Genomic DNA, 57,671 nt, shown 5'->3' on the forward strand with positions numbered 1-57,671 from the left:
ATCGATCTGCTCCCGGAGATCCCGCTGGCGGTTTTCGGCCTGGCCGACGACGCGGTGATGGTGACCTGGCTGGCCGGTGCGGTGCTCGCGGAGACCGAGCGGTTCCTGGAGTGGGAGGCCCGCCGTGCCTCCGTCATCCCGGGCCATGTGGTGCCCTGACGGGACGTACCCTGGGCGTCGAATCAACGTCTGCCCGGCCGCCGTCGCCGGCGCCGCAACGAAGGGCACAACGAGGTGCACTACTACGACAACGTCGTCGAGATGATCGGCAACACCCCGCTGGTGCGGCTGCGCAACGTGACCGAGGGCATCCGGGCCACCGTGCTGGCGAAGGTGGAATACCTCAACCCGGGCGGCTCGGTGAAGGACCGCATCGCGCTGCGCATGGTGGAGGACGCCGAGGCTGCCGGCATCCTCAGGCCCGGCGGCACGATCGTCGAGCCCACCAGCGGCAACACCGGCGTCGGCCTGGCCCTGGTGGCGCAGCTCAAGGGCTACCGGTGCGTGTTCGTCTGCCCCGACAAGGTCAGCCAGGACAAGCAGGACGTGCTGCGGGCGTACGGGGCGGAGGTGGTGGTCTGCCCGACCGCCGTCGCGCCGGAGGACCCGCGCTCCTACTACAACGTCTCCGACCGGCTGGCCCGGGAGATCCCCGGCGCGTGGAAGCCCGACCAGTACAGCAACCCGGCCAACCCGCGCTCCCACTACGAGACCACGGGCCCGGAGCTGTGGAAGCAGACCGGCGGCGAGCTGACCCACTTCGTGGCCGGGGTGGGCACCGGCGGCACCATCTCCGGGATCGGTCGCTACCTCAAGGAGGCCTCCGACGGGCGGGTGCAGATCGTCGGGGCGGATCCGGAGGGTTCGGTCTACTCCGGCGGCACCGGCCGGCCCTACCTCGTGGAGGGGGTCGGCGAGGACTTCTGGCCCACCACGTACGACCGGGACATCGCCGACCAGGTCGTGGAGGTCTCCGACAAGGCGTCGTTCGAGATGACCCGGCGGCTGGCCCGCGAGGAGGGGCTGCTGGTCGGCGGCTCCTGCGGGATGGCCGTGGTCGCCGCCCTGGAGGTGGCCCGCGCCGCAGGCCCGGACGACGTGATCGTGGTGCTGCTGCCCGACAGCGGCAAGGGATACCTGTCGAAGATCTTCAACGACGCGTGGATGGCCCGCTACGGCTTCCTCGACAACTCCGGCACCGAGCCGACCGTGGCCGACGCCCTCGCCGGCAAGCCCGGCGGGCTGCCGGAGCTGGTGCACGTGCACCCGACCGAGACGGTCCGCGACGCCATCGACTACATGCGCGAGTACGGCGTCTCCCAGCTTCCGGTCCTCAAGGCCGAGCCGCCCGTGGTCACCGGCGAGGTGGCCGGCTCGGTCGCCGAGAAGGACCTGCTCGACGCCCTGTTCACCGGCCAGGCGCACCTGCACGACACCATCGAGCGGCACACCGCCGACCCGCTGCCGATGATCGGCGGCGGCCAGCCGGTGAGCGAGGCGGTGGCCCTGCTGGAAAAGTCCGACGCGGCGCTGGTGCTGGTCGACGGCAAGCCCAAGGGCGTGCTCACCCGGCAGGACCTGCTCGCCCACCTCGGCGCGCGCTGACCCGAAGCCACGGCGCAGGGCCCCCGCCACGGCCGGCGGGGACCCTGCGCTGTCCCACAGCAGGCCCACAAGCTCGGCACAGGGGATCCCTGACCTGCCCGCCTAGCGTCGGTGCCGGACCAGTTGATCCGGTACGACGTCCCGGGAGGAACCCATGCGCCACGACCTCGACCACCACGAAGGGCAGCGGGTCAGCCGCCGTCGGCTGATCGCCGGGGTCGGCTCGATCGGGCTGGCCGGCCTGTTGGCCGCCTGCGGCCGCGACGACGGCACCGTCACCACGTCCACCGGCGAGACCGTGTCCCCGCAGGCCACCGCCAGCACGTCGGCCGACCTTGCCGCGCTCTTCGCCGACGCGAACACGTGCACGCTGACCGCGAGCACCACCCAGGGCCCGTACTACTTCGACGCGGACAAGATCCGTAGCGACATCCGGGAGGACCGGGAGGGTACCCAGCTGCGGGTGGCGATCCGGGTGCAGGACAGCGAGCAGTGCGGGCCCCTGGCCAACGCCGTCGTGGAGATCTGGCACTGCGACGCCGAGGGGCTGTACTCGGGCGCGGAGGCGCAGTCGTCCGGCGCGGGCGGCGCGCAGGGCGGCACCTCGGGCGGCGGCACCCCACCCAGCGGCGCACCGGGCGGTGCCCCGCCGAGCGGCGGCGCGGCCCCGGGCGGGACCCCGCCGAGCGGCGCACCGGGCGGCGGCGCGGCCCCGGGCGGTGGCTCCGAGGGGTCGGCGGCAGACCTCACGCCGACCGACGACAAGCGGTACCTGCGTGGGGCCCAGGTCACCAACTCCGACGGGATCGTCGAGTTCACCACCATCTGGCCGGGCTGGTACCGGGGCCGCACGACGCACATCCACGCGATGGTGCACGTGGACAACGACCGCGTGCTCACCACCCAGATGATGTTCGACGAGGACCTCAACACCAAGGTGTACGCCGCCGCGCCGTACTCCGCGCACACCGGGCGGGACACCTTCAACGACAACGACACGATCTACGCCGACAGCATGCTGATGAAGGTCGTCGAGGACGGCGACGGCTACCTCGGCGTGATCAACTTCGCGGTCGACTCGGACCAGGACGGATCGTGAGCGCCCGCGTCCGTCCCGCCGAGGGCTGTGCAAGAAGGGGACCCTTCTCTACCGTATGCGTTGGCAGGGGGCCCTTCCTTACACAGCACGGGCGTAGCGGAGCTGGGGGGCGCGGGCGGCGCCGATCCGGTCCTCCCGGCGCTCGCCGGTGGGCTGCCAGCCGCCCCGCTCGTAGAACCGCCGGGCCGGCGTGTTGCCCTCCAGCACCCACAGCACCGCCCGGGCCCGGCCCCGGTCGCGCATGGTGGCCAGCGCGTCGTCCATCAGCGCCCGGCCGGTGCCCTGGCCCCGCTCGCCCGGGTCGAGGTGGATGGCGTTGAGCAGCCCCGTCGCCGGGTCGCCCGCATCGTCCGGGCCGAGGTAGCTGAAGCCGACCAGCCGGCCGTCGCGCTCGGCGACGGTCATCAGGTGGTCGTCGCGCTCCCAGGCCCACCGCTCGACCCAGTACGACCCCATCGCCTCCGCCGTCGGGTCGGCGAGGGCCTCGGCCGGCAGGAACGACGAGTATGCCGCCACCCGGGACCGCTGGTGCAGCGACCCCACGGCACGCAGGTCGTCGACGGTGGCGTGGCGGAGGGTGATCGTCACCCGGCCGAGGGTACCCGCCGGGGCGGGACGGGCACGGTGGTCAGGTCCTCGGCGACGACCAGCTCACCGGCGAAGTGCTCCCGGGCCTCGTCGGCGAAGCGCCGGGCGTCGCCGTAGCGCTGGGAGAAGTGGGTGAGCACCAGCGTGCGTACCCCCGACTCGGCCGCGACCCGGGCGGCCTGGCCGGCCGTGAGGTGCCCGACCTCGGCGGCGAGCGCGGCCTCGCTCGCCAGGAACGTCGACTCGATGACCAGCAGGTCGGCGTGCTCGGCGAGGGCGTACACGTTGTCGCAGAGCCCGGTGTCCATCACGAACGCGAACCGCTGCCCGGGGCGGGTCACGCTCACCTCGTCGCGGGTGACGCGGCGTCCGCCGACGTCGAGGTGGCCGGCGCGCAGCAGCTCGCCGACGGCCGGCCCGGCGATCCCGTACGCGGCGAGCCGCTGTGGCAGCATCCGGCAGCCGTCCGGCTCGACCAGCCGGTAGCCGTACGTCTCGATCGGGTGCCGCAGCAGGCGGGCCTCCAGCGTGCCGCCGCCGCGCAGGGCGACCCGCTGCCCGTCGGCGGTGATCGGCTCGACGGCCAGCTCGGCGGTCTCGTGGAAGGAGCTGGCGTGCCGCAGCCGGGCGAAGTAGTCGGCCCCGCCGGCCGGGAAGTGCACCGCCACCGGGTGCGGGACCCGGTCGAGCGAGAACCGCTGGATGGTGCCGGGCAGGCCGAGGCAGTGGTCGCCGTGGAAGTGGGTGACGCAGATCCGGGTGAGGTCGGTGGCGGTGACGCCGGTGTGCAGGAGCTGCCGCTGGCTGCCCTCGCCCGGGTCGAAGAGGATCACCTCGTCGTCCCAGCGCAGCACGTACCCGTTGTGGTTGCGCGCCCGGGTCGGGGTCTGGCTGGCCGTCCCGAGCACCACCAGTTCACGCATGGACACGACGTTCTCCCCGGCGGTACATGAAGCGACCCCCGGGGCTTCCGTGCTCGCGCACGGGCCGGCTGGACTGGGCCGGCACCCCGGGGGTCGGGTGGCTGTCGTGGTTTCGCCGCACCGCTGCCACACGGTCTCGACGATCGTGCACCCGCCTCGCGGCGGGCAGGTTCTCACTGTCGAGGACAGCGGCTAGCGGGCAGCCACCTCACGAGTCCGATTGCTATACAAGTCTGGACCACCTCCTTTCCCGTGTACCGCCACGCTATCCACATCCCCGGGGCGTCGGCAACGGATTTCGACCAGCGGCTCAGCGGCGCCGGCCGGCGGTGCCGGAGCAGCCCTCGACCGGCGGTGCCGCAGCAGGCCCGACCGGCCTGCCGGAGCGGTCAGTCGGCGATGCCGATGGGGCCCTCGCGCGGGCCCTCCGCGCTGGCCGGCTGCACCGCCAGCGACGGGAAGTCGGCCAGGTCGCCCTCCGGCTCGGCGTCCCACTCGGGGAACACCAGGTCGCTCTGGAGATAGAGGCAGAGCAGTTGGGTGAGGTGGCCCAGCCCGTCGAGGTGGGTGCGCTCGTGGCCGTGGGTGGCGTCCACCCCGAAGCCGAGCAGCGCCACCCGGGCGTGCGCGCCCGCCTCCACCGCCGCCGCCACGTCCGAGCGGTAGAACTCGAAGACGTCGCGGACCAGGTCCACCCCGTGCTCGCGGGCGATCGAGGCGAGGTTGCGGGTCAGGTGGTAGTCGAACGGGCCCACCCCGTCGCCCATGGCCAGGGTGGCCGCATTTTCCCGGGACTGCTGCCCTGGGGCGACCACCGCGGCGTCCACGGAGACGATCTCGGCGACGTCCGGGTCGAGGCCGTGGCTGGCCCCGTGCCCGATCTCCTCGGTGACCGTCACCAGCAGGTGCGCGGTCACCGCCGGGGTGACGCCCGCGTCGACCAGCGCCTTGAACGCGGTGAGCACCGCCGCGACCCCGGCCTTGTCGTCCAGGTGCCGCGACTTGACATATCCGCTGGGGGTGACCGTCGGGTTGGGCAGGAACGCCACGAAGTCCCCGACGTCGATGCCGAGCGCCCGCAGCCCGGCCTCGTCGGCGACGGGCTCGTCGACCCGGACCTCGACCTGCTCCCAGCCGACCCCCTGGAGGTCGACGTCCTCGTTGTAGCGGTGGCCGCTGGCCTTCAGCGGCAGCACCTGGCCGGTGACCACCCGGTCCAGGTCGTCGGTGAAGATCCGCACGTGCGCGCCCTCGGCGAACCGGGCGCTGTGCGTGCCGACCTGCATCAGCTCCAGCCGGCCGTTCTCCTTGAGCCGCTTCACCATGCCGCCGATGGTGTCGGTGTGCACCACGATCGCCCGGTCCGCCCCGGTCTGGCGGGGCCCCGGCAGGCAGGCGCTGAGCGCGCCGCGCCGGGTCAGCGTGGAGGAGATCCCGAGCGCGGAGAGGCGCTCGCCCACGTACTGCTGCACGTGGTCGGTGCGCCCCGACGGGCTCGGGATCTCCAGCAGCTCCACCAGCACCTGGCGGAGGTAGTCCAGGTCGATCTTCAGCGGGACGGGTCTGCGTGCGGTCATGCCTGAGAGCTTGCCGCACCCGCCGGTGTCCAGAGGCGTTGCGGTGCCCGCGTGCCGGGGAAGAGGAGGTCGACGAAGCGTTCGGCGGTGGGCTGCGGCTCGTGGTTGGCCAGGCCGGGCCGCTCGTTGGCCTCGATGAACACGTGCTCCGGCCGGCCCGGGGCGCCGACCAGCAGGTCCAGCCCGGTGACCGGGATGTCCAACGCCCGGCTGGCCGCCACGCACGCCTCGGCGATGTCCGGGTGCAGCTCGCCGGTCACGTCGTGGATCGTCCCGCCGGTGTGCAGGTTCGCGGTGCGGCGCACCGCCAGCACCGTCCCCTCGGGCAGCACGTCGTGCAGCTCGTAGCCGGCCTCGGCGACGACCTCCCGGGTCATGTCGTCGACGGGGATGCGCGACTCGCCCCCGGTGGCGGCGGCCCGTCGGCGGCTCTGCCGCTCGATCAGCTCGGCGATGTCGTGCACCCCGTCGCCGGTGACCTGGGCGGGCCGGCGGACGGCGGCGGCGACGACCTCGTGGTCGATGACGATCACCCGCAGGTCCTCGCCGTCGTGCAGCTGCTCGATCAGCACGTCCGGGCAGAAGCTCCGGGCCAGCGCCACGGCGGCGGTGAGCGCCTGCGGCGCGCGTACGCCGACGGTGATGCCGTTGCCCTGCTCGCCGCGTGCCGGCTTCACCACCACCCGGCCCACCTCGGCCAGGAACGCGGCGTCGGCCTCGGCGTCGGTGGCGGTCCGCCCACGCGGCACCGACAGGCCCGCCTCGGTGAGGATGCGCCGGGTGACCCGCTTGTCGTCGCACCGGCTCATCGCCACCGCCGAGGTCAGCTCGGACAGCGACTCCCGGGTGACGATCGTCCGGCCTCCGTTGCTCAGCCGCAGCTCGCCCCACTGCGGGTCGGTGACCTCCACCCGGATGCCCCGGCGCATCGCCTCGTCCGCGACGATCCTCGCGTACGGGTTGAGCCCGTGGTATCCCTTCGGGGCGGCCGGCAGGAACAGCCGCTCGTTGATCGGGTTCTTCCGCTTCACGCAGAGCGTGGCGGTGCGGTAGAAGCCGAGCCGCTCGTACAGCCGGATCGCCCCGGTGTTCTCGGCCAGCACCGACAGGTCGACGAACGCCCGCCCGCGCGCGGTGAGCCGGGCCGCCAGCTCGGTCAGCAGCGCCTGGCCGGTGCCGGGCGGCGCGGTGTTGAAGTCCACGGTCAGGCACCACAGGCTGGCCCCGTTGTCCGGGGCGGCGAAGACGGCCACGTGGTCCACGCCGGTGATCGTGCCGACCACGTCCCCGGTGGCGTCCTCGGCGACCAGGTGCAGGAACCGGTCGGTGCGGGCGTTGTCGACCAGCACGTCGACCGGGGCGGTGACCATGCCGTTGCGGGCGTAGATCCGGTTCACCGCGTCCGCGTCGTCGGCGTCGCGCAGCGTCCGGATCCGCAGCCCGGGCGGCCCGTCGCGCTCCCCGGCGTCCGTCCTGCCGGCCGGCGGCGCGGGCAGCCGCAGCCGGTACGTCAGCGACGGGTCGATGAACAACTCGTCGGGCAGCCGGGACACCAGCACGTGCGGGTCGCGCAGGTAGATGCAGATGTCCCGGGCCCCGGCCGCCTCCGAGCGCAGCACCGCCGCGACAGCGGCCTGCTCGGTGAACGTCTGGCCGAACACCAGCCGCCCCCAGCCGCAGTCGAGCACCACGCCGTCACCGGCGGGCGGCCCGTCCCGCCCGGCCCCCGCGTCCGGGGCGTCCGAGGTGTCCGGCGCGTCCGACGGGCCCGGGGCTGGCGCGATCGGGTCGCCGCCCGGCCCCACCCGCTCGCGGCGGCGACCCAGCACCCGTTCCCGGTCGGTCCGCGCCGTCCCGGTCGCCAGGGTGTCGCTCACGGTCAGTCGATTCCGTGGCTCTGGAGCCACATTTCCAGGAGTCCCAGTTGCCACAGCTTGTTTCCGTTCAGCGGAGTGAGTTCGGCGTTCGGGGCGGTCAGCAGCGCGTCGACGTACTCGGTGCGGAACAGGTTGCGGCGACGGGCCGCGGGCGCGTGCAGCGCGTCGCGTACCCGGTCGAGGAGCTTGCCCTCGAGGTGGGTGAGGCCCGGCACGGGGAAGTAGCCCTTCGGCCGGTCGATGACCTCGTGCGGCAGGACCCGGCGGCCGATCTCCTTGAGCACGCCCTTGCCGCCCTGGGCCAGCTTCAGCTCCGGCGGGCAGCTCGCGGCCAGCTCCACGAACTCGTGGTCGAGGAACGGCACCCGGGCCTCCAACCCGTGCGCCATCGTCATGTTGTCGACCCGCTTCACCGGGTCGTCGGTCAGCATGACCTGGGTGTCGATCCGCAGGCCGGCGTCGACGGCGGTGTGCGCGCCGGGCCGGGCCAGGTGGGCGGCCACGAACTCCCGCGCCGGGTCGCCGTCGGCCAGCCACGCCGGGTCCAGCACCCGGGCCAGGCCGGCCGCGTCCCGGTCGAAGAACGCCTTCGCGTACGTCTCGACGGCCCGCTCCCGGTCGACGCCGGCCAGCGGCGGGTACCAGTGGTAGCCGCCCAGGATCTCGTCCGCGCCCTGGCCGGACTGGACCACCTTGACGTGCCTGGACACCTCCTGGCTGAGCAGCCAGAACGCCACGCAGTCGTGGCTGACCATCGGCTCGCTCATCGCCGCCACCGCCGCCTCCAGCGGGGGCAGCAGGTCCCGGGCGGCCACCCGGATCTGGTGGTGGTCGGTGTCGAACGTCTTCGCCACCAGGTCGGAGTAGACGAACTCGTCGCCCTCCCGGCCGCCGACGGCGTCGAAGCCGATGGAGAACGTCGACAGGCCGCGCTGCCCCTGCCCGGCGAGCAGGGCGACGACCAGGCTGGAGTCCAGCCCGCCGGAGAGCAGCACGCCGACGGGGACGTCGGCGACCATCCGGCGACGCACCGCCGTGGTCAGCGACTCCAGCAGGGCGTCCTCCCAGTCGCGGGCGGACCAGCCGGCCCGCTCCTCGCGCCGGGTGAACGCCGGGTCCCAGTAGACCCGCTCGCGGGTGGTGCCGTCCGCCTCGTAGACCCGGACGGTGGCCGGGGGCAGCTTGGCGACCCCGCGCAGGATGGTGCGCGGCGGCGGCACGATGCTGTGGAAGCTCAGGTAGTGGGCCAGCGCCACTCCGTCGATGGTGGTGTCGACGCCGCCGCCGGCCAGCAGCGCCGGCAGGGTGCTGGCGAAGCGCACCACGCCCGGGGACTCGGCGACGTACAGCGGCTTGATGCCGAGCCGGTCGCGGGCCAGCACGAGGCGGCCGGTGTCCCGCTCGCTGATCGCCACGGCGAACATCCCGACCAGGTGGTCGACGAAGTCGAGCCCCCACTCGGCGTACGCCTTGACGACCACCTCGCTGTCGCCGGAGGAGAAGAAGCGGTGCCCCCGGGCCTGGAGTTGTTCGCGCAGCTCCCGGTAGTTGTAGACGCAGCCGTTGAAGACGCCGGTCAGCCCCGACGCCGGGTCGACAAGCGGCTGCCCGCTGGCCGCCGACAGGTCGATGATCTTGAGGCGGCGGTGGCCGAGGGCGGTCGCCCCCTGGGACCACACGCCGCTGTCGTCGGGGCCCCGGTCGCTCATCGTGGCCGCCATGCGTTCCACCGCCGCGACGTCGGCCCGCGAGCCGTCACGGCGGAACTCCCCAGCCAGTCCGCACATGCCAGCCAATGCTGCCAGAGGTGAGCGCCGTTCGCCGGGTGAGACGATGTCGTCGGCGTTACGTGCTTGCTAAAATGCGTGCCCTCGCGCCACGGTGCGCCGCCGCCCGCGGGCTATGCCATCAGGACCCACCGGCCGCCCGCTCAGCTGCCCACCCGGCCCACCCGGCCGGTTGTGAGAAACCCCGCATCGGTGCGACGCCGCCGGGCCCACGGTCGACCGTACCCGGCCGGACGGTCGCGCCCCACCCACCGCCGGTGGCCCGAACTCCCCCCGGACGGGGCATTCAGCGCCGAACGTCACCGTGCCAGGGTGAGGGCGGGCCCACGAGGAGGCGATGATCATGCGCGCGACGCGACGGACAGGCGTGCGGACGGGACGTGGCGTGCGTACCGCCGGCCGGCTGGCCCTGGCGGCGGCCCTCGCGGCGGCCGGGGTGCTGGCCGGGGTCGCCCCGGCGCAGGCCGTCGCCACCCGCACCGTGGCCTTCTGGAGCATGGACGAGCCGGCGGGCGCCACTGTGCTCACCGACAGCAGCGGCAACGGCCGGCACGGCGGCGTCGGCGCCGAGGTGGCGGCCGGGGTGCGCTACGACGGCGCGACCGCCCACCGCTTCGCCTACCACAACCCCGTCGACAAGGAGTACGTGCCGGGGCACGTGAACGTGGTGCCGGCGAGCAACGACCTCAACCCCGAGGGCGGCGACTTCTCGGTCTCGATCCGTTACCGGACCACGCGCTCCTTCGGCAACATCATGCAGAAGGGGCAGGGCGGCACGGCCGGCGGCTACTGGAAGTTCGAGGCGCCCGAGGGCAAGCCCCGGTGCATGTTCCGGGGCGGCGACGGGGCGACGCGCACCGGCTACACGGGCACGTCCATCGCGGACGGGCGGTGGCACACCGTCACCTGCAACCGCACCGCCAGCTACGTCGAGATGTACGTCGACGGCGTCCGTACCAGCCGGCTCACCGGCCCCACCGGGACGATCGCCAACAACTGGCAGTTCGCGATCGGTGGCAAGAGCTCCTGCGACGGGGTGAAGGTCACCTGCGACTACTTCGCCGGGGACATCGACTGGATCCGCCTGGTCAAGGGCTCCGGCGGTGCCGCCAACACCCCGCCGCGCGCCGACCTCGCGGCGTCCTGCTCCGGGCTGGTGTGCGCGTTCTCCGCCGCCGGTTCCACCGACGCCGACGGCGCGGTCCAGGACCACGCCTGGGACTTCGGCGACGGCGCGGGCGCCGGCACCGCCAGCGTCCCCACCACCACCCACACGTACGCGCAGGCCGGCACCTACCGCGTGGCGGTCACCGTGACCGACGACCGGGGTGCCACCGGCACCGCCACCCGGGACGTCACCGTCGCGCCGCTGCCGGAGCTGATCTCGTACGTCGGCCAGGCCACCGCCAACGCGAACGTCACCAACCACTCCGTCGCCGTGCCCGCCGGGGTCCAGCCGGGGGACACCCTGCTGCTGTTCCTCAGCCAGAACACCCACGCCGCCACCGGGGAGCCCACCGGGGTCACCGGCTGGACGCGACTGGACCGCCTCGACGGGGGCTACGCCACCACCACCGCCTGGTGGAAGGTCGCCGCTCCCGGCGACGCCGGCACGACCCTGCGGATCACCCTCGGCAGCCAGTCGAAGGGGAACCTGGTCGTCGCCGCGTACCGGGGCACCGACCCGGCCGCCCCGCTGGCCGCGTTCGCCCGCGCCACCGACCCGGCCAGCTCCGCCACCCGGGTCACCCCGACCGCCCAGGTCGCCGCCGAACGCGGGTGGGGCGTGTCGTACTGGCTGCACGGCGACGCCACGTCGACCGCGCTGACCCCGCCGCCCGGGGTGCAGGTGCGCAGCAACAGCTCGCAGACCGGCGGGGGACGGGTCACCGGGCTGCTCGCCGACTCGGGCGCATCGGTGCCGACCGGCGCGTACGGCGGCCTCAGCGCGACCGCCGCGGCGGCCAGCACCACCACGACCACCTGGACCGTCGTGCTCCGCCCCGTGTGAAAGGCGACGGCCCGGGCCACGCCGACCGGGCAGCTCAGCCCGTTCGGCCCGTGGTTGCAGTACCCGTCCGGGTTCTTCGATCCTGGCGAACGATGCACTACTGATTCCCGCCTTGAATCAACGCGACCGGTAAGCGTCGGCGCGGTGCTCGATGGCCGTCACGGTCACGACGCGGTCGTCCCCGTCGATCTCGTAGAGGACGCGGTACGTGCCGCGCCTGGCCGACCAGGTGCCTTCGAACGGCGGCAGAAGGAGTCGTTTGCCGACGCGATGCGGGTTGTCGAGGAGGGCGGTGGTGATGAACTCGTAGACGGCCGCGTAGATCTTCTCTGGTAGCCGTCCGGCCAAGGCGCGTGCGGCCGGGCCGGTGACCTGAAGTCGGTAGCGGCCGGGGTCCGGACCGGTCACCTTGCCTGCTTTGATCGCTTCGCCATCAGCGCCGCGAGTTCGTCGGCGTCGAGGACGTCACCGGCTTCGACGGCGGCCTTGGATTCGCCAAGTTGCCGCATGGCCTCGGCGCTGGAGAGAACCTCCAGGGTCTCTTCCAACGCGGCGAGGTCGTCGGCGGAAATGAGCACAGCGGCGGCGTGGCCGTGCCTGGTGATCTCTATCCGCTCATGGGTCGAGGCCACCTCGTCGATGAGTTCCGAAAGGCGGTTGCGGGCCTCAGTGAACGGCACGGCAGTCATGCTCGAAGCATAGCCAGATTCTGGCGCGAAGTCTGTACAGAATTCCGGGCCCGAGGCCACCGGGCCGTAAGCCCGGTGGCCTGCGGTGGCTAGCTGGTCTTCGCGACACCTACGGGGCAGGTCATGCCGTTCGGGCCGTGGTTGCAATACCCTCCCGGATTCTTCGTGGGCGCGAGGTACTGCTGGTGATGGTCCTCGGCGAAGTAGTAGTCGCCGAGCCGGTCGATCTCCGTGGTGATCTCACCCTTGCCGGCCCGCGCCACGATCGGCGCGAACGCGTCCCGCGACGCGGTGGCGGTGGCGAGCTGCTCGTCGGTGCTGGCATAGATCGCCGACCGGTACTGGGTGCCCACGTCGTTGCCCTGGCGCATGCCCTGGGTCGGATCGTGGTTCTCCCAGAACACCTTCAGCAGGTCCTCGTAGCTGATGGTCGTGGGGTCGTAGACGACCTGGACGACCTCGGTGTGCCCGGTCATGCCCGAGCAGACCTCCTCGTACGTCGGGTTCGGGGTGATCCCGCCCGCGTAGCCGACGGAGGTGGTGAGCACGCCGGGCAGGGTCCAGAACAGCCGCTCGGCGCCCCAGAAGCAGCCCATCCCGAAGACGGCGACCTGCGCGCCCGCAGGGAAGGGCCCCTTCAGCGAGGAGCCGAGCACCTCGTGGCGGTCGCCGATCGGCATCGCGATCGGGCGGCCGGGCAGGGCCCGGTCGGGGGTGGGCAGCTCGGACTTCATGCGGCGAAGGAACACGGTGGAACTCCTCTCGTACCTCTCCCCGCGTGCAACACCGCCGGGCCCCCGTTCCTTACCCGCCGGTCGAATGATCAGGCGCGTACGCCGGAGCCGCCGGGTTTCCTCGCAGATGACGGCATTCTCCGGTCTTGCGCAGTAACCGTTCTTCATGCTGCTCGTCAGGCTTTTCGTAGGGTTTCACCCGCGCGTGCTGTGGAGACGTGGAGGTGCCTGATGGAAACGGCCATCGGAAGGACGGTGCGCGCCGGTCGACGCGGAAGGCCACTCGCGGGTCCCCGCCTCGGGCTGGCGCTGTCGTTGGCGCTCGGACTGGCGGCACCCGCGGCCCTCGGCCTCCTCCCGCCGGCCGGGCCCACGGCGTCGGTCGCCGTCGCCACCCCCCAGCCCTACCCGCCGTATCCGCCCTCGCCCCCGGGCTCGCCGCAGCCGCCGACGTCCAGTCCCACGGTCACGCCCACGGCCACCGGCACCGGAGGGCAGCCGCCGGCGGTAGCGCTGTGCCGCGAGGAGGGCCTGCGGGCGGTGCTGCCCGACTCCGGCGCGGAGACCACCATCGGCGCGGCCTGCGTGCGCGGGGACACCGTGGAGCGCTGCCGCATCGACCTGCCGCGAGCAGGCGCCGGCGGCGAGGCGCAGAAGGCGGACCTGCGTACCAGCGTCGAACAGGGCCCGGTGACGATCGGCTGGGTGACCCTCTCCACGCCGCAGGGCGACGCCGCCCGGCCACGGGTGGACGACCACGCCGTGACCCGGTACGCGTCGACGGGGCTGACCGCCTGCGCCCTGAAGCGCGCCGAGTCGCCGGGCCTGCTGCGCTCGGAATACGTGCGCTACGGCGGCGGTGGCGGGCTGCTGCTCTGCCTCGTCGGGGGTGCACTCCTGTTCACCGGCCTCCGTCGCCGCCGCGCCGGCTGACGGGCTCTGTCGCCGGGCCCCGCACGCGACCACTGACGGGCCGCGGCCCGGCGTCGGCTGACGGCGTGGCGGGCCCGCTCCCGTCAGTGGTCGGCCAGGGCAGCGGCCACCCGGGCGGCGTACGACCCGGCCTCGGCGTCGTCGGTGTAGCGGGTGCGGGGCCAGAAGAACCCGCGCAGGCCATCGCCCTTCGTCCTCGGCACCACGTGGGTGTGCAGGTGCGGCACCGACTGGGACACCCGGTTGTTCGTCGCCACGAACGTGCCGCCGGCCCCCAGTCCCGTCTCGACGGCCACGGCGACCCGCTGCACCAGCCCGAAGTAGCCGGGCAGGTCGCCCGCCGGCAGGTCGGCCAGGGTCACCAGGTGGGCGCGCGGCACCACCAGTACATGGCCCTTGAACACGGGCCGGGTGTCGAGGAACGCCACCCCCTGCGGGGTGTCGGCGACCCGGAACGCCGGGACGTCGCCGGCCACGATCCCGCAGAACACACACCCGCCCATCCGGCCAGGCTAACCGCGCGCCCCGCCCACCGCCGCACCGCGCAACTCCAGATCCGCATCACACACCGTATGGAACACCGGTCGGACAACCTCACGAAGGCGCGGCCGGCTCAGGAGGCGGTGAGAGGGGAACCCTTCTCTACCGTAGGCGTTAACAAGGGGCCCCTCCTTCCCACCGGCTAACGTCTGCGGCATGAACCACGGCTTCGAGACGCTCGCGATCCACGCCGGACAGGACCCGGAGGCCCGCACCGGCGCGGTGATCCCACCGATCTACCAGACCAGCACGTACGCCCAGGACGCCGTCGGCGCGCCCCGGCAGGGCTACGAGTACAGCCGCTCCGGCAACCCCACCCGCGACGCGCTCCAGGAGTGCCTCGCCGCGCTGGAGGGCGGCCCCGTCGGGCTGGCCTTCGCCAGCGGACTCGCGGCCGAGGACGCCCTGCTGCGTACCGTCTGCAAGCCGGGCGACCACGTGGTCATCCCCGACGACGCGTACGGCGGCACGTACCGGCTGTTCGCGAAGGTCGCCGAGCGGTGGGGGCTGGCGTACACCCCGGCGAAGGTCTCCGACGTCGACGCCGTGCGGGCCGCGATCCGCCCCGGCGTCACCCGGATCGTGTGGCTGGAGACACCGACCAACCCGCTGCTCGGCATCGCCGACATCGCCGCCCTGGCCGCCGTGGCCCACGACGCCGGCGCGCTGCTGGTGGTCGACAACACGTTCGCCTCGCCCTACCTCCAGCAGCCGATCACGCACGGCGCGGACGTCGTGGTGCACTCCACCACCAAGTACGTCGGCGGGCACTCCGACGTCGTCGGCGGTGCGCTGGTCGCCGCCGACCGGGGCCTCGGCGAGGAGCTGCGCTACCACCAGAACGCGATGGGCGCGGTCAACGGCCCGTTCGACGCGTGGCTGACCCTGCGCGGCATCAAGACCCTCGGCGTACGGATGGACCGGCACTGCGACAACGCGGAGCGGATCGCCGCCCACCTCGACGGGCACCCGAAGGTGGGTCAGGTGATCTACCCGGGCCTGCCGTCGCACCCCGGTCACGAGGTGGCCGCCAAGCAGATGCGCCGCTTCGGCGGCATGATCTCGTTCCGGGCGGCCGGTGGCGAGGAGCACGCCGTGGACATCTGCAACCGGGCCAAGCTGTTCGTGCTCGCCGAGTCTCTCGGCGGGGTGGAGTCCCTGATCGAGCACCCGGGCCGGATGACACACGCAAGTGCCGCCGGCTCGCCGCTTGAAGTTCCCGCCGATCTCGTGCGACTGTCTGTCGGCATCGAGACGGTCGACGACCTGCTCGCCGATCTGGAGCAGGCGCTGGGCTGACCGTGGCTGGGGAGGATGGCCGTGCAGGACATCATGCCGACGACCTGGGTGGGCGCGACCGCGAAGCAGATCGCCCGCGGCGTACGCCGGGGTGACGTCTCCGCCACGCAGGTCGTGGCCGACCACCTCGACCACATCGCCCGGGCCGACGCCGACCTCGCCGCGTTCCGCACGGTGCGCGGCGGGGAGGCGATCACCGAGGCGGAGAAGGTCGACGAGCAGGAGGAGCTGGCCAACCTCCCGCTGGCCGGGGTGCCGGTCGGGGTCAAGGAGAACACCGCCGTCGCCGGTCTGCCCACCTGGCACGGCTCGGCGGCGGTGCGCAGCGCCGTGGCCGAGGCCGACCACGAGGTGGTCCGGCGGCTGCGCGGCGCGGGCGCGGTGATCCTCGGGGTGACCCGGATGCCCGAGCTGGGGCTGTGGGCGCTCACCGACGACGCGAGCGCGGTCACCCGCAACCCGTGGGATCCCCGGCGCACCCCCGGCGGCTCGTCCGGCGGTGCGGCGGCGGCGGTGGCCGCCGGGCTGGTGCCGATGGCGCACGGCAACGACGGCCTCGGCTCGATCCGCATCCCGGCGGCCTGCTGCGGGCTGGTCGGGCTCAAGCCGGGCCGGGGCGTGGTGCCGTGCCAGCTCGGCGCCGACGACTGGTTCGGCCTCACCGAGCACGGCATGCTGACGTCCACCGTCGCCGACGCGGCGGTCGGCTTCCAGGTGCTCGCCGGCCGGCCGCAGGAGAAGCTGGTCCCGCCGCAGCGGCTGCGGGTCGGCGTGTCGCTGCGGTCCCCGGTGCGCGGCGTCGCCCCGGACGCGCCGAACCGGGACGCGGTCGCCGCCGCCGGCCGGCTGCTCGCCGCCGCCGGCCACGACACCGTCCCCGCCGACCCGGTCTACCCGACCCGCCTCGGCCTGGCCGGCATCGCCACCTGGTTCGCCGCTGCCGCCGCCGACGTGCGGGCCGCCGGGCTAGACCCGCGCGGGCTGCAGCGGCGCAGCCGCCGGCACGTCGCGCTGGGCGAGTGGGCGCAACGCCGGGGGTACGTCCGCGAGTCCGACCGGGCCGCCTGGCGCGAGCGGTCCATCGGCTTCTTCGCCGACCACTCGGTCGACCTGCTGCTCACCCCGGCGCTGGCCGGGGCGCCGCCGGAGGCCGCCGGCTGGTCCGGCCGGTCCTGGGCGGCGAACATGAAGGCCAGCATCCGCTACGCCCCGTACGCGGCCCCGTGGAACATCGCCGGCCTGCCCGCGATCGTCGTGCCGGTGGGCCGCCGCCCCGACGGGCTGCCGGTGGCGGTGCAACTCGTCGGCCCGCCCGGCTCGGAGCTGCTGCTGCTCGGCGTCGCGGGTCAGTTCGAGATGCAGGCCCCGTGGGCGCGGCACGCCCCCGGCTACCCCCGCGTCGGCACGGGGTCACCGGCCGTCGCGTGATCGCCCGGCCCGGCGTGATCGGCTCGTAGCCGCAGGTAGCGGCCGGTGTCGCCGCCGCCGGGCGGTGCCGGTGGTGGCACGATCGGGGCATGACGGAACTGGTCGGCCTCGCCGAGGTGCGCGCCGCGCGGGAGCTGCTCGTCGGCGTCACCCGCACCACCCCGCTGGAGCCCTCCCGCCCGCTGAGCGCCGCGCTCGGCGGGCCGGTCTGGCTCAAGTGCGAGAACATGCAGCGCGCCGGCTCGTACAAGGTGCGCGGGGCGTACGTGCGGATCTCCCGGCTGTCGGCGGCGGAGCGCGACCGGGGCGTGGTGGCCGCGAGCGCCGGCAACCACGCCCAGGGGGTGGCGCTCGCGGCCGGGCTGGTCGGCACGCACGCGACGGTCTTCATGCCGGTGAACGCGCCGCTGCCGAAGGTCGCCGCCACCAAGGGGTACGGCGCGCAGGTCGAGCTGATGGGCAACACCGTCGACGAGTCGCTGGTCGCGGCGCAGACCTTCGCCGAGCGGACCGGGGCGATCCTCATCCACCCGTTCGACCACCCGGACGTGATCGCCGGGCAGGGCACCGTGGCGCTGGAGATCCTGGAGCAGTGCCCCGACGTGAAGACGATCGTCACCGGGGTCGGCGGCGGCGGCCTGATCTCCGGCATGGCGGTGGCGGCGAAGGCGCTGCGGCCCGACGTGCGGCTGGTCGGGGTGCAGGCGGCGGGCGCGGCGGCGTACCCGCCCTCGCTGGCGGCCGGCGAGCCGGTGCGGCTGCCGGCGTTCAGCACCATCGCCGACGGCATCGCGGTGGGCCGGCCGGGGGAGATCACCTTCAGCCACGTCCGCAAGCTTGTCGACGAGATCGTCACGGTCTCCGAGGAGGACATCTCCCGGGCGCTGCTGATGCTGCTGGAGCGGGGCAAGCAGGTGGTCGAGCCGGCCGGCGCGGTCGGGGTGGCGGCGCTGCTGGCCGGCGTGGTGGAGGTCTCCACGCCGGTGGTGGCGGTGCTCTCCGGCGGCAACATCGACCCGCTGCTGATGCTGCGGGTGATCGAGCACGGGCTCGCGGCGGCCGGGCGTTACCTGCGGGTGACGGTGCGTTGCTCGGACCGCCCGGGGCAGCTCGCGTCGCTGCTCAGCGAGATCGCCGAGCACCGGGCGAACGTGGTCGACGTGGAGCACCAGCGGGCCAACCCGCACCTGCGGCTCGGCGAGGTGGAGGTGGCGCTGTCGGTGGAGACCCGCGGCGTCGAGCACTCCGACACGCTGATCAGCGCCCTGCGGGCCAGCGGCTATCAGGTGGTCTTCGCCGCCGACCGCTGACGGTGCAAGGAAGGGCCCCTTGTTAACGCATTCCGTTGTACAAGGGGCCCTTCCTGACAGTTGTTCGGGTCGGCGCGCCGGTCAGCCGGTGAACGGCTCGAACTTGACCACCGTCACCTTGATGTCCGCGCCGCTCGGCGCGGTGTAGGTCACCGTCTGGCCGGGCCGGGTGCCCAGGATCGACTTGCCCAGCGCCGACTCGGGGCTGTAGACGGTCAGCTCCGTGGTCGAGGAGATCTCGCGTGACCCGAGCAGGAAGGTCTCGGTGTCGTCGGTGTCGTCGTCGAAGTAGATCGTGACGACCATCCCGGGGGAGACCGTGTCGGCGCTCGGCGCCCCGCCGACCTTGGCGGTGCGGAGCAGCTCCTTCAAGTAGAGGATCCGCCCCTCCTGCTTGCCCTGCTCCTCGCGGGCCGCGTGGTAGCCGCCGTTCTCCCGGAGGTCGCCCTCCTCGCGCCGCGCGTTGATCTCGGCTGCGATCACGGGCCGGTTGGCGATCAGCTCGTCGAGCTCAGCCTGGAGGCGGTCGTGCGCGTCCTGGGACAGCCAGGTGGCGGGCGCCTCGTTTCCGTTGTTGGACACAGGCGATCTCCTCGGTTGTGCGGACTGGCTGACGGGTGAACTACCAAGTTACCAGTGCCGTGCCCGTCCGGGTGCGGACGATCACCGCGGGTGCCGGTGGCGAGACCGCGGTGCGCGTGGCGAAATGGCGTTTCAGCAGCTCAGTCGGCCTGTCGGCAGCGCACCACCTCACCGATGAAAGGTCGGGCGGTGGTGGCCAGGCGATGTCGTGCTGCGGCCTGGGACTCGCCCGGCCGGGCGGTCACGGTGACCTCCTCACGGGCCACCTCCGCCCCGTCGTGCGAGCGGGCCCGCAGCACGCAGGTCGTCGAGCCACCCACCGGGACGGTCACCCGGAAGTCGACCACCACCTGGGAATCGGTGATGTCCGTGTAGGTGATCACCTGGGCGTCGTAGGCGGGGTCGCCGTACTTGCCGTACATGCTGAACGCCGCCAGCCCGAGTGCGGCCACCAGAGCCGTCGCGAGCAGCGCGAGCAGCGCCGGCCGGCGGCGTCCCGGCTCCCGGCGCCGGCCGTAGCGGCCCGGCGGGAACGCGGGCGCACCCGGCGTGATTGTGGCGTGCGTCTCGGTCACCGGCGGCGGTCTCCTGGCGTTGTTGTCGGCCCCATCGGCAAGAATGGCAGAGTCCAATCTTTCCAGCCCGGCGCCGGTTCGTGGACGAGTCCTCAGTCACCTTTGCTGAGGTAAGGATGACAGGCCGGCGGGCGACGCCGGCAGGCAGCGCCGGTTGGCACAGACGAGGAGCGCCGCAAGTGGCAGAGCAGCTGCGTCTCATGGCCGTCCACGCGCACCCCGACGACGAGTCGAGCAAGGGTGCCGCGACCATGGCGAAATACATCGCCGAGGGGGTCGACGTGCTGGTCGTGACGTGCACCGGTGGTGAGCGCGGCAGCGTGCTCAACCCGAAGATGGACCGGCCGGACGTGTGGGCCAACATCGCCGAGATCCGCCGTGCCGAGATGGACGCCGCCCGCGCCATCCTCGGCGTCGAGCAGGCCTGGCTGGGCTTCGTCGACTCCGGGCTGCCCGAGGGCGACCCGCTGCCGCCGCTGCCCGAGGGGTGCTTCGCCGGCCAGGACGTCGAGGTCGCCGCCGGTCCGCTGGTGCGGCTGATCCGGCAGTTCCGTCCGCACGTGATCACCACGTACGACGAGGAGGGTGGCTACCCGCACCCCGACCACATCATGACCCACAAGATCACCGTCGCCGCGTTCGACGCCGCCGGCGACCCGGAGCGCCACCCCGACCTCGGTGAGCCCTGGCAGCCGCTCAAGCTCTACTACGACGTGGGCTTTTCCAAGGGCAAGATCCTGGCGCTGCACGAGGGCATGCTCGCCGCCGGCCTCGCGTCGCCCTACGAGGAGTGGCTCAAGCGCTGGGCCGACCGTCCCGACAAGGGCCCCCGGATCACCACGCGCGTCGAGTGCGCCGACTACTTCCCGGTCCGCGACGACGCGTTGCGCGCCCACGCCACCCAGATCGACCCGGACGGCTTCTGGTTCCACGTGCCGATGGAGCTCCAGCGGCAGGCCTGGCCCACGGAGGACTTCCAGCTCGCCCGCTCGGTGGTGGACAGCCCGCTGCCCGAGTCCGACCTCTTCGCCGGGGTCCGCGAGACGGCCCACGCCTGCTGAGCGGCCCACGCCTGCTGTGGGGGGCGTGCCTGCTGCGCGCGGCACGTCCCCTGTACCGGCCGTACCCACCGATCCGACGCCGGGCTACCCTGGGGTCCTGCCACGATCCGGAGGAACACCATGCTGACCGCCGCCCAGGTGCTCGCGCAGAACAACTTCGGTGACACCCGCACGGGTGGCCTGGCCGGTCCGATGGGCCTCTTCCTCATCGTGCTGTTGGGCACCGCCACCGTGCTGCTCATCCGCAACATGAACTCCCGGCTGCGCCGCCTGCCCGACCACTTCCCCGCGCCCGGCGAGCCCGCCGACGCGGGCCGGGTGGACGCCGCCGTCGGGGGTGGGCAGGCGGCCACCGAGGCGGGGCGGGCCGACGCCACAGTCGTCGATCCGACAGACGGGACCTTGGGGCATGACTCACGCTCGACCGCCCCGAAGGGCCCCCAGCAGCACGGAAACGGGTGATCGGGGCGTGATTCACGCCGAAGCCGGCCGTCGCCCCCTGTTGCGCTCCCCGGCTTTGGCTTAGCCTTCCGCCGGGGGACCAAAAGTCCCCGGGCCGCGCGCGGGAGGGGGCACCGATGACCGGGTCAGCGACGGCTGCCCGCTGTGCGGTGCGGCGACCGGCTGCCCACCGTGCCGTGCGGTGCCCGGCTGCCTTCTGTGCGGTGCGGCGACCTGTGGACGGGGGAGGTCGGTGACCTCCGCCAGGGCCGACGATCCGCTCGACCTGCCGGAGCGGGCCGCCGCCGACCTCGACCTGCCGGCGGAGCGGAGCACCCCGCACCGCGGCCTCGCGCTGACCGTCGCCGTGGCGCTCACCGCCCTCGTGGCCGCCGGCATCGGCCTCACCCTCCCCGCCCACCTGCCGCCCGACGACCCGCTCCCGGCACCCGCCCGGTTCGGCATCGGCGTCGCCGTCGTCGTGGTCGCCCAGCTCGCCCGGCTACGGTTCCGCACCGCCTCCGGGATGGTCAGCACCACCTGGGGCGAGGCGGCACTCGTCGTCGGCCTCTACCTGGTTCCCGCCGGCTGGCTCCCGGCCGCCACACTCGTGGGCGCCGGGCTGGCCTGGGCGCTGCTCTCCCTGACCGCCGACCGCCAGCCGCCGCTGGAAACCGTCCGCATCGCCGCCTCGCTGAGCGCCGCCACCGCCCTCGCCGTCGCGGTCACCAGCGCCCTCGGCGCGCCCCTGCTCGCCACCCCCACCCCGGAACTGGCGCTGGCGCTGGCGGCCGGCTCGGTGACGTACCTGCTCGCCACCGCCTGGCTCGGCGGGGTCGCCGTCGCCCTGCGGCACGGCGTGCCGATGGGCCCGCCGCTGCTCGCCGCGCTCCGCGGCAAGCAGCTCATGTTCGTCGGGAACGTGGCCGTCGGCCTGGCCGCCGTGGCGCTGCTGGAGCTGGACGCCCGCTGGCTGCTCGCGTTCCCGCCCGTGCTCTGGCTGCTCCAGCAGACCTACCGGCACCGGCTGCGGGCCGACCAGGAGCGGCGCACCTGGCGGGCCTTCGCCGAGGCCACCGCCGCGCTCAACCAGCTCGACGAGCGGGGTGTGGCCACCGCGGCGGTCACCGGCGCGCTGACCCTCTTCGGCGCCGAGCTGGTCGACGTCGACGTGGCGCGGGGCGACGGCCGGTGGCGACGCTACCGGGGCGACAGTGGCGGCCGGGTGACCGACCGCGAGATCGACCCGTCCACCGGCTCCGCCGCCGGCCCGCACGAGCTGGTCCGCCCGCTGACCGTCGGCACCACCCGGGTCGGCGAGCTGCGCGTCCGCTTCCCCCGCTCGGCGCCGCCCAACGCCCGCGAGCAGGACGCCGCCGCCGCATACTCCGACGCCCTCGCCGCCGCCCTGCACGACGCCGCCACCCACCGCGAGCTGCGCCTGGTCACGGCCCGTTCGTCGTACGAGGCGGTGCACGACCCGCTGACCGGCCTGCTCAACCGGGCCGCCATGCTCGGCAAGGGCGACCAGGCGCTGCGGCAGCGCGCACACGACCACCCTGTGGCCCTGCTGCTGCTCGACATCGACCAGTTCAAAGAGGTCAACGACACCCTCGGGCACGCCGCCGGCGACCAGCTGCTGCGGCTGACCGCCAACCGGCTCGGCACGCTGACCCGCTCCGGCGACCTGCTCGGCCGCCTCGGCGGCGACGAGTTCGCCCTGCTGCTGACGTCGGTCCCGGTGCTCGGTGCCCGGACCGCGCCCATGGCGTACGCGCTGCGCCAGGCCCGGGAGATCGCCGAGCGGCTCGCCGCCCCGACCGAGGTGGCCGGGGTGCGGATGTCCGTCGAGGTGTCCGTGGGAGTGGTGGTGGCCGACGCCGGCACCGCCGACCTGACGGAGCTGCTGCGCCGGGCCGACATCGCGATGTACCAGGCGAAGGAGGGCGGCGGCAGCGTCGCCGCGTACGACAGCTCGAAGGATGCCGCGAGCACCGACCAGCTCGCGCTGCTCGCGGAGCTGCGGGAGGCCCTCGCCGCCGACGACCAGCTGGTGCTGGCCCTCCAGCCGGCGGTGGACCTCGCCACCGGCGCGCCGACCGGGGTGGAGGCGCTGATCCGCTGGCGGCACCCGCGCCGGGGCTGGCTCGGCCCCGGCGACTTCATCCGCCCCGTGGAGAACAGCGAGCAGCTCGGCACGTTCACCCGCTACGTGCTGGACAAGGCGCTCACCGTGGCCGCCGAGTGGGCCCGCACGGGCCTGGACGTGCCGATCTCGGTGAACCTCTCCGCCCGCAGCCTGCTCGATCCCCGGCTGCCGGCCGAGATCGGCGAGGCGCTGCGCCGCCACCAGGTGCCGCCGCACCGGCTGGTGCTGGAGATCACCGAGACGGTGGTGATGAGCGAGCTGGAGGTCATCGACGAGGTGCTGGCCACGCTGCGGTCGATGGGCGTGCAGCTCGCCGTGGACGACTTCGGCACCGGCTTCTCGTCGCTGGCGTTCGTGACCCGCATCGCCGTGGACGAGCTGAAGGTCGACCGGTCGTTCGTGATCCGGATGGCGGATTCGCCGGAGGCGGCGGCCATCGTCCGGGCCACCGTCGGGCTCGCCCACGAGCTGGGCCTGCGGGTGGTCGCCGAGGGCGTGGAGACCGCCGAGCAGCGGCTCGCGCTGGCGGAGCTGGGCTGCACGGCCGCCCAGGGGTACCACTTCTTCAAGCCGATGCCGGCGGACAAGATAAGCGCGGTGCTCGGGTCGCTGGTGGACACGTCCCAGGCCAACGTCGTGCCGCTGCGCGCCGACGGCGCCTCCTGACCGCGCGGCCGGCGGCGGCCCGGATCAGGCCGCCCCGTCGGCTCCGGGCCGGCCGTGGCGCGCGGTCCGGGGGTCGCCGCCGCGCAGCACCCGGCGCACGATCGTCGGACGCAGCAGCCGGTGCGGCGGGTCGACGAGGTTGAGGACCCGCAGGAACGCGGTGCCGAGCACCGCGTCGGTGCGGGCGGCGGCGTGGAGCCGGTGCACGTACGAGTTGACGAGCCTTACCCGCATCGTCCGGCGCCCCCGTACCTCGGGGAAACGGAGATCCGTGCCGACCGTGATGGACCACGGGCCGTCGATCAGCCTGCTGGCCCCACGGAAGAACCGCCGCCACAGCCGGTCCCGGTCGCCCGCCAGCAGGCTCCGCAGCAGCAGGCCCTCGGTGGCCGCGACCGTCATGCCCTGACCGTAGAGGGGGTTGAAGCTGCACAGGGCGTCCCCGAACACCAGGTAGCCGAGCGGGAAGCGGCGCAGCCGCTCGTAGCGCCGCCGGAGGCTCGCCGGGTAACGCATGCTGGCCGGCCCGCCGACGGGGGTGGCCTCGCGTACCAGTTGGCTGATCAGCGGCACGCCCAGCGACTCGGCGAACCGCGCGTAGCCCTCGTCGTCCAGCGGTGGCTGCTCGCCGAGCACCCCGCTGAGGACCACGCTGAAGAGGCCGTCCTCCTGAGCGGCGACGATGCCGCTGCGCGGGCGCCCCGGAACGGCGTTGGTCAGCGCGCCGAGGAGGCCGTCGAGGTGGCGGGGGTCGCGCTCGTAGTTGCGGGTGACATACGTGACGTCGACCGCGACCCGCTGCTCCGGCGGCGTCGGGTAGCCGAGCGCGGTGAGCCACGCCGGGCTGCGCGACGCCCGGCCGCAGGCGTCGACCACCAGGTCGGCGTCGAGCCGGTAGGCCGCCCCGCCGGGCGGCGTCACCAGGACGCCGGTGACCCGGCGGCGGTCCCCGGTGCCCAGCAGGGCGGTCGCCTCGGCGGGCGGGCAGAACCGGACGTTCGCCAGCTTGCGTACCCGGGCCCGCACGGTGTGCTCCAGCAGCGGGCGGCTGACCCCCACGCCGACGAGCTGGGACGGGGTGCGGCGCATCCGGTAGCCGTCGTTGCACCAGTGCACCTGGTCGTTGAGGTCGACCAGCGGCGCCCCGCAACCGTTCAGCTCGTCGCTGAGGCCGTCGAACAGCTCGTCCAGGGCCTGCCGCCCCCGGGCCAGCAGGACGTGCAGTTGACGCGACTGGGGCACCCCGCGCCGAGGCTGCGCGGCCTCCGGCAGTGGGTCACGGTCGACGATCGTGACGGTGTCGTACGCCTCGCTGAGCACCCGGGCGGCGATCAGCCCGGCCATGCTCGCACCCAGCACCACGGCATTGCCTGCGCGGATCATGAGGAGACGGTAGGTGGCCCGGGGCGCGGTGGCTTCTTCCCACGTGCCCAGTCCGGCGACCGTCCGGGCAACCTCGCGACGGGCTGGGCAACCTGGAAGAAGCGCCGAGCGCCGCAGCCGTCGGGCTCACCGGACGGGAGGGCGACCTGTTCCGGCAGATGCGCGGCTGGAGCGTGCTGCTGCTGGCCCTGATGGTCTGCTGGTCGGATTGCAGGCCACGCCGCTGATGTCCTGGATGGTGCCTTAGCGGCGCGGAGGACGAGCTGGTCGCGGATCTCGGCCAGGGACAGGAACGGCGCGGTCATGCTCAGGTCACCCCGAGGGCGATGGCGAGCTGGATGATGGTGGCCGGGGCGTGCGGATCGCGGGCTACCTGGGCGACGATGTTCCGGGCGGCGGGGCGCTGGCGTACCTCGGCCGGTGCGGTGCGGTCGGCAGCTATCAGGGCCCGGCCGGCGTTGGTCGGGTCGTCGGTCTGGAGGTAGGCGCGGGCAGCGTCGAGCAGGTGCGCGGCGCGGTGTTCGACCGGTAGCCACCGCCAGATGTCGCGTTTGGTGGTCTTCTCGTGCCAGGTGACCGCGTCGTGTGCGTTGCCCAGGTCGAGGGCGGCGGCGACCCGGGCCAGGTCGACCGCTGTAGGCCCGAACGCGTGTGGGGTCGGAGGGGCAAGGTATCTTCGGCCTGTTTCGCCGATCTTGCACTTGCGGCCCTGACAAAAGGGGTGAAGCGCCTATCTGAGGGGCCGAAAGTGCAAGATCGGCGCGCGGTGGGGGCGTGTCCGGCAAGCGCGGGTGGGTCAGCCGCGCGGCAGGACGTCGTCGACCACGCTGGGCAGGGCTGCCCAGTCCGCCGAGGCGACGCTCGCGTGCGCCCGCGCCAGTTGCGCCACCCGGGCCGTCGCCGCGTCGGGGTCGGTGTCGCCCACTGCCGGGGGGACGTTCTGTGCGCTGGTCATCACCAGCAGGTAGTGGCTGGTGTCGTACCAGGCGGTGTCGATGCCGCCGGTGACGTACGCCGACGCGTCGCCGTCGAAGACGACGAACCAGGGGCGCAGGGCGGTGTCGGCGTAGCGGGTGCGGGGATCGCCGGCCTGGGCGCGGTGCACGGCCGGGAACGCCTGCGCCGAGCCGAGGGTGCCGGCGGTGGCGAGCGTGGCGAGGTGCTGGGCGTACTCGATGTCGGTCCACAGCTTGTCGGTGGGGTTGCCCTCCTCGACGGTGCCGGGGATCAGGTGCACGACGACCCGGCCGGCGAGTTGCTGCCGGGTGGGCCAGTTGTCTGCGCGGGCGGCGGCGTCGAGGGTGGCGTGCCCGCCCAGGAGGTCGGCGGGGCGGAACACGGCCGACCCGAGCCGGGCGGCGAGCAGCGCGTCGAGCTGCGCCGGCCCCTGCCCGGTACGCCCGCTGAAGCCGGTCTTCAGCTCCAGTTTGAGGTGCAGCGGGCCGGCGTCGGGGTGAGCGGCCAGCCAGAGCCGGATGTCGTCGAGGCAGTGTTCGAGGTTCTTGTTGCGGGTGCCGGTGTAGAGCTGGGCGGCGCTGGTGGCAGCGACGCAGTTGTTGTTGTTGCCGAGCGGGTTGGAGTGGCTGACCCGCCACTGGTCGGCGACGATGTCGGGCCAGACGTCCAGCTCGATCATCCCCGGCCGGGCGTCGAGGGCCTGCGCCAGATAGTCGTACGTCCCCTTGTCGTACGCGTTGTGGGTGCCGACCGTGGTGGTCGCCGAGAGCCGGGCCCCTGGGTCGACGGCGGCCTCGGCGGGGCCGGCGGCGACCAGCGCCGCGACCACCGCGACGGACATGAGCGCGGACAGGGATCGGCGGGATCGGCGCATGCGTGCCTCCTCGGCGGGGCCGGCGACCGTCGCCGGGCATGCACAGATCCAAATGCATGAACGTGAATGGGGAAAGACCTCCGGCCGGCCGGCGCGGGTCCGCCGCGCGGTGGAACCTGCGGTGGATATGGTCGACCGGTGAACCGACTCGCGAGCGCCACCAGCCCGTACCTGCTCCAACACGCCGACAACCCGGTGGACTGGTGGCCGTGGTGCGACGCGGCGTTCGCCGAGGCGAAGCGGCGCGACGTGCCGGTGCTCGTCTCCGTCGGCTACGCGGCCTGCCACTGGTGCCACGTGATGGCGCACGAGTCGTTCGAGGACGAGGCCGTCGGCAAGCTGCTCAACGACGGCTTCGTGGCGATCAAGGTGGACCGCGAGGAGCGGCCCGACGTCGACGCCGTCTACATGACCGCCACGCAGGCGATGACCGGGCAGGGCGGCTGGCCGATGACGGTCTTCGCCACCCCGGACGGCACCCCGTTCTTCTGCGGCACCTACTTCCCGAAGCCCAACTTCGTCCGGCTGCTGGAGTCCGTCGGCACCGCCTGGCGGGAGCAGCGCGAGGCCGTGCTGCAACAGGGCGCCGCCGTGGTCGAGGCGATCGGCGGCGCGCAGGCCGTCGGCGGCCCGACCGCCCCGCTCACCGCCGAGCTGCTCGACGCCGCCGCCGCCCAGCTCGGCCGGGAGTACGACCGGGAAAACGGCGGCTTCGGCGGGGCCCCGAAGTTCCCGCCGCACCTGAACCTGCTCTTCCTGCTGCGCCACCACCAGCGCACGGGCTCCGCCGAGAGCCTGGAGATCGCCCGGCACACCGCCGAGGCGATGGCCCGGGGCGGGCTCCACGACCAGCTCGCCGGCGGCTTCGCCCGCTACTCGGTGGACGGGCACTGGACGGTGCCGCACTTCGAGAAGATGCTCTACGACAACGCGCTGCTGCTGCGCGTCTACACCCACCTGTGGCGGCTCACCGGCGACCCGCTGGCCCGGCGCGTCGCCCGCGACACCGCCCGGTTCCTCGCCGACGAGCTGCACAAGCCCGGCGAGGGCTTCGCCTCCGCCCTGGACGCCGACACCGAGGGCGTCGAGGGGCTGACCTACGCGTGGACCCCGGCCCAGCTCGTCGAGGTGCTGGGCGAAGACGACGGCCGCTGGGCCGCCGACCTGTTCGCGGTCACCGAATCGGGCAGCTTCGAGCACGGCACGAGCGTGCTGCGGCTGGCCCGGGACGTCGACGACGCCGACCCGGCGATCCGGGGCCGCTGGCGCGACGTCGTCGGGCGGCTCCTCGCGGCCCGGGACACCCGCCCCCAGCCGGCCCGCGACGACAAGGTGGTGGCCGCCTGGAACGGGCTGGCGATCACCGCGCTCGCCGAGTTCGTCCGCCTCGTCGAGGCAGTCGGTGTCGGCGGCGAGGAAGCCGACGCGAACCTGCTGGAGGGCGTCACGATCGTCGCCGACGGCGCGCTGCGGGAGGCCGCCGAACACCTGGCCCGCGTGCACCTCGTCGACGGCCGGCTGCGCCGGGTCTCCCGCGACGGCGTGGTCGGCGAGCCGGCCGGCGTGCTGGAGGACTACGGCTGCGTGGCCGAGGCGTTCTGCGCCATGCACCAGCTCACCGGCGAGGGGCGCTGGCTGGAGCTGGCCGGCGGCCTGCTGGACACCGCCCTGGCCCGGTTCGCCGCCCCCGGCGGCGGCTTCTACGACACCGCCGACGACGCCGAGCAGCTCGTCGCCCGGCCGGCCGACCCGACCGACAACGCCACCCCGTCCGGCCGGTCCGCGATCGCCGCCGCCCTGGTCACGTACGCGGCCCTGAGTGGGGAGACCCGCTACCGGGAGGCCGCCGAGGCCGCCCTCGCCACCGTCGCGCCGATCGTCGCCCGGCACGCCCGGTTCACCGGGTACGCGGCGGCGGCCGGCGAGGCGCTGCTGTCCGGCCCGTACGAGATCGCCGTGGTGACCGGCGATCCGGCCGGCGACCCGCTCGTCGCCGCCGCGTACCGGCACGCCCCGCCCGGCGCGGTGCTGGTCGCGGGCCGCCCCGACCAGCCGGGCGTGCCGCTGCTCGCCGACCGGCCGATGCACGAGGGGGTGCCCACCGCGTACGTCTGCCGGGGGTTCGTCTGCCAACGCCCGGTGACCACCGTCGACGACCTCCTCGCCCAGCTGTAAGGAAGGGTCCCCTGTTAACGCCTTCGGTACAGCGAGGTACCCCTTTCACCCTGCGGGCGGCGGTGCCGGTCACCGGGGCGGTGGATCGTGCCGCCCCCGGATCGGGCGCGGTCGGGCCGCCGCTAGGCTGGCCCGCGAGATGGATACCCGAACCGGTCTGCCTGTTGTCGGCATGGTGGGAGGCGGCCAGCTGGCCCGGATGACCCACCAGGCCGCGATCGCCCTCGGTCAGTCGCTACGTGTGCTCGCGCAGGCCCCGGACGACGGCGCGGCCCTGGTCGCCGCCGACGTCCAGTACGGTGACCACACCGACCTCGCCGCGCTGCGCACCTTCGCCAAGGGCTGCGACGTGGTCACCTTCGACCACGAGCACGTGCCGACGGAGCACATCCGCGTCCTCGCCGCCGAGGGGGTGAAGCTCTTCCCGCCGGCCGACGCCCTGCTGCACGCCCAGGACAAGCGGATCATGCGGGAGCGGCTCGGCGAGCTGGGCGCGCCCAACCCGGTGTGGCGGCCGGTCACCGCAGCCGCCGACCTGGTCGCCTTCGGCGACGCGCAGGGCTGGCCGGTGGTGCTGAAGGCGGCCCGGGGCGGCTACGACGGCCGGGGCGTCTGGCTCGTCGACGACGCCACGCAGGCCGCCGAGTTGGCGACCACGCTGCTCGCCGGCGGCACCCGCCTGATCGTCGAGGAGCGCGTCGCGCTGCGCCGGGAGCTGGCCGTGCAGGTGGCCCGCTCGCCGTTCGGGCAGGTCGCCGCGTACCCGGTGGTGGAGACCGTGCAGGTCGGCGGCATCTGCGTCGAGGTGCTCGCCCCCGCGCCGGGCCTGCCCGAGGCGCTGGCCGTGGCCGCCCAGCAGCTCGCCATCGACCTGGCCACCGCGCTCGGCGTGGTCGGCCTGCTCGCCGTGGAGCTGTTCGAGACCCCGACCGGGCTGGTGGTCAACGAGCTGGCCATGCGCCCGCACAACTCCGGGCACTGGACGATCGAGGGGTCCCGCACGTCGCAGTTCGAGCAGCACCTGCGGGCCGTGCTCGACTATCCGATGGGGGACACGTCGCTCACCGCCCCGGCTGTGGTGATGGCGAACGTGCTCGGCGGGGAGCCGGGCGGGATCTCCGTCGACGAGCGGCTGCACCACCTCTTCGCCGCCGAGCCGGGCGCGAAGGTCCACCTGTACGGCAAGCAGGTGCGCCCCGGCCGCAAGATCGGGCACGTCACGGTGCTCGGCGACGACCTGGCGGACGTACGGGCGCGGGCCGCCCGGGCCGCCCACTGGCTGACGGAAGGGACGCCGGCATGACCACCGTCGGGTTGATCATGGGCAGCGACTCGGACTGGCCGACCATGAAGGCCGCCGGGGAGGCCCTCGCGGAGTTCGGGGTCGGCTACGAGGTCGGCGTCGTCTCCGCCCACCGCACCCCCGGCAAGATGATCGAGTATGGTCGCACCGCCGCCGACCGGGGCCTCAAGGTGATCATCGCCGGGGCGGGCGGGGCGGCCCACCTGCCCGGCATGGTCGCCTCGGTCACCCCGCTGCCGGTGATCGGCGTGCCGGTGCCGCTCAAGCACCTCGACGGGATGGACTCGCTGCTGTCCATCGTGCAGATGCCGGCCGGCGTGCCGGTGGCCACCGTGTCGATCGGCAACGCCCGCAACGCCGGGCTGCTCGCCGTCCGCATCCTCGCGGCCACCGACGAGGAACTGCGGGCGCGCATGGTGGCCTACCAGGCGAGCCTGGAGCAACTGGTCGCCGACAAGGAAGCCGCCCTGCGAGCATCCCTGACCTGACCGTCACTGCATGCCGCGCAGGGCCGTCTGGAGGCGGTCCTGCGCGCGGCGGCGACGCTCGTTGCTCGCGCCGAGGATCAGCAGCACCAGACCCACCGGGATCAGCACCAGCCAGGGGCCGAGGCTGAACAGCGCGTGCACCGCCGCGATCGCGGTGACCGTCGCGCCGACGATCACCGGGGCCTGCTGCTGGCTGGTGGTGCCGAAGATCAGCACCGCCACCGCGCCGAGCAGCAGCAGCACCTGCCGCAGCATGCTGGAGTCGGTGGCCAGCACGATCGCCAGGGTCGGCACGAACGCGGCCACCATCGCCGGCCCGTACGCCACCCAGCTCGACAGCTCCGGCCGGTGCCGCAGCTCCAGCACCCCGACCAGCAGGGCCAGCGCCGCGAACGGCAGAGTGTAGGCCTCCGGCAGCGCCACGTCGGCGACCCGCATCAGGATCCACCAGGCGACGATCTCGCAGAACACCACCGCCCAGAACAGGATCCGCCGCTCCACCGGCCGGCGGCCGGGCCGGGCCGCCGCCACCCCGAGCACGGCGCCCCAGGCGGCCAACAGCGCGGCGATGTGCCGGGGCGAGTCGAAGGCCAGCGCCAGGGCGATCAGCGCAGCGGCGAACCCGCTCCACTCCACCGTGGCCGCCTCGCTCCGGGCCTCCGGCCGGCGCAGCCGGGGCAGGGTCGCGGCGAACACCTGCAGGGCCGCCCCGACGGCCAGCACCCCGAACGCGGACCAGACCGCGGCCAGGCCCGCCACCAGGCCGACGACCAGCACGAACAGTTGCGCCGTCAGCGAGGCGAACAACCAGCCGAGGATGCGGGCCCGCTGGGTGGTGCCGTGCAGGGCGGCGACGACGCCCACACCGACCGCCCCGCCCAGCGTGAACAGGGTCAGCTCCCGGGTGGCCAGGCTCCCCAGCAGCCCGGCGCCGCCCCCGGCCAGGCCGATCACGAAGACCAACACCCGTGCGGTACGCAGCGACCGGGCCCGCTCCGCGAGCGGCGGGGGCGGGCTGAGCGCCAGCCCCAGCATGGAGATCGTGAACACCGACAACGCGGCCAGCACGCTCACCGGCCAGCCGTGCCCCAGGGCGGTGGGCGTGATCAGCAGGGTCACCGCCGCGCCGGGCAGCACCACCGGCACCGCCCTCGACCGTCGCCCGCCGCTGAGCCCGACGGCGGCCAGCGCCGCGGTCAGCGTGAGCAGCAGGGCGGTCAGCACGTGCGTCGGGTCGACCGCCCCGGCGGGCGGGACGAGCAGCTCGGGCGGCGGCCCCTGCCACACCCGACCCAGCGCCCGGTACGGCTCGACCAGCGCCACCTCCAGCGCGGGCGCGAGCGAGAACACGGCCAGCGCGACGGGCAGCGCCGCGGCGGCCAGCGCCCCGGCCGCCGGGCTGACCCGCCAGCGCACCGCCGTCCCGTCGTCGTCGTCGGGGGCCCGGCGCAGCGCGCCGTCGAGCAGCACCGTCCAGCGCCGGACCGGCTGCGCCGAGCCGGCCGGCGGCACGGTCGAGGCGCGGACCAGCTCGGCGAGCACCCCGAGCAGCGCGGCGGCTGCCGCGTACACACCGGAGGGCAGGCCGGCCACGATGGCGGCGACGGCGCTGACGGTCGCGCCGCCGACGACGGCCGCGCTGGCGTACGGAAGGTACTGCGGGACCTGCCGGCGGACCGCGGCGACCGCGGCCAGGCCCAGGCTCGACGCGGCCAACGCGGCCGTCAGCACCACCTCGGGCGACCGGCCGAAATCGGCGGCCAGGGCAGCCACCGCGCCGGGGAGCGCGAGCAGCGCGGCCCCGGTCGCTATCCCGCCGACCTGCACCAGGTGCGGCGGCATCCCGTCGGCGGCGACGTCGTCCACCAGCGGGGCGGCGAACACCCGGGACAGGGCCGCCACGACCACGCCGATGAGCGCGATGCCGCCCAGCGCCAGCGCGGTCGTCCACGGCCGGACCAGCCCGGCGCCGGCCGCGTGCAGGGCGACCGCTCCGGCCACGGTGGCCCGGGACAGCCCGGCGCGCGGGTCGAGCGCCGCGGCGGCGGCCGTGCCGAAGGCCGTGGCGACCGCCAGGCCGACCGGCACCGGGGACCACCAGGGCAGGTCGAAGGCAGCCGGGAGGCCGATGGCGGCGAGCACGGCGGCCGCGCCCGAGACGTCGTGTTTCCAGGGATGCGGCAGCAGCACCCCGGCGGCGACGCCGAGCAGGGCCAGGGCGACCGGCGCCTGCCAGGTGGACCCGCCGGTCGGCGCGGCCGGCCAGCCGGCCAGGTCGCCCGCCCAGATCGGTCCGGGGGTGGCCAGGACGCCCCAGCCGCCACGCAGTGCGCTCCAGCCCGCGATCAGCCCGATCAGGGCGCCGCCGACGGCGAGGCCGAGGATCGGCCCGCGCCGCCACTGTTCGGGCATCGCCCGTGCCACCGCCGCGACGACCGCCACCAGCGCGGCGGCCACCACGAGCTGCCCGCCCGGGGTGAGCACCGCCGCGACCCGGACCAGGGTCGCGACCAGCGCCGCGGTGACCGCCGCCGTGGCCAGGTCGGAGCCGTCGAGCGTCAGGTCCGCGCGCCGCCCCGCGTCGATCGACGTGGCGAGGAAGACCAACAGGCCGGCCACGAACAGCAGCGCGCCCACCCAGGCGTCGGCGGCGGTGGCCCCCGGCGCGGTGAACGCGGCGGCTGTCACCACCAGCGCCCCGAGCCCGGTGCCCAGCGCCAGCGGCGTGGGGATGCGCCGCTCGGAGACCTGCACGAGGGCGGCGTGGCCGAGGGTGACGCAGACCGCGAGGAAGCTCGCCGCCAGCACCGGCACGGTGGCCACGCGCAGGCTCGCCGGGGTCGGCGTCGGGTCGGTCGGTACGGTCGCGGCGACGAACGCGGCGACCGCCCCCGGCAGCGCGAACGCCGCCCCACCGGCGGCCCAGTTGGCGACGACGTCCGCGGCGGCGGGAATCATCCGGATCCGGGGCACCACCGCGACCAGCGCGCCGGCCAGGAAGAGGGCGAGCAGCACGGCGGCGGTCAGCGCGGGCCGGGCCAGTCCGGCGCCCGCACCGAGCAGGCCGACCACGGCGGCGGCGGCCGCGTGCACGGTGGCGGCCCGGGTCGTCGTGGCGGTGAGCCCGACCACGCCGATGCCGACCGCCGTGAGCACCATCGGCCACGGCGCCGCCGCCCAGCCCAGGCCGAACGACGCGGGGACGGCGAGCGCGGTCAGCGCCGCCCCGGCCACCGCGAACTCGCGGCGGATCTGCGGGGGCAGCGCCAGCACGGCGGCGACGGTGAGCAGGAAGGCGCTGGCGGCGAGCTGCCAGGCCGCCGGGCCGACGGAGGCGGCGAGCGCGGCGGCGTACCGGTCGAGGTCGGCGGCCCAGGCCGGAGTGGCCGCCCGGGCCGGGGCCAGCCCGGCACGCAGCGCGCCGACGGCCACCACCAGGCCGCTGACCGTGAGCGCCGCCGCCGAGGCGAGCTGCGGGCCGCGCCGCGCGGCCTCCGGCAGGGCCCGCACCGCCAGCCCGGTGAGGGTGATGACGGCGGCGACGAGCAGCAGGGCCCGGCCGGGGAAGGCCACCGAGGCGACCCGGCCCAGCGCCCCGATCACCGCGAGGGTGAGCACCCCGGCGGCCACGTCCGGCAGTGGCGGCCGGCGCAGCACCAGCGCGCCGCCCAACCCCACCAGGGCGGCCAGCAGCAGCACCGCGCCCGCCCCGGCCGCCGTCGGCACCGTGGCGGCGCGCAGCAGCGCGGTCACCGCGTACGCCAACGCCAGCGCCACCGCCACGCCGTGCAGCAGCCAGGTCAGCTCGCGCAGGGCCGGCACCGGGCGGTTCGGCGGCACGCCGCCGGAGGCGTCGAGCACCTCGCCGGCCTCCTCCGGGTCGCCCTCCGGCCGGCCCTCCGCGCTGCCGCGACCGCCTGCGCTCCCCAGACCGCCCCGGGCGGGCTGGTCCTCCCCGGCGTCCCCGGTGGGCCGGTCGTCCCTGGCGGGCCGGCCGTCGGCGGGCCGCCGGGGCGGCGGGGCGGGCGGGCCGAGCCGGCCGCCCGGCAGGTCCTGCCGCACCGGCCGTTCCACCGTCACCGGGGAACGGGCCAGCCAGAGGTCGACCACGGCGACCACGGTCAGCACCAGGGCCCAGCCGGCCGGCCCGGACACCCGGTCGTACGCCAGTAGCGGTAGCACCGGCTGCGCGGCCAGCACGGTGGCGAAGCGGGGCGCACGCAGCCCCGTGAAGAGGGCGTAGCCGAACCCGACGGCGGCGGTGACCAGGAAGATCACCCCGGCGAAGACGGCCCCGGACGCGCCTCCGCCGCCGATGAGGTCCACCGCCCACAGCGCGTACCCGGCCAGGGGCACCAGCAGCAGGCCGACGGCGGAGATCGTCTCGGCGGTCGAGGTGAGCCCGCGCCGGGCCAGCACCGGCGGGGCGAGCAGGAGCAGCACCGTGGCGACGAGCAGGACGCCCAGCCGGGACAGGGCGTCCATCGAGCTGGTGGCCACCAGGGCGAAGACCACCGCGGCCACGGCGAGCAGCAGCGCGCCCAGCCCGAGGGGGATGTTCTGCACCTCCCGGGACGACGCCTCCGGCGGGTGCTCGGGGTCGTCGGCGTCCAGCCAGCGGGCCGCCGACTGCGGCGGGGGCGGATCCTGCGGCGGGGGCGGGGCGGCGCCCTGGCGGGGCACCCGGGGCGGCGCGCCGGTGGTCGCGGTCGGCGGGCGGCGGCCGGGGCGGCGGCGCAGCACCCGCCGGGGGCGGGCGGCCTGCTTGAGGCGTTCCTCGCCGGCGTGCGTCAGGATGTCCCGCTGGAAGAGCGCGGACTGCATCTTCGCGGCGATCTGCCGCTGCTCGGCGGCGATGGCGGCCTCGCGGGCCTTCATCTCCGCGATCGAGCGCTCGACCTCCGCGAGGTGCCCGGCCCACTGGGGCTGGTGCGCGCCGCAGTGCGGGCACTGGGCGGCCGGCTTGATCTCCCGACTGCACGAGGAGCACTGAAAGGTCTGCACGACACCCCTCCACCCGGCCGGCCCGCACTGTGGACTACCACTGTCGCAGCATGCCCTGAGCCGGCGCGGATTTCGACACCTGTCGGCGGTTCGGCGGTGACGAAAGGCGCACGGCCGGCCACGGACGAGGTCCGCGGCCGGCCGTCACCGGTGTCGGGTCGGAGTCAGGGGCGGCCCATGCCCCGGTACTCCCAGCCGGCCTGGGTCCACAGTGTCGCGTCGAGGCAGTTACGGCCGTCGACCACGCGGCGGCCGGCGACCAGCTCGCCGAGGGCCACCGGGTCGGCGTTGCGGAAGTCGGCCCACTCGGTGAGCACGCAGACCAGGTCCGCCCCGGTCACCGCGTCGGCCATCGTGGACTCGTACGTCAGCTCGGGGGCCACCCGGCGGGCGTTCTCGGCGCCCTGTGGGTCGAACACGTGCACGTCCGCCCCGGCCTTGCCGAGCAGCCCGGCGACGGCGAGCGCCGGGGCGTCGCGTACGTCGTCGGTGTTGGGTTTGAACGTGGCCCCGAGCACGGCGATCCGGGTGCCGGACAGGTCCGGGCCGGCGGGGCCGGCACGACGGCCGAGCAGTTCGGCGGCGAGCGCGATCACCCGGGTCCGGCGGCGCAGGTTGATCAGGTCGACCTCGTGCAGGAAGCGCAGCGCCTCGCCGGCCCCCAGCTCCTGGGCGCGGGCCTGGAAGGCGCGGATGTCCTTGGGCAGGCAGGCGCCGCCGAACCCGAGGCCGGCCTGGAGGAACCGGTTGCCGATGCGGGGGTCGTACCCGATGGCCTTGGCCAGCTGGGTGACGTCGCCGCCGGCGACCTCGCACACCTCGGCCATCGCGTTGATGAACGAGATCTTGGTGGCCAGGAAGGCGTTCGCGGCGACCTTGACCAGCTCGGCGGTGGCGAAGTCGGTGACCACCAGCGGGACCTCCCGGTCCTCGGTGGCGGCCAGGTCGAAGACCCCCTTGTGGGCGGCGTAGAGCATGCCGTTGGCCCAGTCGCTCTTGACGCCGACCACGATCCGGTTGGGGCGCAGCACGTCGTCGACGGCGAAGCCCTCCTGGAGGAACTCCGGGCTCCACGCCACCTCGACGCCCAGGTCGGCCGGGGTGTGCTTGCCGACGAGCTGCTCCACCCACTCGGCGGTGCCCACCGGGACCGTGGACTTGCCGACGATCAGCGCCTTGCGCGTCAGGTGCTGGGCGAGGCTGGTGACGGACGCCTCGACGTACGACAGGTCGGCGCCCATCCCGTCGGCCCGCTGCGGGGTGCCCACGCAGATGAAGTGCACGTCGCCGAAGCCGGCGGTCTCGGCGATGTCGGTGCTGAACCGCAGCCGGCCGGCGGCCAGGTTGCGCCGCAGCAGCTCGTCGAGGCCGGGCTCGTGGATCGGCACCTCGCCCGCGTTCAGCTTGGCGATCTTGTCGGCGTCGACGTCGAAGCCGAGCACGTCGTAGCCCAGCTCGGCGTAGCAGATGGCGTACGTCGCACCGAGGTACCCGGTGCCGAGGAAGGTGACCCGGGGGCGGGCCGCGCCCGAGGGCGGCGTCACCGCTGCGATGGCCGGCATCGGTTGGGTGTTCGGGTACGGGATCGTCACGCCTGTCTTCTCCGCTCGCGCTGGCGGCGCTTCCTCGCGTCGCATTCGGCTGCGGCGCCTGGCCGGCACCGAAGGGGAATTGTGTCGTTTTCTGCTCGCCGTGCCGCGTCGACCTCCGCGCGCCGTGTCGCGTCGACGCCTCGGTCAGGCCCGAGCCTACGCGGCGGTAAGGATCAACCGAGCGCTGGTCGCTATCCTTCAGTCTGCGCGGTCGGCGGTTCCGAGACGCTACAGACTGGGCATGATAGCCGTGAAGGGGAGGGGCCGACATGGCCGCAGAGCAGTCGTTCGACGTCTACCGGTTGCCCGAGGAGCACGAGGCGGTCCGGGAGGCGGTGCGTGAGGTCTGTGCGGCCAAGGTGGCGCCGCACGCCGCCGAGGCGGACGAGGCGGGTGAGTTCCCGAAGGCGTCCTACGACGCGCTGCGCTCCGCCGACTTCCACGCCCCGCACATCCCCGTCGAGTACGGCGGCGCCGGGGCGGACGCCCTGGCCACGGCCATCGTGATCGAGGAGGTCGCCCGGGCCTGCGCCTCGTCCTCGTTGATCCCGGCGGTGAACAAGCTGGGCACGATGCCGTTGATCCTGGCCGGCTCCGAGGAGCTCAAGCGCGCCTACCTGACCCCGGTGGCCGCCGGGGAGGCGATGTTCTCCTACTGCCTGTCCGAGCCGGAGGCCGGCAGCGACGCGGCGTCGATGACCACCAGGGCGGTCCGCGACGGCGACCACTGGGTGCTCAACGGCGTGAAGCGGTGGATCACCAACGCCGGGGTCTCGGAGTTCTACACCGTCTTCGCCGTGACGGATCCCACAGCCCGTTCGCGGGGCATCTCGGCGTTCGTGGTCGAGAAGTCCGACCCGGGCGTCAGCTTCGGCGCCCCCGAGAAGAAGCTCGGCATCAAGGGCTCGCCGACCCGCGAGGTCTACCTCGACGACGTCCGCATCCCCGCCGACCGCATGATCGGCGCGGAGGGCACCGGCTTCGCCACCGCGATGAAGACCCTCGACCACACCCGGGTCACCATCGCCGCGCAGGCCGTCGGCATCGCCCAGGGCGCGCTCGACTACGCCAAGGGGTACGTGCAGGAGCGCAAGCAGTTCGGCAAGGCGGTCGCCGAGTTCCAGGGCATCCAGTTCATGCTCGCCGACATGGGCATGAAGCTGGAGGCGGCCCGCCAGTTGACGTACGCCGCCGCCGGAAAATCCGAGCGGGGCGACGCCGACCTGACGTACTTCGGCGCGGCGGCCAAGTGCTTCGCCTCCGACGCGGCGATGGAGATCACCACCGACGCCGTGCAGCTGCTGGGCGGATACGGCTACACCCGCGACTACCCGGTCGAGCGGATGATGCGGGACGCCAAGATCACCCAGATCTACGAGGGCACCAACCAGGTCCAGCGCATCGTGATGGCCCGCCAGTTGCTGCGCGGCTGACCCGTCGGCCCCGTCTTCGGGTCGGGTCCGGCCGGCGGGCGAGGGGCGCGGGGTGCCGGGCACGGGGGCCCGGGGTGCGGCGTGCGGGGTGCCGGGCACGGGGCCCAGGGTGCGCGGCGTGCCGGGCACGGGGTTGCGGTGTCCGGGGGGAAGCCCTCACCGCGCCCCCGTGCCCGACGGCGGTCTCGACGTCAGCGCAGCTCGGTGGTGGTGTCCTCGGGCCGGCGCGGCGGGGCCGACCAGGGGGACTCCCCGCCCGTGCGGCGGGGCAGCGGCTCCGGCGGCTGCTGGTCCGGGTAGCCCAGAGTGAGCGGGGCGGTGTCCCGCTCCGCGGCGCTGCCCGCCGACGGCCAGTCGGTGAGCGTGAAGGTGTTGCCGTCCTCCGGCTGCTGCGCCGGTGCCGACGCGGGCCCGGTCGCCGGCCGGGGCCAGCGCCGCCACCGTTGCCCGCTGAACGTGGCCATCAGCAGCAGCGCGCCGACCAGGAAGAGCGTGCCGTTCTGCACGGGCAGGAACAGCGGCAGCGGGTCGCCCAGCGCCTTCCAGCCCTCCGGGACGCGGTCGCGCACCTCGAACGGCGCGACGAACACCCCGACGTACGGGGCGATCAGCAGCAGCCCGGCGACCAGCGGGCCGAGCGGGGAGACGCGCAGGGTGCCGAGCAGGCCGAGCAGGACGCCGGCGACGGCCAGGTAGACGCCCGGCTCGATCAGGTTGGCCGTGTTGAACGTGCCGATCTCCACCCACCGGGTGATCGTGCGGGTCGACCCGTCCTGCCCGAGCGCGAGCAGCACCCAGGTGACGGGTGCTACCACCAGCCCGGCGAGGAAGCTCCAGAGATGTCGCATTGGCGCACCGTACCGTTTCCGGCATGACAGATCACCCCTCCACCTCGCCGCAGGGCAAGCCCACGTCGTACTCCCGCGTCACGCTCAGTCGGATCATGACCGCGGTCGATGTCAATCTGTACGGGACCGTGCACGGAGGGGTGTTGATGAAGTTCGTCGACGACGTGGCGGGCGCGGCGGCGGCCCGGCACAGCGGCGGCACGGCGGTGACGGCAGCGATCGACGAGATCGTGTTCTCCGAGGCGGTCCGGGTGGGCGACCTGGTGCACGCGCACGCCCAGGTGAACTGGACCGGGCAGACCTCGATGGAGGTGGGCGTCCGGGTGGTCGCCGAGCGCTGGGACTCGGCCGAGGACGAGCCGGTCGCGGTCGCGACGGCGTACCTGGTCTTCGTGGGGGTGGACGTGGGCGGCGCGCCCCGCCCGGTCCGCCCGGTGCTGCCGGAGACCCCGGAGGACGAGCGCCGCTACCGGGAGGCGGAGATCCGCCGCGCCCACCGCCTGGCTCGCCGCCGCGCCATCCAGGCCCACCGCGAGGGCTGACCGCCTGCCCCGCCCCCGCCCCGCCCCCGCCCCGCCTCCGCCCCGCCTGGCAGCCGGTGTGAGAAGGGTGCCCTTCTCTACCGTAGGCGTTAACAAGGGGCCCCTCCTTGCGCCGCCGCCCCACACAGCGCGGCCGTGGGGGGTGTGGGCCGGGCCCGCCCCGGCGGTGGGGGACCGGGGCGGACAATGGCGGTGCGACATAGGGCAAGATGGCATCACGGCCCATGTCACAGGGCGGTGCGGGGCCTGGAGAAGGGTGGAGCTGTGGGTGACGTGCTGTGGACACCGCCGGCGGACGTGCGCGAGCGGTCCCGGATCGGTGCCTACCTGCGCTGGCTGGCGGAGCACCGGGGGCTGGAGTTCGCCGACTACGCCGCGCTGTGGGAGTGGTCGGTCACCGACCTCGACGGGTTCTGGCGGTCCGTCTGGGACCACTTCGGGGTCGTCGCGCACACCGAGCCGACGGCCACGCTGGCCGACCCGGCGATGCCGGGCGCCCGCTGGTTCCCCGGGGCCACCCTCAACTACGCCGAGAACGTGCTGCGCATGCCGGGGCTGGGCGACGACGACCCGGTGGTGATCGCGCACGGGCAGACCCGCGCGCCGCAGACCCTGACGGCCGCCGAGCTGCGCGAGCAGGTCCGCCGGGTGGCGGCCGGGCTGCGCCGCCTCGGCGTCGGCCCCGGCGACCGGGTCGCCGCGTACGCGCCGAACATCCCCGAGACGTACGTGCTGCTGCTGGCCACCGCCAGCCTCGGCGCGATCTTCTCCTCCTGCGCGCCGGAGTTCGGCACCCGCAGCGTCACCGACCGGTGGCGGCAGATCGAGCCGAAGGTCCTCGTCGCCGTCGACGGCTACCGGTACGGCGACAAGCCCGTCGACCGGCGCGGCGAGGTGGCCGCCATCCGGGCCGCCCTGCCGTCGCTTCAGCACACCGTCGCCGTCGCGTACCTCGACCCGGCCGGGCCCCCGGAGGACGGGGCGATCTCCTGGGACGAGCTGGCCGCGCCGACCGACGAGCCGCTGACCTTCGCCGGCGTGCCGTTCGACCACCCGCTGTACGTGCTCTACTCCTCCGGCACCACCGGGCTGCCCAAGCCGATCGTGCACGGCCACGGGGGCATCCTGCTGGAGCACCTGAAGATGCTCGCCCTGCACCACGACCTGGGCCCGGGCGACCGGTTCTTCTGGTTCACCACCACCGGCTGGATGATGTGGAACTTCCTGGTCTCCGGGCCGGCCGTCGGCGCGGCGATCGTGCTGTTCGACGGCAACCCGGGCCACCCCGACCTGGGCGGGCTGTGGCGGCTGGCCGCCGGGACCGGCACCACCTACTTCGGCACCTCCGCGCCGTTCCTGCTGGCCTGCCGCAAGGCCGGCCTGGTGCCGAGTCAGATCGCCGACCTGTCCGCGCTGCGCGGGGTCGGCTCGACCGGCGCGCCGCTGCCCGCCGAGGGCTTCACCTGGGTGTACGAGACGGTCGGCCGCGACCTCCAGCTCCAGTCGCTCTCCGGCGGCACGGACGTGTGCACCGGCTTCGTCGGCGGCGTGCCGCTGCTGCCGGTGCACGCCGGGGAGATCACCTGCCGGGCGCTCGGCGCGCGGGTGGAGGCGCGGTCGGCCGACGGCAGCCCGGTCCTCGGCGAGCTGGGCGAGCTGGTGATCACCGCCCCGATGCCGAGCATGCCGGTCGGGTTCTGGAACGACCCGGACGGCGCCCGCTACCGGGAGGCGTACTTCGAGCTCTACCCGGGCGTGTGGCGGCACGGCGACTGGATCACGATCAACGAGCGGGGCGGCTGCGTGATCACCGGCCGCTCCGACGCGACCCTCAACCGGGGCGGCGTACGGCTGGGCACCGCCGAGTTCTACTCCGTCGTCGAGGGGCTCGACGAGGTCGTCGACTCGGTGGTGGTGCACCTGGAGGACGACGAGGGCGGCGCGGGGGAGCTGCTGCTGTTCGTGGTGCTCGCCGAGGGCCTGGAGCTGGACGACGACCTGCGCCGCAAGGTCTGCCGCGAGCTGCGCACCGCCCTGTCGCCCCGGCACGTCCCCGACGAGATCCACCAGGTCCGGGCCGTCCCGCGCACCCTGAGCGCGAAGAAGCTGGAGGTGCCGGTGAAGAAGATCCTCACCGGCACGCCGGTGGACGACGCGGCGGCCAAGGGGGCCCTGGCCAACCCGGACTCCCTGACGGCCTTCGCCGCCTTCGCGCAGCGCCGGCCCGCCCCGGGGGCCCCGGCCCGCCCCTGACTGCCTGGCCCGCTCCTGATTCCGCTCAGGCCAGGGTGCGGGTGACCCGCTCCGTCTCGGCGCGGGCGGGCAGCCGGGCCGGGTCCGGGTTGGCGCACAGCACCGTCGACGCGCCGGCCACCAGCGGGGCGAGCAGCCAGTCGACCGGGTCCGGGTGGGCGGTCACGTCCAGCAGGACCCGGTCGCCCCGGGCGAGCCCCAGCTCCGTCGCCCGGGCCGCCGCGCGGGCCAGCAGCTCCGCGTCGGCCGGCCCCCCGGCGGCGTACGGGGTGAAGTGGTCGCCGTGCGCGCGCACGGCCAGCACGTAGTCGGCGAAGCCGGCGGGCACCTCGCGCAGCGGCAGGGCGAACGGGGTGAGCGCGAGCGCGTACCGCTCGCCGGCCGGCCAGGCGTCGGCCTCGCCGGCCCGGTCGGCGGCGGCGAAGAGCACCTCCACCGGGCCCGGCGTGTCGGCCACCGCCAGTCCGGCCGACCAGCAACCGAGCAGCACGGCGGCGGTCTGCCAGTGCGGCGGGAGCAGCACCCCGGCCGACTCGCCCGGGCCGGCGGCCACCTCGTCGGTCAGCAGGTTGGCCGTCTTGGCCACCCAGTTCGCCAGCGTCGCGCCGGACAGCTCGGTGCGCTCGCCGGTGGCGTCGTCATACCAGGTCAGCAGGGGTTTTGCGGGGTCGGGTGCGATCGCGGCGGCGAACACCCGGGCAATGTTGTCGGCCATTGGCGCGAACGATACGCGGCCGGAGTCCGTATCCGATGACAGTGACAAGTCGGCGAACGGTCGGGTCGCAGTCAGCGACCGGGCCGGGCTCCGGCGTAGGCTTGCCCGGAGTGTTGTTCCCCACAGATTCGCCACCCCAAGGAGTCGCCCCGTGACCGCCGGTCGCCCGCCCCGCGTACTCATCGACGCCACGAGTGTCCCCGCCGACCGTGGCGGCGTCGGTCGATACGTCGACGGCCTGCTCGGCGCCCTCGGGAAGGTGTGCGGCCAGGGGGTCGACCTGGCCGTGGTGGGCCTGCGCACCGACCTGGAGCGCTACTCCCGGATGCTGCCCGGCGCGGAGATCGTCGCCGCACCCGCCGCCGTGGCCCACCGCCCGGCCCGGCTCGCCTGGGAGCAGACCGGCCTGCCGCTGCTGGCCCAGCAGGTCGGCGCGCAGGTGCTGCACTCGCCCTTCTACACCTGCCCGTTGCGGGCGGGTTGTCCGGTCACGGTGACCGTGCACGACGCGACCTTCTTCACCGAGCCGGAGCACTACGACAAGTCCCGCCGTACGTTCTTCCGCAGCGCGATCAAGACGTCGCTGCGCCGGGCCGCCCGGGTGATCGTGCCCAGCAAGGCCACCCGCGACGAGCTGATCCGGCTGCTCGACGCCGACCCGACCCGCATCGACGTCGCCTACCACGGGGTCGACCACGCCGCCTTCCACGCGCCCGGCGACGAGGAGAAGGCCCGGGTCCGGGCCCGGCTGGGGCTCGGCGACAGCAGCTACGTCGCCTTCCTCGGCGCGAAGGAGCCACGCAAGAACGTCCCGAACCTGATCCGGGGCTGGGTCCGGGCGGTCGCCGACCGGGCGGACCCGCCCGCGCTGGTGATCGCCGGTGGTCAGGGGCACGACGACGACATCGACCGGGCCGTCGCCGAGGTGCCGTCGCACCTGCGCCTGCTGCGCCCGGGTTACCTGCGCTACGCCGACCTGCCCGGCTTCCTCGGCGGTGCGCTGGTCGCCGCCTACCCGTCGTACGGCGAGGGGTTCGGCCTGCCGATCCTGGAGGCGATGGCCTGCGCAGCCCCGGTGCTGACCACGCCGCGACTGTCGCTGCCGGAGGTCGGCGGCGACGCCGTGGCGTACACGAGCGAGGCACCGGAGCAGATCGCCGCCGACCTGGCCGCCCTGCTCGACGACGAACAGCGCCGGCTGTCGCTGGCCAAGGCCGGGTTCGACCGGGCGAAGGAGTTCACCTGGGAGTCGAGCGCCGAGGTGCACATCGCGGCGTGGGCCCGGGCGCGCGCCTGACGCCGCGCGGCGTGACGATGCGCCCGTACCGTGCTGGTTCGGGCATGATGTGCTGATGCTCTACGCCGTCATCCCGGCGGGCGGCAGCGGCACAAGGTTGTGGCCGTTGTCCCGTGCGGGCCATCCCAAGTTCCTCCACCCGCTCACCGGCACCCCCGCGTCCCTGCTCCAGGCCACGGTGGACCGGCTGGCGCCGCTGACCACGCCGGAGCGCACCCTGGTGGTCACCGGAGCCGCGCACGTCGCGGCGGTGGCGCGGCAACTGGCCGGCCTGCCCGAGGAGAACATCCTCGTCGAGCCTTCGCCCCGGGACTCCTGCGCGGCCATCGCCCTCGCCGCGGCGGTGATCGCGCAGCGCGAGTCGGGCGCGGTGATGGGCTCGTTCGCCGCCGACCACCTGATCCGCGATGCCGACGTCTGGCGGGCCACGGTCGCCGAGGCGGTGGCCGGCGCGGAGCGGGGGCTGCTGATGACGGTGGGCATCACCCCGACGCGCGCCGAGACCGGGTACGGCTACCTGCACACCGGCGACCCGACCTCCGACGGTCCACTGCGGCCGGTGCTGGAGTTCAAGGAGAAGCCGGCCGCCGAGGTCGCCGAGGCGTACCTGCGCTCGGGGCACCATCTCTGGAACGCCAGCATGTTCGTCTGGCGGGTCGACGTGTTCCTGGCGGAGCTGGCCCGCCAGCAGCCGGCGCTGCACGCCGGGATCACCGCGATCGCCGCCGCCTGGGACACCCCGGAGCAGGACGACGTCCTCGGCACGGTCTGGCCGACCCTGCCCAAGATCTCTGTCGACTACGCGGTGATGGAGGGCGCGGCGACCGCCGGGCGGGTGGCCACCGTCCCCGGCGACTTCGGCTGGAACGACGTCGGCGACTTCCACACCCTGGGCGACGTCCTGCCCGCCGACGCGGCCGGCAACGTGGTCCTCGGCACCGACGCCAAGCCGGGCGTGCTGCTGCGCGACGCGAGCGGGCTGGTCGTGGTGCCGCAGTCCGGCCGGCTGGTGGCCGCCCTCGGCGTACACGACCTGATCGTGGTCGACACCCCCGACGCCGTGCTGGTCTGCCCCCGCGACCGCGCCCAGGACGTGAAGGCCCTGGTCGACGAGCTGAAGGCGCGGGGCGAGGAGAACCTGATCTGACAACGGTGGGCGGCGGGTAGCGCCGCCCACCATGGCGGCCGGGTCAGCCGGGGCGGCGGCGCAGGGCGGCCAGGGCCGGGGCGACGAGCTGGGCGGTGCCGCCGGCCAGCGGCTCCGGCAGCCGGTCGGGCGGGAACCAGCCGAGCGCCTCGGACTCGTCGCTGACCCGCTCCGTCGCGCCGGCCGGCGCGAACACTGCGAACCGGACGTCGTAGTGCAGCGACCCGCCCTGGCAGGCGACCGGGTGGACGTCCACGTCGATCGGGACCGGGTCGACGACCAGGCCGTCGATGCCCGACTCCTCGCCCGCCTCGCGCAGGGCCGCGCCGGCCAGGGTCCGGTCGCCGGGCTCGCAGTGCCCGCCGAGCTGCACCCACTTGCGGAACTTGCCGTGCAGGCAGAGCAGGACCCGCCCGCCGGTCGCGTCGAGGACCAGCGCGCTGGCGGTGACGTGACCCGCCCGGTGCTCCCGGGCCAGGGCCACCGGCCCGGCGGAGAGCAACTCCAGGGTGCGGTCGCGGGCCCGGCCGGCCGCCGCACCGGTCGGCGTCCATTGTTCGAGTACGGCGGTCGCGTCGCCGTGCAGCGCCGCGTAGCCGGGGACATGAGTGTTGAGCAGGGGCCCCTGCTCAACAGAATGCGTTGACAGGGGGCCCTTCCTTGTATCTGGCACGGGTGCCACCCTATGCGGGTGACCTTGCGACTTGTCGAGTTCGTCGTCGCCGGCAACGAGGCCAGCGACCTGCTGCCGGTGCGCTCGCCGGCCCTGCTCGCCGCCCACCGCGCCCGACGCGGCTTCTGGACCGTCCTCGACGAGGGCCCGGTCGAGCAGTGCCTAGCCCTGCTGCTCGAACACGACGACGGCGAGTGGTCCGCCCACCACGTCGACGCCGACGCGGGCGCCGAGAACGGCCGCACCGAGGACGGCGAGGCGCTGGCCCACCACGACGGCTGGGTGTACGTCTTCGGCTCCCACTTCGGCTCGAAGGCCGGCCCGCTGCGCCCCCGCCGCGCGTTCGTGGCCCGGTTCCGCGAGGACGACGCCATCGGCGGCCGGCTGCCGGTGCGGGTGGTGCGCAACCGGTTCCGGCTGCACCGGGCGGTCAACGACGCGCTGGCCGGTGCCGAGCTGGCCACGCTGCCGCCGGGACGGCGGGTGCGGGAGCGGTTCATCGTCGAGACGGTGGCCCGGGGCGCCGCCCGGGCGAAGGGCTGGGTGGGCCGGCTCGCCGAGGGCGACCTGCCGCTCAACGTCGAGGCGGCGGCGTTCACCCCGCACGGGACGGTGCTGCTCGGCCTGCGCTTCCCGGTCACCGCCGACGGGGAGCCGATCCTGGTCGAGGTGGCGGGGGTGCCGGAGATGTTCGACGGCGGGGCCTGGCCGCAGGCCCTCGGCGCGTACGCGCTGACCGGCGTGACCCCGCCGGGCACGCTGACCGGTTTCCGCGCGCTCGTGCCGCTGTCCGACGGCGGATACGCGGCGATCGTCGGCTCGATCGACGCGCTGGGCAAGGGTTCGGTGCTGCTCGACGAGCACCCGCAGGGCGGCGGCGTCACCTCGCGGCACGTCCGGTTCCGGCTGGAGAAGGCGGCCGGGCACCTGGTCCCGGGCGAGCTGGTGGCGGACCTGGCACCGTTCCACCACGTGGAAGGGCTGGCCGAGGCCGACGGCCGCTGCTGGTACGTCACGGACGAGGACCATCGGGTCGCGCTCTGGGTCGGCTGATCGGGCGCGTAGATCCGGGCGGACAAGCCCCGGCCCGGACGGGCGGCGGACGGGGACACCTCTGCGGAGCAAGGGCCGCAGACCCTCGTGGTGCTGCCCGTCCGCCGGATCCTCCCCGGCCCCGGTGCGCCGGGCCGGCGTCGATGACGGACGGCCCGTTCGGGACAACCCAGAGCATGCCGAAGGCCACCCGGGGACGTCGAGGTTTTTCAGCCCACGCTTAAAAGTGGAGATAACTGCCGCCCGGGTACAGTGCGAACGGTCGGCGGGGCTCCCCCTCTGCCCGCCCGCACGGGAGCGGCCCAATGCTGAAGATCTATTTCTCGCCCGACGATGTTCTCCGGACCAGGGTGGCCCCGGGCGCGCACCCGCTCTGGGAGCTGATCCTCAGCGTGCACGTGCTCCAGGTCCGCAGCCCGGACCCGCTGACCTCCGGCTGGCGTCGGGGGGTTTCCCGGGAGCTGCGCCGGCTGGTCGGCGCGGAGCCGATGCGGCTGCTGTTCGCGCTGAACCCGGGCCGGGGCTACTTCCCCGACTTCCTCACCCCGCACGAGGGCCTCCAGGGGCTGGCGGAGGGACTGGAGGCGGTACGCAGCACGCCCCTGCGGTTGCTGCACCGGGACATGACCCGGATGGCCGGGGAGCATCCCCTGCCCTCCTCGGCGGCGGCGCTGGCCCGGGGCGAGCCCGAGGTGCTGCGCCACCTGACCGACTCGATGGAGCGGTACCGCGAGCTGGCGCTGAGCCCGTACTGGGCGCACGTCGAGGCCGCGATCGAGTCGGACCGGATGCGGCGCGCCCGGGCCCTGCTCGACGGGGGCATCGAGGGGCTGCTCGACAGCTTCCGCCCGCTCGCCCGCTGGGAGTCGGGGGTGCTGGAGATCCACGGCTACCCGGAGAGCCGGGAGCTGCACCTGGACGGGCGGGGCCTGCTGCTGGTGCCGTCGTTCTTCTGCGCCGGCACCCCCGTGGCGCTGGCCGACCCGGACCTGCCGCCGGTGCTCGTCTATCCGGTGGACCGGCTGGGCGCGCTGGTTCCGGCGACCGGCCGGGCCGGCACCGGACGGGAGGCGCTGGCCGCGCTGCTCGGCCGGACCCGGGCGGCGGTGCTGGAGGCCACCGAGGACGGCTGCACCACCGGCGAGGTGGCCCGCCGCCTGCGCATCTCCCCGGCGGCGGCGAGCCAGCACGCCACCGTGCTGCGCAACGCCGGCCTGCTGGTCAGCCACCGGGACCGCAACACCGTCCTGCACACGCTCACCCCGCTGGGCCGCGCCGTCCTCGACGCCTGAAGCCCGGCCGGGCGACTCGCAGCGCCGGGCGGGCACCGGAGCTCCAGGGGCGGGCGCGGGATCCCGGGGCGGGCGCGGGTTCCCGGGTGACTCAGAGCGCCAGGCAGGCGGCGGCCGTGCTGCCCGGCGGGGGCGGCAGCAGGGTCGACGGGATGCCCTCGGCGGCCAGGGCGGCGCGCAGGCGTTGCAGGTCTGCGCCGAGGCGCACCAGGCCGGCCGGGTCGACCGGGGTCGGCGGCTGCCCCAGCACCAGGGCGGTGGCCCGCTGCGGCCAGCCGGGCACGGCGGCGGCCAGCGCGGCGCGTACCTCGTCGTCGGTGACGGGGGTGAAGACCGTGCCGGGGGCGACCACGCCGGCCACCGCGGCGATGGCCCGCGCCACCGTCGCCGGGTCGGCGGGGGCGTCGCCGGGACCGTCGGGCAGGGTCGCGGCGGCGGCCAGCCCGGCCGCGCGCGCCTCCGCCGTGCCGAGCGAGAACAGGTCCAGCTCCGCGTCCCGGACCAGCGCCCGCGCGCCGACGCCGTCGTCGGGCGCGGTCGCGGTGAGGTACCCGCGCACCACGGCAACGGGGACCTGGTCGCACTTGCCCTTGATCAGCTCGCCGGCGCCGGCCAGCTCGTCCACCACCGCCATCTGGGTGAGCTGGAGCTCGTTGCCGTACGGGTCGACCTCGCCCCGGTGGTCGCGGATCGCCGGCAGCCCGGCCACCCCGAGCGCCACGTCGGTGAGGCCGTTGCGCCAGGGTCGGCCCATCGTGTCGGTGACGATCACCGCGACGTCCAGGTCGTAGCGTTCGCGCAGCGCGGCCCGCAGGGCGCGCGCCGAGGCGTCCGGGTCCTGCGGGAGCAGCACCAGCCGGGTCTTGTCGACGTTGGACGCGTCGATGCCGGCGGAGGCCAGCACGAAGCCGTGGCGGGTCTGCACGATCCGGGTCGCCCCCCGGGTGGCCACCACCCGGGCGGTCTCGGCGGCCAGCACCTCGTCGCGGGCGGCCAGCCGCTCCGGACCGTCGGCCGGTACGTCCACCAGCCGCCCCTCCGCCTTGGAGACGATCTTGCTGGTCACCACCAGCACGTCGCCGTCGCGCAGCCACGGCGCGGCCGTGGCGATCAACGCCGCCAGGTCGTCGCCCTCGGCCACGTCGCCGATGCCCAGCACCGGCAGGATCTCCAGCCTCATGCCAGCTCCACCGCCGCCCGGACCATCGCCGCCGTCGCCGCCTCGTCGGTCATCAGCAGCGGGACCGCCCGGACCGGCACGCCCGGCACCGCCGCGTCGGCGTCCTCGGGGGCCACCAGCCAGCCGTCCAGCAGCCCGCCGGAGGACCGGCCGCCGTACAGGCCGCCCACCCCGGCGGCGCTGCACTCGACGCCGAGCGCGGCCAGGCAGCGGTCGGCCATCCCGCGCACCGCCGCGCCGCCGATGATCGGGGACACCCCGACCACCGGGGCCGGCCCGTCGGCGAGCGCCTCGCGCAGCCCCGGCACCGCCAGCACCGGGGCGACGCTCACCACCGGGTTGCTCGGCGCGACCAGCACCACGTCGGCCGCGGCGATCGCGTCGAGCACGCCGGGGGCGGGCTTCGCCGCCTCCGCGCCGACGAAGACGAACCGGTGGGTGGGGATGCCGGCGCGGTGCCGGATCCACCACTCCTGGAAGTGGATGGCCCGCTGGCCGCCGCCGTCGGGGTCGCTCACCACGACGTGCGTCTCCAGCCGGTCGTCGGTCGCCGGCAGCACGCGTACGCCGGGCTGCCAGCGCTTCGCCAGCGCCTCGGTGACCGCCGACAGCGGGTACCCGCCGGTGAGCATGGTGGTGCGCACCAGGTGGGTGGCGACGTCCCGGTCGCCGAGCCCGAACCAGGTCGGCTCCGCCCCGTACGCGGCCAGCTCCGACTTCACCGTCCAGGTCTCGTCGGCCCGGCCCCAGCCCCGCTCGGCGTCGGCGCCGCCGCCGAGCGTGTACATGACGCTGTCCAGATCGGGGCAGACCTTGAGCCCGTGCAGGTAGAGGTCGTCGCCGACGTTGACCACGGCGGTCACCTCGGCACCCACCTCGCGGGCGTACGCCCGGACGCCGAGCAGGAACCGGGCCCCCCCGATGCCGCCGGCAAGTACGACGATGCGCATGCCGCCCATCCTCCCGCACGCCCCGCGCCGGGGTCGCCGGTGCCCGGGGAGACTAGGCTCACGTCGGCAACTGTCCGTTACCGCCCAAGAGGGGGAGTTCGTGACCAGCCCCGCCGAGCCCGCGTCCGGTGACGCGGCGCCCGCGTCCCATTCGGCCACCCCGGCCCGCCGGCTCACCGACCCGTTGCGCGAACTGCTCGCGTTCGCGCTGCTCGGCGCGAACGCCGTGCTCCTGTTCGCCGGCCTGATCCGGCTGCTCGCCCCGGCCGAGTACAGCACCTTCTCCGGGCGGGCGGGCAGCGGCTTCTTCTCGTTCGCCGGCCTGGAGGCGGCGGTGCTGCCGGTGCTGGCCGTGCTGCTCGCCACGCACGTCGCCCCGGTGGCGCAGCGGGCGAAGACGATCGTCCAGGTGGCGCTGGCCGAGTACGCCTTCGGTGCCCTTCTCGCCGCGCTCACCCTGCTGATCTGGACGGTCGACCGGCTCGCCAAGGCGGAGGTGCTCGACGCGTTCCTCGGCCTGCTGACCCGGGCCGCCTGGCTGGCGATCTTCGCGTCCGGCGCGTTCGTGGTCTTCCGGGTCTGGCGTGCTCTCTACTTCACCCCGAGGCCGAAGCCGGCCCCCGGCGTGTACGGCCAGCCGCAGCCGGGCTGGCCGCAGCAGCCGGGTCAGCCGGGTCAGGCTGGCCCGCAGGGCTGGGGCCCGGGGCAGCAGGGCGGTTGGCCGTCGGCCGGCCAGCAGGCCGGCTACCCGGTCGCCGGCCACCAGCCCGGTTACCCCTCAGCCGGCCAGCCGGGTGCATTCCCGGCCCCCGGCCAGCCGGGCCAGCCCGGGCCGTTCGCCGGCCAGCCCGGCCCGCACGGGCAGCCGGCCTCGCCGTTCGCCCCGGCTTCCGCGCCTCCGTATCCGGCCCCACCGCAGTCCGCCCCGCCGTTCGCGCCGCCCCAGGCGGGCTCGCAGCCGGCGTCGCCGTTCCCCCCGCCGCAGCCCATGCCGCAGTCCGCGCCGCCGTTCGGGCAGCCGCCGTCGGCCGACCCGACCCGGGCGATCCCGCGCCAGCCCGGCGAGCCGGGCGCGCCGGCCGGTGAACGGGACGCCGACGCCGACCGCACCCAGCGGTTCCCGCGCGAGGACTGAACCTCCGCCCATCGGGTGGGCTCCCGGCGGCCTCGGCCGGCCGGCCGGGGGCCCACCCGATGTGCGTCGCGGCACGTCCGCCGCCGACGCGTTACGAAACGTGACCCGCCGGGGGCGGGGACTCCACCCCGTGCGGCCCTTTGCTCTGCACCCGGATGCGCAACGCTCTACGCAGCGCAACGGGTCACCGAAGCCCCTATCCATTCATAAGCTTGCATGCGCCCAGCTTGGGTCAGGTGCTGCGTCGGTGGGTGCAGAGCAAAGGGGACGGGGGCGTCTGGTGGGGTCAGCTAGGCGTTACGGACAGTCAGTTCGGCCCGTCGCCGGGGGAATCGCCCCGCGCCCGTCACCGGCCGTGCCCGGGAGGTCGTCGGACTGGAGGTGGCCCGGCCAGCGGATTGAGGCCGACGGCAGGGCGCATAGGCTGGGCGGATGGTTGATCGCACCGAGCCCCGGCCCACCGCGGCCAGCATCGAGCGCGCGCTGCGCCGGGCCGCCTCCGGGCTCGCGCTGGACGTCGACGAGGCCGCCGCCCTGCTCGCCGCCCGGGGCACCGCCCTGGACGAGCTGCTCCGCGTCGCCGGCGACATCCGCGACGCCGGCTTGCGCGACGCCGGCCGACCCGGCGTGGTCACGTTCTCCAAGAAGGTCTTCGTCCCGCTGACCCGGCTCTGCCGGGACCGCTGCCACTACTGCACCTTCGCCACCGTCCCGCACCGGCTGCCGGCCGCGTTCCTCGACCGGGACGAGGTGCTCGCCATCGCCCGGGCGGGCGCAGCCCAGGGCTGCAAGGAGGCGCTGTTCACCCTCGGCGACCGGCCCGAGGAGCGCTGGCCGGCCGCCCGGGAGTGGCTGGACGCGCGCGGCTACGACTCGACCCTCGACTACCTGCGCGCCTGCGCCGTGGCGGTGCTGGAGGAGACCGGGCTGCTGCCCCACCTCAACCCCGGGGTGCTCTCCTGGTCGGAGCTCCAGCGGCTCAAGCCCGTAGCCCCGAGCATGGGCATGATGTTGGAGACGACCGCGATGCGGCTGTGGTCGGAGCCGGGCGGCCCGCACTACGGCTCGCCCGACAAGGAGCCGGCGGTGCGGCTGCGGGTGCTCGACGACGCCGGCCGGGTCGGGGTGCCGTTCACCACCGGCATCCTGATCGGCATCGGCGAGACCCCGGCCGAGCGGGTCGACGCGCTCTTCGCGATCCGCCGCGCCCGGCGCGCGTACGGCCACCTCCAGGAGGTGATCGTGCAGAACTTCCGCGCCAAGCCGGACACGGCGATGCGGGGGATGCCCGACGCGGAGCTGCACGACCTGGCCGCCACGGTGGCGGTGGCCCGGGTGCTGCTCGGCCCCGGTGCCCGGATCCAGGCCCCGCCGAACCTGATCGCCGGCGAGTACGACCTGCTGCTGCGCGCCGGCATCGACGACTGGGGCGGCGTCTCGCCGGTTACCCCCGACCACGTCAATCCGGAGCGCCCCTGGCCGCAGCTCGACGAGCTGGCCCGGCGCACGGCGGAGGCCGGCTTCACGCTGCGCGAGCGGCTGACGATCTACCCCGAGTACGTCCGGGCCGACGACCCGTGGCTGGATCCGCGCCTGCTGCCGCACGTGTCCGCGCTGGCCGACCCGGCCACCGGGCTCGCCGTCGAGTCGGCGCGTCCGGCGGGTCGCCCCTGGCAGGAGCCGGAGGAGGTGTTCGGCGGCGGGCGGACCGACCTGCACGCCACCATCGACACCACCGGCCGCACCGGCGACCGGCGCGGCGACTTCGACAGCGTCTACGGCGACTGGTCGGAGGTGGCCGCGCAGGCCGATGCGAGCGGGGCAGGGGCGAAAGCAGCAGCGGCGGCGGCGGGAGCGACAGCGACGGCAGGGGAGAGCGCCGGGGACGCCGACCTGCGGGCCGGGCTGCGGCTGGCGGCCGACGACCCGGCGGCGCTGCTGACGCCGGCCCACGAGGCGAAGGCGCTCGCCCTGTTCGCCGCCGACGGCCCGGCGCTGGACGCGCTGTGCCGCATCGCCGACGACGTGCGCCGCGACACCGTCGGCGACGACGTCACCTACGTCGTCAACCGCAACATCAACTTCAGCAACGTCTGCTACGTCGGCTGCCGGTTCTGCGCGTTCGCGCAGCGCGAGCGCGACGCCGACGCGTACCGGCTCTCCGTCGACCAGGTGGCCGACCGGGCCGAGGAGGCGTGGGCGGCCGGCGCGACGGAGGTCTGCCTCCAGGGCGGCATCGACCCGAAGCTGCCGGTGACCGGGTACGCGGACCTGATCCGGGCGATCAAGGCGCGGGTGCCGGGGATGCACGTGCACGCGTTCTCCCCGATGGAGATCGTCACGGCGGCGGCGAAGGCCGGCGTGCCGGTGAAGGAGTGGCTGACCGGGCTGCGCGAGGCAGGCCTGGACACCATCCCGGGCACCGCCGCCGAGATCCTCGACGACGAGGTGCGCTGGGTGCTCACCAAGGGCAAGCTGCCGGCCGCCGCCTGGGTCGAGGTGGTCTCGACGGCCCACGAGCTGGGCATCCGGTCCAGCTCCACCATGATGTACGGCCACGTCGACCACCCCGGGCAGTGGCTGGCCCACTTCCGGGTGCTGGCCGGGGTGCAGGACCGCACCGGCGGGTTCACCGAGTTCGTGGCGTTGCCGTTCGTGCACACCAACGCCCCGATCTACCTCGCCGGCATCGCCCGGCCCGGCCCGACGTGGCGGGAGAACCGGGCGGTGCACGCGATGGCCCGGCTGCTGCTGCACGGCCGGATCGACAACATCCAGTGCTCCTGGGTGAAGCTGGGCGACGCCGGGACGGTGGCGATGCTGAACGGCGGCTGCAACGACCTGGGCGGCACCCTGATGGAGGAGACGATCTCCCGGATGGCCGGCTCGGGCAACGGCTCGGCGCGTACGGAGGAGCAGTTGCGGTCCATCGCGGCGCGGGCCGGACGGCCGGCGCGCAAGCGGACGACCGCGTACGGTCACCTCCGGCCGTAGCATCGAACCTTTTCGGCGTACGGGCCGTACCACTGCTTGCCGGCGGCGGCTGAGGCGAGGGCCGCTGCCGGCGGCCCCACGCGGGCCCGGCGGTCGGCCGGCCCCGCCTCCCGTCACCGCGGGCGCGGACGCGCCGCGCGCCGGAAAGGTTGCCCATGTCCAGTGATCAGCGGAAGCGGCGATGGCCGCGACTGACCCGCCGGCAGACGTTGACCGCCGCGGCGAGCGCCACCCTCGGGGCCGCCGCACTCACCGTGCCCGGGTTGTCCGCGGCGCAGAACTCCCCGTCGTCCGGCGGGAAGAAGGACGAGCCCATCGTCGTGCACCTGCGGGGCGGCGATGCGATGGACGTCTTCGTCGGCACGTCCCGGATCGAGGTACGCGACCGCAGCCTGGCGGACCGCCTGCGGCGCGCCGCCGGTAAGCGCTGACGCCGGCCCGGTTCCGTTCTTCCGGCGCGGGCTCCCGGCGCCGGCACCCTCCGCTCTTCCCCTGATCGCTTGCTGCCCTGTGAGGTTGGTCCGCCATGTCTTCCCACCGTGAGGCTCCGGAGATCGCGAAAGATCCGGTCGCCGACAGCTCCGACCTGTACGCGTTCGTCAGCCCCGACCGCCCCGACTCGGTCACGCTGATCGCCAACTACGTGCCGTTGCAGCTCCCCTCCGGCGGCCCGAACTTCTTCGAGTTCGGCGACGACGTGCGGTACGAGATCCATATCGACAACGACGGTGACGGCAAGCCGGACGTCACCTACCGGTTCGAGTTCACCACCGAGATCACGAACCCGAACAGCTTTCTCTACAACACCGGCCCGATCGAGTCGCTGGACAGCAAGAACTGGAACCGCAAGCAGTTCTACTCGCTGACCCGGATCGCCGACGGCAAGGAGCACCGGCTGGCCAACAAGCTGGCCTGCCCGCCGTGCAACGTCGGCCCGCTCTCCACCCCGAACTACGCGGCCCTGGCGCGGCAGGCCACGTTCAGCCTGTCGACCGGGGAGAAGGTGTTCGCCGGCCAGCGCGCCGACGGGTTCTTCGTCGACCTGGGGGCGATCTTCGACCTGGGCACCCTGCGGCCGTTCCAGCAGTTGCACGTGGCCGGCAAGAAGCTGTTCAAGGCCGAGGGGGAGCCGGTCAACGCCACCGACCGGATGAACGTGCACACCCTCGCCGTGCAGGTCCCGCTGAACCGGCTGCGCCGCAGGGCCAACCGGTACGGCACGCACGACCGCGCCTCGGTCATCGGCGTCTGGACCTCGGCGTCGCGCCAGCAGGCGCGGATCCTCGGCAACGGCTCGGCGAAGGACACCGCGACCGGCCCGTTCGTGCAGGTGTCTCGGCTCGGTAACCCGTTGTTCAACGAGGTCATCGTGCCGATGTCCAAGAAGGACGAGTGGAACACGCTGCCGCCCACGGAGGACAAGCGGTTCGCGAAGTTCGTCGAGCAGCCGGAGCTGGCCGCCCTGCTCCCGGTGCTCTACCCGGGCGTGTTCCCCAAGCTGGACGCGCTGAACAAGACGAAGAAGCCCCGCGCGGACCTGCTGGCGATCCTGCTCACCGGCATCCCGGCCGGGCTGATCCAGGGCTTCTCCAACAACACCGGCGACGTCCAGGCCGACATGCTGCGGCTGAACACGGCCATCAAGCCGAGCGCCAAGCCCAACCAGTTCGGCGTGGTCGGCGGCGACCTGGCCGGGTTCCCGAACGGGCGGCGGGTCGCCGACGACGTGGTCAGCATCGCGCTGCGGGCCATCGCCGGGGTCACCGTGCCGCTGGTCGACAAGGGGTTCACCCCGGACGCGGCGGCGGGCGCGGTCACCCCGGGGCTGAGCGCGGCCGACGTGACCGCCCCGTTCCTGCGCAACTTCCCTTTCCTCGGCACGCCGTACGACGGGTTCAACAACCCGCCGGCGTCGTCCTGACCCGGACGGAGCGAACCGATGCACGAGCACCACCATCACCACGCGTACGGGCCGACGGAGACCGGCACCGTCGTCCTCGATCTGGGTGGCGACTCGGGTGCCCTGATCATCTACACGGGCCGGGAGCTGCACGGCCGGGAGATCGAGATCAGCCGGGTCGACGGGGAGGGCGCGCCGCGCACCCACGTCGCGGTGCGTGAGCGCATCGTGCAGGACGGCACGTTCCACAGTGCCGTCTACCCCGATCTTGCCGCAGGGCTCTATACCGTCTGGTGGGATGAGGACACACCCGCCGGGACGGTCGCCGTGACCGGGGGAACGGTCGCGGAGTTCACCTGGCCCACCAGCGCACCTTCGATGGCGATCTGACCCACCGCTCAGTTCCGACCGCAGCGCCCCGTCCATGATGTGGACGGGGCGCTGTCGGCGTTGCGGGCCCGATGGGCAGTCTCGGCCAAGTCGCGTTAACCTGTGCCCCACCAAGATCAGCATCGCGTCGTAGCCCCGCCGTCGGGGCCGCGCTGGCGGCTTCGGGGAGCCGGCCGGCGGGCCGCCGCGGCAAGAAAACTCGGGCAACTCGCCGAGGAG

The 57,671-nt window shown here is 74.4% G+C and carries 47 protein-coding genes and 1 pseudogene (1 of these 48 cut by a window edge); 27 read left to right on the plus strand and 21 right to left on the minus strand.

All coding sequences use genetic code 11. From position 1 onward, the window contains the following. The 3 genes from ACFT41_RS05105 to ACFT41_RS05115 form a co-directional block, all read left to right on the plus strand. On the plus strand, positions 1–159 hold the 3' end of the coding sequence (locus ACFT41_RS05105; RefSeq protein ID WP_377584393.1) for a YkvA family protein. It extends 198 nt beyond the left edge of the window; the window shows 159 of its 357 coding nt (coding positions 199–357); the start codon falls outside the window, past its left edge; its stop codon occupies positions 157–159. Between the two features lie 75 nt (positions 160–234). Then, positions 235–1,605 carry a cystathionine beta-synthase gene (locus ACFT41_RS05110; RefSeq protein ID WP_377584390.1) on the plus strand — a complete coding sequence of 457 codons (1,371 nt, stop codon included), beginning with the start codon at positions 235–237 and terminating at the stop codon, positions 1,603–1,605. Positions 1,606–1,759: 154 nt separating this feature from the next. Continuing rightward, positions 1,760–2,704 (plus strand): hypothetical protein, encoded by a 945-nt coding sequence (locus ACFT41_RS05115; RefSeq protein WP_377584388.1) that lies wholly within the window; start codon positions 1,760–1,762, stop codon positions 2,702–2,704. A gap of 78 nt (positions 2,705–2,782) precedes the next feature. Here the strand turns inward: ACFT41_RS05115 and ACFT41_RS05120 are convergent, their stop codons facing one another. The 5 genes from ACFT41_RS05120 to ACFT41_RS05140 form a co-directional block, all read right to left on the minus strand. After that, positions 2,783–3,292, minus strand: coding sequence for a GNAT family N-acetyltransferase (locus tag ACFT41_RS05120; RefSeq protein ID WP_377584385.1), 510 nt, complete (start codon positions 3,290–3,292; stop codon positions 2,783–2,785). Then, positions 3,289–4,221: a ribonuclease Z gene (locus ACFT41_RS05125; RefSeq protein ID WP_377584382.1), complete on the minus strand. Its 933-nt coding sequence runs from the start codon at positions 4,219–4,221 to the stop codon at positions 3,289–3,291. The genes ACFT41_RS05120 and ACFT41_RS05125 overlap by 4 nt, the downstream gene beginning before the upstream one ends. Before the next feature lie 383 nt (positions 4,222–4,604). Next, a complete protein-coding gene (locus ACFT41_RS05130) occupies positions 4,605–5,792 on the minus strand; it encodes an osmoprotectant NAGGN system M42 family peptidase (RefSeq protein ID WP_377584379.1) in 1,188 nt (395 codons plus the stop codon). Next, positions 5,789–7,669 carry an N-acetylglutaminylglutamine synthetase gene (ngg, locus tag ACFT41_RS05135; RefSeq protein WP_377584377.1) on the minus strand — a complete coding sequence of 627 codons (1,881 nt, stop codon included), beginning with the start codon at positions 7,667–7,669 and terminating at the stop codon, positions 5,789–5,791. The genes ACFT41_RS05130 and ngg overlap by 4 nt, the downstream gene beginning before the upstream one ends. 2 nt (positions 7,670–7,671) lie before the next feature. Then, positions 7,672–9,456 carry an N-acetylglutaminylglutamine amidotransferase gene (locus tag ACFT41_RS05140; protein WP_377584374.1) on the minus strand — a complete coding sequence of 595 codons (1,785 nt, stop codon included), beginning with the start codon at positions 9,454–9,456 and terminating at the stop codon, positions 7,672–7,674. 385 nt (positions 9,457–9,841) lie between these two features. Between ACFT41_RS05140 and ACFT41_RS05145 the strand changes: the two genes are divergently transcribed. Next, positions 9,842–11,467 (plus strand): PKD domain-containing protein, encoded by a 1,626-nt coding sequence (locus ACFT41_RS05145; protein ID WP_377613748.1) that lies wholly within the window; start codon positions 9,842–9,844, stop codon positions 11,465–11,467. 11 nt (positions 11,468–11,478) lie between these two features. Here ACFT41_RS05145 and ACFT41_RS05150 read toward each other — a convergent pair. From ACFT41_RS05150 to msrA, 4 genes and pseudogenes are all read right to left on the minus strand, one after another. Further along, positions 11,479–11,547, minus strand: a pseudogene (locus tag ACFT41_RS05150) (peptide-methionine (S)-S-oxide reductase); the annotation flags it as partial. 37 nt (positions 11,548–11,584) lie between these two features. Beyond that, the gene (locus ACFT41_RS05155) at positions 11,585–11,875 is read right to left on the minus strand and encodes a type II toxin-antitoxin system RelE/ParE family toxin (protein WP_377584369.1); all 291 of its coding nucleotides are present in this window, start codon (positions 11,873–11,875) and stop codon (positions 11,585–11,587) included. Further along, entirely contained in the window at positions 11,872–12,156 is a 285-nt protein-coding gene (locus ACFT41_RS05160) for a type II toxin-antitoxin system Phd/YefM family antitoxin (RefSeq protein ID WP_278092297.1), read from the minus strand. The genes ACFT41_RS05155 and ACFT41_RS05160 overlap by 4 nt, the downstream gene beginning before the upstream one ends. 89 nt (positions 12,157–12,245) lie before the next feature. Further along, positions 12,246–12,905, minus strand: a complete 660-nt coding sequence (gene msrA, locus ACFT41_RS05165) for a peptide-methionine (S)-S-oxide reductase MsrA (protein WP_377584366.1) — start codon at positions 12,903–12,905, stop codon at positions 12,246–12,248. 216 nt (positions 12,906–13,121) lie between these two features. On the opposite strand from msrA, the gene ACFT41_RS05170 reads away from it, so the two are divergent. Beyond that, a complete protein-coding gene (locus ACFT41_RS05170; protein ID WP_377584363.1) occupies positions 13,122–13,823 on the plus strand; it encodes a hypothetical protein in 702 nt (233 codons plus the stop codon). A gap of 83 nt (positions 13,824–13,906) precedes the next feature. Here the strand turns inward: ACFT41_RS05170 and ACFT41_RS05175 are convergent, their stop codons facing one another. Further along, positions 13,907–14,326 carry an HIT family protein gene (locus ACFT41_RS05175; protein WP_377584361.1) on the minus strand — a complete coding sequence of 140 codons (420 nt, stop codon included), beginning with the start codon at positions 14,324–14,326 and terminating at the stop codon, positions 13,907–13,909. A 193-nt stretch (positions 14,327–14,519) separates the two neighbouring features. On the opposite strand from ACFT41_RS05175, the gene ACFT41_RS05180 reads away from it, so the two are divergent. From ACFT41_RS05180 to ilvA, 3 genes are all read left to right on the plus strand, one after another. Further along, positions 14,520–15,662 (plus strand): cystathionine gamma-synthase, encoded by a 1,143-nt coding sequence (locus ACFT41_RS05180; protein WP_377584358.1) that lies wholly within the window; start codon positions 14,520–14,522, stop codon positions 15,660–15,662. Between the two features lie 15 nt (positions 15,663–15,677). Next, on the plus strand, positions 15,678–17,090 hold the full coding sequence (locus tag ACFT41_RS05185) for an amidase (protein ID WP_377584356.1): 1,413 nt from the start codon (positions 15,678–15,680) through the stop codon (positions 17,088–17,090). A gap of 89 nt (positions 17,091–17,179) precedes the next feature. Continuing rightward, positions 17,180–18,400, plus strand: coding sequence for a threonine ammonia-lyase (ilvA, locus tag ACFT41_RS05190; protein WP_377584354.1), 1,221 nt, complete (start codon positions 17,180–17,182; stop codon positions 18,398–18,400). 81 nt (positions 18,401–18,481) lie between these two features. On the opposite strand, the gene greA is transcribed toward ilvA, so the two are convergent. After that, positions 18,482–18,982 carry a transcription elongation factor GreA gene (gene greA / locus ACFT41_RS05195; protein WP_377584351.1) on the minus strand — a complete coding sequence of 167 codons (501 nt, stop codon included), beginning with the start codon at positions 18,980–18,982 and terminating at the stop codon, positions 18,482–18,484. Positions 18,983–19,122: 140 nt separating this feature from the next. Beyond that, complete coding sequence (locus ACFT41_RS05200; RefSeq protein WP_377584349.1) at positions 19,123–19,557, minus strand: DUF4307 domain-containing protein; 435 nt, start codon at positions 19,555–19,557, stop codon at positions 19,123–19,125. Positions 19,558–19,736: 179 nt separating this feature from the next. On the opposite strand from ACFT41_RS05200, the gene mca reads away from it, so the two are divergent. The 3 genes from mca (at position 19,737) to ACFT41_RS05215 (ending at position 23,874) form a co-directional block, all read left to right on the plus strand. Beyond that, the gene (gene mca, locus ACFT41_RS05205) at positions 19,737–20,618 is read left to right on the plus strand and encodes a mycothiol conjugate amidase Mca (RefSeq protein WP_377584346.1); all 882 of its coding nucleotides are present in this window, start codon (positions 19,737–19,739) and stop codon (positions 20,616–20,618) included. 120 nt (positions 20,619–20,738) lie between these two features. Beyond that, a complete protein-coding gene (locus ACFT41_RS05210; protein ID WP_377584344.1) occupies positions 20,739–21,080 on the plus strand; it encodes a hypothetical protein in 342 nt (113 codons plus the stop codon). A 295-nt stretch (positions 21,081–21,375) separates the two neighbouring features. Next, the gene (locus ACFT41_RS05215) at positions 21,376–23,874 is read left to right on the plus strand and encodes a putative bifunctional diguanylate cyclase/phosphodiesterase (protein WP_377584411.1); all 2,499 of its coding nucleotides are present in this window, start codon (positions 21,376–21,378) and stop codon (positions 23,872–23,874) included. 24 nt (positions 23,875–23,898) lie between these two features. Here the strand turns inward: ACFT41_RS05215 and ACFT41_RS05220 are convergent, their stop codons facing one another. Next, positions 23,899–25,257 (minus strand): FAD-dependent monooxygenase, encoded by a 1,359-nt coding sequence (locus ACFT41_RS05220; RefSeq protein ID WP_377584341.1) that lies wholly within the window; start codon positions 25,255–25,257, stop codon positions 23,899–23,901. Between the two features lie 355 nt (positions 25,258–25,612). Here ACFT41_RS05220 and ACFT41_RS05225 point away from each other — a divergent pair, with 355 nt between their 5' ends. After that, entirely contained in the window at positions 25,613–25,789 is a 177-nt protein-coding gene (locus ACFT41_RS05225) for a hypothetical protein (RefSeq protein ID WP_377584339.1), read from the plus strand. A 264-nt stretch (positions 25,790–26,053) separates the two neighbouring features. On the opposite strand, the gene ACFT41_RS05230 is transcribed toward ACFT41_RS05225, so the two are convergent. Further along, positions 26,054–27,088 carry a phosphatidylinositol-specific phospholipase C domain-containing protein gene (locus tag ACFT41_RS05230; RefSeq protein ID WP_377584337.1) on the minus strand — a complete coding sequence of 345 codons (1,035 nt, stop codon included), beginning with the start codon at positions 27,086–27,088 and terminating at the stop codon, positions 26,054–26,056. Positions 27,089–27,226: 138 nt separating this feature from the next. Between ACFT41_RS05230 and ACFT41_RS05235 the strand changes: the two genes are divergently transcribed. From ACFT41_RS05235 to purE, 3 genes are all read left to right on the plus strand, one after another. Continuing rightward, on the plus strand, positions 27,227–29,263 hold the full coding sequence (locus ACFT41_RS05235) for a thioredoxin domain-containing protein (RefSeq protein ID WP_377584334.1): 2,037 nt from the start codon (positions 27,227–27,229) through the stop codon (positions 29,261–29,263). Positions 29,264–29,402: 139 nt separating this feature from the next. Next, positions 29,403–30,566 (plus strand): 5-(carboxyamino)imidazole ribonucleotide synthase, encoded by a 1,164-nt coding sequence (locus ACFT41_RS05240; protein WP_377584331.1) that lies wholly within the window; start codon positions 29,403–29,405, stop codon positions 30,564–30,566. Continuing rightward, positions 30,563–31,054, plus strand: a complete 492-nt coding sequence (purE, locus tag ACFT41_RS05245; protein WP_377584328.1) for a 5-(carboxyamino)imidazole ribonucleotide mutase — start codon at positions 30,563–30,565, stop codon at positions 31,052–31,054. The genes ACFT41_RS05240 and purE overlap by 4 nt, the downstream gene beginning before the upstream one ends. 3 nt (positions 31,055–31,057) lie before the next feature. On the opposite strand, the gene ACFT41_RS05250 is transcribed toward purE, so the two are convergent. Both ACFT41_RS05250 and ACFT41_RS05255 read right to left on the minus strand, forming a co-directional pair. Further along, positions 31,058–36,058 (minus strand): SCO7613 C-terminal domain-containing membrane protein, encoded by a 5,001-nt coding sequence (locus tag ACFT41_RS05250; protein ID WP_377584325.1) that lies wholly within the window; start codon positions 36,056–36,058, stop codon positions 31,058–31,060. 164 nt (positions 36,059–36,222) lie between these two features. Beyond that, a complete protein-coding gene (locus tag ACFT41_RS05255; protein ID WP_377584322.1) occupies positions 36,223–37,650 on the minus strand; it encodes a UDP-glucose dehydrogenase family protein in 1,428 nt (475 codons plus the stop codon). 269 nt (positions 37,651–37,919) lie between these two features. On the opposite strand from ACFT41_RS05255, the gene ACFT41_RS05260 reads away from it, so the two are divergent. After that, positions 37,920–39,083, plus strand: coding sequence for an acyl-CoA dehydrogenase family protein (locus ACFT41_RS05260; protein ID WP_377584319.1), 1,164 nt, complete (start codon positions 37,920–37,922; stop codon positions 39,081–39,083). Between the two features lie 191 nt (positions 39,084–39,274). Here ACFT41_RS05260 and ACFT41_RS05265 read toward each other — a convergent pair whose 3' ends face one another. Continuing rightward, complete coding sequence (locus tag ACFT41_RS05265; RefSeq protein ID WP_377584317.1) at positions 39,275–39,931, minus strand: hypothetical protein; 657 nt, start codon at positions 39,929–39,931, stop codon at positions 39,275–39,277. A gap of 23 nt (positions 39,932–39,954) precedes the next feature. Between ACFT41_RS05265 and ACFT41_RS05270 the strand changes: the two genes are divergently transcribed. Together ACFT41_RS05270 and ACFT41_RS05275 are read left to right on the plus strand one after the other, a co-directional pair. After that, positions 39,955–40,473 carry an acyl-CoA thioesterase gene (locus ACFT41_RS05270; protein ID WP_377584314.1) on the plus strand — a complete coding sequence of 173 codons (519 nt, stop codon included), beginning with the start codon at positions 39,955–39,957 and terminating at the stop codon, positions 40,471–40,473. Between the two features lie 264 nt (positions 40,474–40,737). Beyond that, positions 40,738–42,726 (plus strand): acetoacetate--CoA ligase, encoded by a 1,989-nt coding sequence (locus ACFT41_RS05275; protein WP_377584311.1) that lies wholly within the window; start codon positions 40,738–40,740, stop codon positions 42,724–42,726. A 25-nt stretch (positions 42,727–42,751) separates the two neighbouring features. Here ACFT41_RS05275 and ACFT41_RS05280 read toward each other — a convergent pair whose 3' ends face one another. Next, entirely contained in the window at positions 42,752–43,441 is a 690-nt protein-coding gene (locus ACFT41_RS05280) for a TIGR03089 family protein (protein ID WP_377584309.1), read from the minus strand. 151 nt (positions 43,442–43,592) lie between these two features. On the opposite strand from ACFT41_RS05280, the gene ACFT41_RS05285 reads away from it, so the two are divergent. Continuing rightward, positions 43,593–44,738 (plus strand): glycosyltransferase family 4 protein, encoded by a 1,146-nt coding sequence (locus ACFT41_RS05285; RefSeq protein WP_377584306.1) that lies wholly within the window; start codon positions 43,593–43,595, stop codon positions 44,736–44,738. A gap of 55 nt (positions 44,739–44,793) precedes the next feature. Then, positions 44,794–45,885, plus strand: coding sequence for a mannose-1-phosphate guanylyltransferase (locus tag ACFT41_RS05290; protein WP_377584304.1), 1,092 nt, complete (start codon positions 44,794–44,796; stop codon positions 45,883–45,885). A gap of 43 nt (positions 45,886–45,928) precedes the next feature. On the opposite strand, the gene ACFT41_RS05295 is transcribed toward ACFT41_RS05290, so the two are convergent. Next, entirely contained in the window at positions 45,929–46,504 is a 576-nt protein-coding gene (locus tag ACFT41_RS05295; RefSeq protein ID WP_377584408.1) for an NUDIX hydrolase, read from the minus strand. 72 nt (positions 46,505–46,576) lie between these two features. Here ACFT41_RS05295 and ACFT41_RS05300 point away from each other — a divergent pair, with 72 nt between their 5' ends. After that, positions 46,577–47,611: a hypothetical protein gene (locus tag ACFT41_RS05300; protein ID WP_377584302.1), complete on the plus strand. Its 1,035-nt coding sequence runs from the start codon at positions 46,577–46,579 to the stop codon at positions 47,609–47,611. 305 nt (positions 47,612–47,916) lie between these two features. Beyond that, positions 47,917–48,903: a winged helix-turn-helix domain-containing protein gene (locus ACFT41_RS05305; RefSeq protein WP_377584299.1), complete on the plus strand. Its 987-nt coding sequence runs from the start codon at positions 47,917–47,919 to the stop codon at positions 48,901–48,903. A gap of 91 nt (positions 48,904–48,994) precedes the next feature. On the opposite strand, the gene ACFT41_RS05310 is transcribed toward ACFT41_RS05305, so the two are convergent. Both ACFT41_RS05310 and cofD read right to left on the minus strand, forming a co-directional pair. Continuing rightward, a complete protein-coding gene (locus ACFT41_RS05310) occupies positions 48,995–50,083 on the minus strand; it encodes a coenzyme F420-0:L-glutamate ligase (protein WP_377584296.1) in 1,089 nt (362 codons plus the stop codon). Further along, positions 50,080–51,033: a 2-phospho-L-lactate transferase gene (gene cofD / locus ACFT41_RS05315; RefSeq protein WP_377584293.1), complete on the minus strand. Its 954-nt coding sequence runs from the start codon at positions 51,031–51,033 to the stop codon at positions 50,080–50,082. The genes ACFT41_RS05310 and cofD overlap by 4 nt, the downstream gene beginning before the upstream one ends. 100 nt (positions 51,034–51,133) lie before the next feature. Between cofD and ACFT41_RS05320 the strand changes: the two genes are divergently transcribed. The 5 genes from ACFT41_RS05320 (at position 51,134) to ACFT41_RS05340 (ending at position 57,452) form a co-directional block, all read left to right on the plus strand. After that, positions 51,134–52,168, plus strand: coding sequence for a hypothetical protein (locus ACFT41_RS05320; RefSeq protein ID WP_377584291.1), 1,035 nt, complete (start codon positions 51,134–51,136; stop codon positions 52,166–52,168). 432 nt (positions 52,169–52,600) lie between these two features. Then, a complete protein-coding gene (locus ACFT41_RS05325) occupies positions 52,601–55,162 on the plus strand; it encodes a bifunctional FO biosynthesis protein CofGH (RefSeq protein ID WP_377584288.1) in 2,562 nt (853 codons plus the stop codon). A 155-nt stretch (positions 55,163–55,317) separates the two neighbouring features. Next, positions 55,318–55,593 (plus strand): hypothetical protein, encoded by a 276-nt coding sequence (locus ACFT41_RS05330; RefSeq protein WP_377584286.1) that lies wholly within the window; start codon positions 55,318–55,320, stop codon positions 55,591–55,593. A gap of 95 nt (positions 55,594–55,688) precedes the next feature. Continuing rightward, complete coding sequence (locus ACFT41_RS05335) at positions 55,689–57,083, plus strand: DUF4331 domain-containing protein (protein ID WP_377584283.1); 1,395 nt, start codon at positions 55,689–55,691, stop codon at positions 57,081–57,083. 18 nt (positions 57,084–57,101) lie between these two features. Beyond that, positions 57,102–57,452, plus strand: coding sequence for a phospholipase (locus tag ACFT41_RS05340; protein WP_377584280.1), 351 nt, complete (start codon positions 57,102–57,104; stop codon positions 57,450–57,452). Positions 57,453–57,671 lie beyond the last annotated feature (219 nt).

The sequence above is a fragment of the Micromonospora sp. NPDC057141 genome (assembly GCF_042670805.1).
GTDB lineage: Bacteria > Actinomycetota > Actinomycetes > Mycobacteriales > Micromonosporaceae > Micromonospora.

What these genes read in the sequence shown, in the direction of transcription:
- ACFT41_RS05130 (WP_377584379.1), bottom strand. Translation starts at nt 5,792, where the DNA reads ATGACCGCACGCAGACCCGTCCCGCTGAAGATCGACCTGGACTACCTC.
- ACFT41_RS05280 (WP_377584309.1), bottom strand. Translation starts at nt 43,441, where the DNA reads ATGGCCGACAACATTGCCCGGGTGTTCGCCGCCGCGATCGCACCCGAC.
- ACFT41_RS05115 (WP_377584388.1), top strand. Translation starts at nt 1,760, where the DNA reads ATGCGCCACGACCTCGACCACCACGAAGGGCAGCGGGTCAGCCGCCGT.
- ACFT41_RS05240 (WP_377584331.1), top strand. Translation starts at nt 29,403, where the DNA reads ATGGATACCCGAACCGGTCTGCCTGTTGTCGGCATGGTGGGAGGCGGC.
- purE (WP_377584328.1), top strand. Translation starts at nt 30,563, where the DNA reads ATGACCACCGTCGGGTTGATCATGGGCAGCGACTCGGACTGGCCGACC.
- ACFT41_RS05270 (WP_377584314.1), top strand. Translation starts at nt 39,955, where the DNA reads ATGACAGATCACCCCTCCACCTCGCCGCAGGGCAAGCCCACGTCGTAC.
- ACFT41_RS05330 (WP_377584286.1), top strand. Translation starts at nt 55,318, where the DNA reads ATGTCCAGTGATCAGCGGAAGCGGCGATGGCCGCGACTGACCCGCCGG.
- ACFT41_RS05220 (WP_377584341.1), bottom strand. Translation starts at nt 25,257, where the DNA reads ATGATCCGCGCAGGCAATGCCGTGGTGCTGGGTGCGAGCATGGCCGGG.
- ACFT41_RS05260 (WP_377584319.1), top strand. Translation starts at nt 37,920, where the DNA reads ATGGCCGCAGAGCAGTCGTTCGACGTCTACCGGTTGCCCGAGGAGCAC.
- ACFT41_RS05230 (WP_377584337.1), bottom strand. Translation starts at nt 27,088, where the DNA reads ATGCGCCGATCCCGCCGATCCCTGTCCGCGCTCATGTCCGTCGCGGTG.
- ACFT41_RS05305 (WP_377584299.1), top strand. Translation starts at nt 47,917, where the DNA reads ATGCTGAAGATCTATTTCTCGCCCGACGATGTTCTCCGGACCAGGGTG.
- ACFT41_RS05265 (WP_377584317.1), bottom strand. Translation starts at nt 39,931, where the DNA reads ATGCGACATCTCTGGAGCTTCCTCGCCGGGCTGGTGGTAGCACCCGTC.
- ACFT41_RS05340 (WP_377584280.1), top strand. Translation starts at nt 57,102, where the DNA reads ATGCACGAGCACCACCATCACCACGCGTACGGGCCGACGGAGACCGGC.
- ACFT41_RS05310 (WP_377584296.1), bottom strand. Translation starts at nt 50,083, where the DNA reads ATGAGGCTGGAGATCCTGCCGGTGCTGGGCATCGGCGACGTGGCCGAG.
- ACFT41_RS05185 (WP_377584356.1), top strand. Translation starts at nt 15,678, where the DNA reads ATGGCCGTGCAGGACATCATGCCGACGACCTGGGTGGGCGCGACCGCG.
- ACFT41_RS05160 (WP_278092297.1), bottom strand. Translation starts at nt 12,156, where the DNA reads ATGACTGCCGTGCCGTTCACTGAGGCCCGCAACCGCCTTTCGGAACTC.
- ACFT41_RS05140 (WP_377584374.1), bottom strand. Translation starts at nt 9,456, where the DNA reads ATGTGCGGACTGGCTGGGGAGTTCCGCCGTGACGGCTCGCGGGCCGAC.
- ACFT41_RS05325 (WP_377584288.1), top strand. Translation starts at nt 52,601, where the DNA reads ATGGTTGATCGCACCGAGCCCCGGCCCACCGCGGCCAGCATCGAGCGC.
- ilvA (WP_377584354.1), top strand. Translation starts at nt 17,180, where the DNA reads ATGACGGAACTGGTCGGCCTCGCCGAGGTGCGCGCCGCGCGGGAGCTG.
- ACFT41_RS05180 (WP_377584358.1), top strand. Translation starts at nt 14,520, where the DNA reads ATGAACCACGGCTTCGAGACGCTCGCGATCCACGCCGGACAGGACCCG.
- ACFT41_RS05290 (WP_377584304.1), top strand. Translation starts at nt 44,794, where the DNA reads ATGCTCTACGCCGTCATCCCGGCGGGCGGCAGCGGCACAAGGTTGTGG.
- ACFT41_RS05335 (WP_377584283.1), top strand. Translation starts at nt 55,689, where the DNA reads ATGTCTTCCCACCGTGAGGCTCCGGAGATCGCGAAAGATCCGGTCGCC.
- ACFT41_RS05170 (WP_377584363.1), top strand. Translation starts at nt 13,122, where the DNA reads ATGGAAACGGCCATCGGAAGGACGGTGCGCGCCGGTCGACGCGGAAGG.
- ACFT41_RS05175 (WP_377584361.1), bottom strand. Translation starts at nt 14,326, where the DNA reads ATGGGCGGGTGTGTGTTCTGCGGGATCGTGGCCGGCGACGTCCCGGCG.
- cofD (WP_377584293.1), bottom strand. Translation starts at nt 51,033, where the DNA reads ATGCGCATCGTCGTACTTGCCGGCGGCATCGGGGGGGCCCGGTTCCTG.
- ACFT41_RS05210 (WP_377584344.1), top strand. Translation starts at nt 20,739, where the DNA reads ATGCTGACCGCCGCCCAGGTGCTCGCGCAGAACAACTTCGGTGACACC.